Here is a 57,671-nt window from a genome sequence, read left to right as displayed (position 1 = left end):
CGACGATCTCACCGATCACTGCTTCGGAGGCTTCCAGGGCTTCGTCCGACGGGATGGGCGATTCCGAGCCGTAGTCGATCGACTGGGCCGCCAGCGGAGCGCTGACGATCGCGCCGAGGGCCAGCAACCCGGCGCCGGCGAAGGTGAGAAAACGGCGGACCTTCATGCCGCAGTCCCTCCCGGGACGGTTTTGGGGTGCGAGAGCAGCCGCACCAGCGGACCGACGGTGAGCCCTTGCACCAGGATCGAGAAGAACACCACGACATAGGTGATGGCGACGATCAGGTCGCGCTCCGAGCTCGGCGGCAGCGACAGGGCGAGGGCGACGGAGATGCCGCCGCGCAGTCCGCCCCAGGTCATCAGGCGAACGGTGCCCGGCGGGAAGGTCCGCCGCCGGCGGCGGGCGGTGACGGCGCCGCCGACGGTCAGCCAGCGGGCGCCCAGCACCAGCGGGATGGCCACCAGGCCGGCGATGATTTTGGCCGGGCTCCAATCGAGCACCAGCACTTCGAGGCCGATGATCAAAAACAGGATCGCGTTCAGGATTTCGTCCGTCATCTCCCAGAATTCATCGAGACGGCGGCGCACGTTGTCGGACATGGCGAACATTCGCCCGCGGTTGCCGATGAACAGGCCGGCCACCACCATGGCGATGGGGCCGGAGGTGTGGAGGGCGAGGGCCAGGGCATAGCCGCCCTGCACCGTCGCCAGGGTGATCAACACCTCGACGGAGTGGTCATCCACCCGGCGCAGCAGGTGGTACGCGACGAAGCCCAGGCCCAAGCCGAAGATCACCCCGCCGATCGCCTCTTCGACGAACAGCAGGCCGATGCTCGCCGGGTCGAGTTGGCGGCCGTGGACGGCGATGCCGGCGATGACCGAGAACACCACCACGCCCACGCCGTCGTTGAACAGGGACTCGCCGGTGATCAGCGAACGCAGCTCCGACGGCGCGCCGGCCTTCTTGAGGATGGCGAGAACGGCGATCGGATCCGTCGGCGAGATCAGCGAGCCAAAGAGCAGGGCAAAGGCGAACGGTAGGGCCAGACCGAGGAGCGGCAGCAGAAAGACGATGGCTCCGCCCACCAGGAAGGTCGAAAACACCACTCCGACGGTGGCCAAGGTCAGCACCGTCCAGCGCTGGCGGAGCAGTTCCGAGAGGTCCACATGGAGCGCCCCGGCGAACAGCAGGTAGCTCAGCATGCCCTCCATCAGCAGGTCGTCGAAGGGCACCCGCGCGAGGAGCTGGCCGGCCCATTCTCGGGTGCCGAAGCCCGCCGCTCCCAGCCCCAGCACCGCCAAGGACGCCAGGAATCCACCGACCATCACGCCGATCGCCGGCGGCAGGCGCAGGGTGCGCTCGTTGAGCCATGCCAGCAAGGCGGTGAGGGTGATCAAGACTCCGGCGACGGCGAGCAGGCTCAAAGGATGCTCTCCAGGTAGCGGTGCGACTGGAAGAGGGCGAAAAGGTTGATCGCGGCGTGCAGGAGGATCGCCAGCCAGGTCGAACCGGTTTGCCAGCGGACGATACCGAACAGGAGCCCGAGGAGGAACACCGAGAACATGTCGAAGGCGTCGTACTGTAGGTGGATCACCGCGAACAGGGCGCTGATCAGCACGATGGCGCCCACCTCACCCAAACGGCTTTTGGCCAGCCCTTCGTAGAGAAAGCCGCGAAACAGCAACTCTTCGATGATCGGCGCCGCCAGGCCAACGGCCAACACCAGACCAGGCATGAAGCCGGCGGTGGTCATCGCCTGCTCTATGAAGTCCGGGATCGGCGGGCGCTCGAAGACGGTGGCGACGTAGGTGATGGCGGTCACCAAGGCGTAGGTGGCCGCCAGCCAGAGCAATCCTTGCCACCAGCGGAACCCCCGCAGGCCGAGGTACTGGGCCACGCCGCCGGGGCGCCTCAGGCGAGTCAGCAGCCACAGGGCGACGAGGGCGACGGGCAAGGCAATGAGGGTGCCGACCCACAGGATCTGGCCGAAGTATTGGTTGATGAGGCGTTCGGGCTCGAAGGCGTTCAATTCGCCGTAGGGCTGGACCACCAGCACCGCGACGATGCCGAAGCCTTGCACCAGGCTGTAGAAGAGGAAGACGGCGCCGGACAGCAGTAGGGAAGCGAGGGCTCCCCAGGTCCGGTCGTCTGGAGAGGGCTCCCGCGTTGTCGGGACCTCGCTTTCTGGAGTCCCTAGCGGCGGAGTCGATCCGTCATTCGGCAGGGTCAAGGCGAGGCGAGGCTAGCACATCGGAATGGAGGGATGAGCCTATCTGTGAGTTCCTTCGGAGCGGCGGGGTAGGTCGAGCGAGAGACCCCTTGCGCCGCATCCTTCGGCGGACGATACTGCGGTCATGAACACGGGTCGTCGGAGGATGAGGTCGGCGGGGCGCTGGAGGCGGCGCACCTGGGTGGCCGGAGGCACCGCGTTGGCGGCACTCCTCGCCTTCGCCTTGCTCGGCGTCGGCTGCAGCAGTCTGCCACCGCTGCCGGAGTCCGAGCCCTGGAGTTGCGAAGGCGGCGCCGAGCCGGCGGACCTTTGGCACTGTATCGACGCCGCCGGACCGATTCCACCGAAGACCGAAGGAGCCTTCCGCAGTACCTCCCGGGTAGTGCGAGGAGACCTCGACCGCAAACGCGCTGACCAGCGCGCCGCCACCGCTTGCGAGAGCGATCCGCCGAACGGCTTCGAGGATCTCCGGGGTGTTTCCGTCGAGGGGGCGCCGCCGCTCCACGGCTACCGCTTCGCCGGCTCACCGGACAAGCCGCTGGTGGTGGTGGTGCACGGTCTGTTCGATAGCCGCAACAGCGCCTACGTGCGGCGCACGGCGGAGGCTCTCGCAGCCCGCGACTTTGGGGTGCTGGTGCCGGACATGCGCTGGCACGGCTGCCTGTTGAAACCCGCCTGGCTGCCCACCCTCGGCCTCGCCGAAGGCGGCGACCTCGTTCGCTGGGGGCGCTGGGCGGCCCAGGACGGCGCCGGCGAGACGAACCGGCCCGTCGGGCTGCTCGGTTTCTCCCTCGGGGCGCTCGATGTGCTCCACGCCCTCGGCCGTCCGGATCCACCGCGGGCCGGCGCCGTGGCGGTCTCACCGCCGGCCGCCCTGGAACAGGTTTTCGATTCCTTCAGCGGTCCCATCTACTGGCAGGATCGCGGGCTCCTCGGGCTGATCGACCGGAGCTTTCGCAAGCTGCTCACCCGCCGTCTCGAAGATCAGGACATCCCCGTCACCGAGGCGGGTCCTTTCGCCTCGATGCTCGCCCACCTGGAGCGGCGCACCGGCGTGCCGGGGCCGCTCGCCCTGGCGCTGTCGGATCCGGTGCCGCCGATCGAGCGGGCGAGTCGTCCTCTGTTGATCCTGGCGGCCGAGGATGACCCGCTGTTCGGGCGATTGGTGGTCGAGGAGCTGCGCCGGGCGGCGGCCGAAAACCCCGCCGCCTACCTGCTGGCAACCCCCGGCGGCGGCCACATCGGCTTTCCCGGGTCCGATCCGCAGTGGTTCATCGATGTGGTGGAGCGCTTCTTCACGGAGTCCGCGGAGGTGCGGGTGGCGTCAGATTCACCGGCGCCCTGAAGTTCGGTTGGCCCCAGCTCTCCACCAGGCCGATGCGCTCGTCCAGGTCTTCCTCCGCCCAGTGGATCAAACAGTCGACGGTGCGCTTGCGGAAGTCGAAGAGCGGCGGCCAAGGGGTGCGCCGCTGAGGTGGCGCCAAGGAGATCACCAGGGACTCCCGGCGGCTGATCTGATCCACCCGCTGGGACGCTCCGAACAGATGTGCCGGCAGGCGGCCAAGATTTTGGGTGAGGTTGCCCGGCACCTTCTTGAGCAGACCGCCGAAACTTGAAGGGGCTCGCGGGTGGCCCAACGGGTGGGTTGAGTGGACGATCAGGATCTGCTCGTTCTCGGCGTTGAGGGCGGCGTCCACCGGCACCAGGCTGGAGAAGCCGCCGTCGATCATCCAATAGGTTTCGTCGTTGCCCGGCAGGCCGTCGATGCGGGTTGCCGGAAAGATCGGGAACGGTGATCCGGAGGCCATGATCACCTTTTCGAGGAGCTCACGGTCCGTCAAGATGTCCGGGTTCTCGGACGCCGTCCCGCTGAAGTCGGTGCCGTAGGAGAGCCATCGAGCGCCACTGCCGTCGCCCGGCGACAGGGCCGGTTCCCCCGGTGAGAAGAGAAAGAAATAGGTGCTCTCGGAGGCGCCGTCGGGTTCCGATTCCGAGCCGACTTCCGACTGATCGAGAACGTTGGTGGGCACCAGGAAGCGGGTGTTCAGGCGAGCCGGCCGTGGAGCTTCTTGTCGGTCGAAGCGGGCGATCGCCGCCTCCAGATAAGAGCGCGCCTTGCGGTTGCCGTAGATCGCCGGCGCGACGGTCAGGTTCCACCACACCAGGGCGAGGAAGGCGATGCCGGCGACGCGCAAGAGCCGCCGTTTGACCAACGCGCCGTTGGGGTGCATGGAGGCGAGAAACTTGAGGCCTCGTTGCAGGTAGGGAATGCGGCCGAAGAGGCCGAGGGTGACCAGCAGCACGCTCCAGGCGAAGGCCACCACGATCAGGCGCAACCAGAACCCCCAGGTCAGCTCGAGGTTGGAAAGGCCGCCGACGAAGGCTCCTCCGATGAGCACCAGGTACACCAGCAGGATGTGTCCCACGGCAACCGCCAGACCGGCGAAGAGATCGTCGCGGCGAGCGATCACATACCTGCGGTCGGAGGTGAAGACGACGGCGATCAAGCCGGCGAAGAAGACGAGGGAGCCGAGGCTGACCATCAGGGCGCCGATCGACAGTCCCAGGCCGGAGGGTGCCATCAGATTCGGGCCGAGGTCGCAAACTCCCACCGGACGGGTGAGGCTGAGGATCACCGTGCTGGTCAGCAGGAGATAGCCGGCGACCGGCCCGCCGGCGAGCGGCTGCTCGAATCGATCCGGCACTAGCTCGCGCAGCAGCAGGAGCAGCGCGACCAGCAAGAATCCGAGGAAGAAGAGAGCGGCTTCCCCCAACAACTCGAAGGCGGCGATCCAGAAGCGAGAGGTGACGAGCATGACGATGGGGGCCGCGACGATGCCGCTGACCAAGAGGGCGATTTGACCCTTGGTGAATCGACGCCGGCCCCGCATCATCCACCAGCCGACGGCCAAGAACAGCCCGTAGAGCAGGCTCGCCGCCAGCGCGAAGGGTGCCGGAGCGTCGAGCCACTGATGGTTGATCTTCAGGCTCTCGATGCGGACGAGGAAGGGAATTCCGCCGATCACCGTGCCCACCGCGAGGAAGACGGCGGGGATCCTCCAGACGCCCGCCGGGTGGACCGGCGGCGGATTTTCGGGGTCCCCCTCTAGGCGCACCAGGATCTGGTCGGCGGTGACCGCCAGGAAGGTGGCGAGGGCGTAGACGAGCCCCTCGATCTCGGGAATATGTTCGGCCAGCTCCGGACCGTGGATGGCCTTGACCAGCAGGGGAATGACGAACAGAAACCAGGCCGCGCCGAAGGTCAGGCGGCGGCGTCCCGGCGGCCGATCCGGATGGATGGGATGGGCGTGTAGCGGGCTTTTGCGGGGAAAGGCCGCCAGCCAGAGCACGGCGCTCAAGATGAGAAAGGCCACCAGCACGCTGGCGTAGCGCAGGAAGTCCCCGCCCGGGAAGATGTCTCCGCTGCGCAGGGTGCGGATTTCTGCCGCGTTTTGTTGACCGGGTCGAGGTGTGCCATCGGGCTGGGACTTCGCTTCGTCGGAGCGGGCGCAGCGGCGTGAAGTCTCCGGTACGTTCCACAACAGGGTGGCCAGGTCGAAGGAACTGTGCTCGCTCAGGCGGGCGACGAAGTAGCCGAGGAGCGCACCTCCGCTGGTGCCTACGACGGTGTCGACCGGGAGGGAATTCCCGTTCAGGGGGCGCGATTCCGAGTTGTGAATCCAGTGCTCGCCGTAGAGAGCATCGACCAGGCGCGACTGGTAGGCGGCCTTGACCCCGCCGCCGGGCAGCACCAGGGCGAGCCGTCGATTCTGGCTCCCTCGCAGTAGGTCCATGCTCTCGCCGAGGGTGAAGGAGAAGGTGCGAGCGCCGAAGGCCGGAGTGATTTCGATGGACGGTCGGAAGGGCTCCGGCGGTGATTCGATGAGGTCCCGAATCCCGGGTGGTAGGGAGCCGTGCGCCGGCTGAAGAGCCTGTGGCCGCAGTCGAGAGGCGATCTCCTGGGGGTGGGCGATCAGCCGGCGCCGGATCGGATCTCGAATCAGCACCGGTTCGAGGCTGGTTGGCCTTGCCACGGTACCGTTGGCCGCCGCGGCGGCGACCCGGCTGGGACTCCGGAAGCGGCTGCGCCGCAGCAGCACCCGCCAGACGAGATCCTTCGGCACGTCCTCGGGGCCGTGTTTCCGCCACCACTCTTCGAAACGGAAGAGCAGCGCCAGGTAGCCCGGGTCCAGATGCCAGCTTGCGACCACCTGGTATCCGTCCCCCGGTTCCAGCGCTTCTCGTATTGCGGGGTTGCCGCCCGAACACTCTTCTTTCCGCTGGCGCTCGGCGTCGGCCCGTGCCTGGCGCACTGAGGAGGCGAAGAAGTCGTCACGTTTCGGCGGTGTCGAAGAGGCCGCGGAGGAGGTCGCTTGCCAGTACACCGGCGAAGCGCTGGAATGGAGCCTCGTCGCCCGTTCTGGCGGCACCACGACTTCCTGCAGCGGCCGCTCCGGGTGGTCCTTGAGGAGCAGCGCAATGGCCGGATCTTGCAGCAGGGCCAGATCCAGCGAGCTGCGGTGAAACCAATCGAGTAGATGGTAGGGCGAACCGAGGGCGACTTGGACGCGTCGCGGACAGCGGTCGTTCGGGCGCCAAGCCTCTGCGAGGATGGCCAGCACCTCGTCCTGGACTTCGCCGGATCGCGCGTCGTAGGGCAGTCCGAGGCGCAGCGGCCGGCAGTCCTCGCTCGCCTGCAGCCCGCTGAAACCGCCGACGGTAAGGCCGAGTAGAACCGCCAGCGCGGCAAGAAAGCATGTTCTCGATGGCATCAGCGCGCAGGCTACCAAAGGCGGGCAGGCTAGGACTCGCCGGCGCGGTACGCTTCCATCAGGTCGAAGGCCGCCTCGATCTGCTCGTGGCTGCCGACGAATACCAGCGTGTCCCCTTCTTCCAGCTCCATGGTGGGCGACGGGTTGGGAAACGACTCTTCCCCCCGCACTACCGCGATGACGCTCGCCCCGGTGCGATTGCGCAGGTCGAGGTCCCGCAGGGTGCCGCCGCGGGCACGGCTCTCGGGCGTCATGCGGTAGAGATCGGTGGTTCCAGCCTCCAGTGCCTGGAGCACCGTTTCGGACACTCCCTCGGAGGCGCCGGGCACCCGCAGCATCCGGTAATCCTCGCCGCGCAGCAGCCGGGTTTGGGTGCGGATGATGTTGCGCGGCACGTGGAAGTGGCGGAGCACCAGGGTGAACACTTCGATCGCCGATTCGAACTCCTCGGCCACCACCTCGTCGGCTCCGGCTAGGCGCACCGAATCGATCTCCTGCACCATGCGGGTGCGCACGATGATCTTGACCGCCGGTGCCAGGCCGCGGGCGAGGCGCACGCTGCGCCGCATGGCCGGCAGGTCCGACATGGCGAAGACCACCGCCTGCGCCCGTTCGATGCCGGCGTGTTCGAGAATCTCCTGCCGGCTGGCGTCGCCGAAGAGGATCGGCACGCCCTCGCGACGGGCTTGTTGAACGGTCGAGTTGTTGAGTTCGATCACCACGAATGGCAAGCCCGCTTCGCCCAACACCCGGGCCAGCAGACTGCCGTTGAGGCCGTAGCCGACGATGATCACGTGGGATGACAATCCCGCATGCTCCGCCGCCGACTCGGGATCCGCCGCCCGCACCAAAGCCGCCACCCGGCGGCCGATCCCCGGTGCGAAGGTGACGAAGGCCGGAGTGAGGAGCAGGGTCAGCACCGCCGTGCCGAGGAGGAGTTGGTAAATGTTGCCCGCTAGCAGTCCGTTCGACCGGCCGACGTCCATCAGGACGAAAGAGAACTCTCCGATCTGCGCCAGCCCGAGTCCGCCGACCAGGGCGATGCGCACCGGGTAGCCCACCACCTTCACCGCCGCCCCGGCAAAGAGCGCCTTCAAGAGCACCACGCCGGCCGCCATGGCGAGCAGCAGGGGGCCGTTGTCGAGGGCGAAATCGAGGTCCACCAGCATGCCGATGGAGACGAAAAAGAGGCTAGCGAACACGTCCCGGAAGGGCGCGACGTCGGCGATCACCTGGTGGCTGTACTCGGTTTCGGAGATCAGGATGCCGGCGAGAAAGGCGCCCAGAGCGAGGGAGAAGCCCAGCGAATAGGTGAAGTACGACAAGCCCAGGCAGGCCAAGAGCGAAGTGAGGATAAAGAGCTCTCGGCTGCGCACGGCGACCAGCAGATGGAGCAGCCGCGGAGCGACGAAGCGCGCGATGACCGCCACCAGTGCCACCGCCGCCAGGGCACCGCCGAAGCGCAATAGGAGGGCCAGCGGTGAAGCTTGCTCGGTGCCGGCGATGACCGGCGTGAGCACGATCATCGGCACGATCAGCAGATCCTGGAACAGCAGGATGCCGAGCACCGCCCGGCCCTGGGGGGTGGACATTTCCCGCCGCTGGCCGTAGAGCTTCAAGACCACGGCGGTCGACGACAGGCTGACCACCCAGCCGATGAAGATCGCCTCGGACCAGGGAATGCCGCCGTAGGCGGCGACCGCCGCCGTGGCGAGGGTGGTGAGGAGCGCCTGGGTGAGGCCGCCGAACAGAAAGGCGCGGCCCATGTCCTTGAGCTGCCCGAGGGAGAGTTCCAGGCCGATGATGAAGAGCAGCAGCACGACGCCGATCTCGGCCAGGGCCTCGACTTCCTCGACCTCTTCGACCAGCCCCAAGCCCGAAGGCCCGATCAGGATGCCGGTGAGAATGAGGCCGACGATCGGCGGAATCCGTACCCGCGCCGAGAGGAACACCACCCCCACAGCAGCCGCCAAAATCCAAACGGCTCGCAAAAGCCCTTCATCGAGATGCATCGGCGCATTGTCGCACGAGGCGCCGGCAGGCGGAACGGCAGCCGGGTGACGGGGCCTAGCTCGAGCCAGGCCCCGTCACCGGCGAGGGAGAACTCAGTTCGGTGGGCTGATCGGGGCGAGCGGCAACGCTTCGATATCGGCGAAACTCTTTAGCTCGAAGGGCTCCTTGTGGTGTTGCCAGCTCTGGCCGGTGAACAGATCGTCCACCCGAATGTCCAGCTCGACATCCGTTAAGCCGCCGACGAACACCCAGTGGTGGCCGTTGCTGGAAGTGCCGTCGAGCACCTTGAGGATCAGTTCCAGATTCTCTGGCCCAAACAACCAGAAGGCGCCGCTGTTGTCGGCCAGCAGCTGGCCGGTGGCGGTGCCGCTGCGGCCGCTTCGGGGGTCGAGCCAGTCGACCGTCGCGCGGAAGCGGCCGCCGGTGAGGCAGAGGGCCATCGCCGTGTCATCGCAGCCGCCGGACGGTGCTTCCTGAACTCTAGCGGTGGCGATGGGCGGCGAGCCATCGTCCGGAAAAGCGTCGACGATCGCGCGACTGGCGAGGCGGCCCCGAGGGTTGGTGAACTCGCGCTCGATATGGGTCAGGGTGTCCCGTACCCGGACGGTGTAGGGGAGGTTCGACAGGGAACCGAACATCACCCAGAAATTGCCGTTCACCGGTCGCCCATCGAGCACCTTGACCAGCAACTCGACATTGTCCTCGCTGAAGAACCAGAAGCTGCCGGTGTCCGAGGTGACCGGCACCGCCGTTGCGGCGCGGCCGCTGGGGGAGATGTCGTCCTGCACATCAACGGAGACTTTGAAACGACCCTCCTGCAGGCAGACCACGGATTCACTCGAACCGCAGGTGAGGGCGGAGCGGTGGGCAGAGAGAAAGGGTGGGGCCTCCGGGGCCGTGATGAGGACTTCCTTTTGAACTTGGGCCATCGCGACCAGGCGATCTCTCCCGGTGAATGCGACTTCTGGGTCCCGGTAGGTGCCGCGGACATCACTCAAAGGCCTGGCCGGGCCAAAGGGGTTCAATCGGAGGTCGAAGGCTCGAAAATGAGCGGTCGAAGGAGCCTGATAGGACGCGCTCTCGGTCCAGCCGGCGACGATGCTGCCTCCGTTGCTAACGTCGAGGGCGATGGAATTCTCTGGCCGCAGGCGACCATTCTCCACAGCCCTCCTCACCTTGGACACTGGCCGGCCCCGCCCATCCAAGACCTGGAGCGCCAGATTGGAATCATCGAGGTCGCGCGGCCCCCAAGCCGCCACGAATCTGTCCGCGGGGCCGTTTGCGAGAGCGAGGGCGATGGGGCGGATTCGGGCCAGAATCCTATTGAGGACCCTATGAAGGATCGTGGTCTCTTCGTCGCCCGTCCTGCGGTCGATCGAGAGGGACTTCACAATGCCTACGTCGTGGCCGTCGAATTCACTGTAAAGAAGCACAGTTCTGTCTGCATCGGCCGCTACGGTAGTGCTTCCGAAGGTCTCAACAAAGTCAGCGGAGGCGGGTGATCGCAGAAACTTCGGTTCGTCCAAAGCGTTTCCGTCGAGGTCAAAATGGCGCAGCCAAAGTTCGAGATCTGTTGACCAGGCCACCGCGAATCCCTCCGGGTGGCCGCCAACGGCTACGCTTCGAATGGTGGCGTCGACGCTGCCGATATTGAATTCGGAAGTCAGCGGTAGGCCGGACGAGTCCAATAAACGCCCGACGACTTCGTTGCCGCGGCCGCCGGTCCAGGCGGCGAGCGCGCGATCCGCGCTGGTATCGGCCGCGGCGATCGGCCGCACGGTGAGAGAGCCGAGGCTCCGTAGCTCACCCAGTTCGTCCGCTGCATTCACGTGTCGGCTCACCGGCTCCCATTGAGGTGTCGAGGAGAAAACGGGAGAATCAGTGAGTTGGAAGGTCACGACAAGATAGGAATCATCTTCGAAGGCGGTCAGTGCGGAGTCGGCACCGAAGTCTGTGACGGCCACTTCATCTCCCTCACCGAAGGGAGCGAGATCGCCGACGATCGGGTAGGTGAAGGCGAAGCTCCAAAGTACGAGAAGAGAGCTCAGGCCGTAGCGCAGGTGCCCTCGCGGCCTCTGACTTGGGAGATCGCGATCCGTCGGGAGATGGGGTCGACAGTTTGCTCGTTGGTTCATATGGCAGGTAGCCCCTCCTAGACACACCGTGAGTGATCGCAGGACGAGTTCCCGGCCCCTCACGATGGTGATAAATGTTAATGCGACATATTTTATTCATCCCAAGTGGTATGTCAAGTGGATTGGTCAGAGAGTAGAAAAGTGATTTGTTTGTATATATTTGGACGATTTTTTGACGTCCTTCTCTCGGTTCTCCTGGGGGCGATGAGCGGGACGGGTGGAGGTTGGCCCTCGATCTGGTCTATGATTCCATCTCATATCGAAGTCCCGGTTCTGCTGACAGCCCGACGGTTTCTAAGTCAGAATCTTCCGTATTCGCAGAGGATTTGATCTATGCGCTTTCTTCACTTCCTGTGGTCTGTCTCCCTGCTGGTGTCGGTGGTTCTGCCGGTGTCCGGTCAGCTTTCTACCGTCGGCGGCGAGATCGAGGTCAGCCGGGAATTGGGCGGCATCGTCCAGGGGCCCGGTGCGGCGGGCAGCGGAGCCGGCGAAGTGTCGGTGATTTGGACCGGTGAGTGCGATGTGCCGGGATTGTGCGGGCGGATCTTCGGCGCCGATGGCGTCGCCCAGGGGCCGGAGTCGCCACGCGCGGTCTCGACCGGAGCCTTCCCCTCGCCGCCGGCGACGGCCCTGCTGCCCGGCGGCGAGATGCTGGTGGTGTGGTCCCGCCTCGATGCCAGCTTCACCGGCGACGTGGTGTCCCGGCGGTTCGATGGCGCCGGCAATCCCCTGGGTCCGGAGACCCTGGTGGCGGCCCAGGTCGGCCGTCTCCTTGGCAGTCCGGACGTGGTGGCCTTGCCCGCCGGTGGCTTTGCGGTGGTGTGGGAGAACCTGCGCTTCGAAGGCGAGATCGACGAGATTCCCCAGTACAGCGGCGTGGCCATCGAGGGCCGGCTACTCAACGTTTCCGGCGCACCGGCCGGAGCGGTCTTCCGGGTGGACGATCCGGCGCCGGACCTGGTCAGCGGCCCGCGCATTTCGGCGACCGGGGATGGCGATCTGGTGGTGGTGTGGGAGAGCTTCGAGTTCGACCTCGAAGGCGACGACGTGCTGGCGCGCTGGCTCTCCCCGGTCGGTGCACCGCTCGGGCCGGAGTTCGTTGTGCCGCTCCAGAACGCCGACATCCAGGACACGCCGCGGGTCGCCGCCGCTCCCGGTGGCGGCGCCCTGGTGGTGTGGGAGAGTCGCGCCGAAGCCGGCACCGGACCGGGGATCTACGCTCGCCTCATCGAGCCCGCCGGGCCGCTGGGAGTATCCGAGACGCGTCTATCCGGCGGCGGTCCGGCGCAGCGCTCGCGGCCCTCGGTGACCGCCGTCAGCGGCGGGCGCTTCGTCGCCGCCTGGGAAGAGGTGTCGGTCTTGAACGGCCGCATCCTCGCCCGGCTGGTCAACGAGCAGGGCTTCGCGGCGGGACCCGAGGTGGAAGTCAACGCCTCTCCGGGGGTGGATCACCGACGGCCGAGCGTCGCCGCCGGTGCCGGTGGAGTTCTCGTCACCTGGCAGCGCCGTTCGCAGGAGTTCACCCGCCGGGTCTTGGCGCGGCGCCTGGCGCTGCCGTTTGTCGAAGAGCCCTGCGAGGCCGGCCCCGAGACGCTCTGCCTGGGTGCGGACGGCCGTTTCCGGGTGGAAGTGGATTGGCGCAACCAGAGGAACGGCGACAGCGGCACCGGCAAGACCATCGAACGGTCCGAGGAATCCGGATTCTTCTGGTTCTTCAACGCGGCGAATGTTGAACTGGTGGTCAAAATCATCGACGGCCGGGCCGCTAACGGCCACTTCTGGGTGTTCTACGGTGCCCTGTCGGACGTCGAGTACACCATCGCCGTGACCGACACTGCCACCGGCGAAAAGCGTTTCTACTCGAACGAGGCCGGCAATCTGTGCGGCCGCGGCGACACGACGGCCTTCCCGCTGGGCTCTGCGGGCCGCTCCGAACTCTTGCGGGTGGCGGTGGCCCCCGAGCCCGGCGGGCTGACCTTCCCGATGCCATCCGCCGCCAGTTCCGATGCACAACCGCTCGGCGCCTGCGGCGAAGGGGATGCGAACCTCTGCCTGCTCGACGAGCGCTTTCGGGTGGAGGTGGACTGGCGCAATCAGCGCAACGGCGACGAGGGCGTGGGCACCGCCATTCCGTTCAGTGACGAATCCGGCTTCTTCTGGTTCTTCAACGCGGCGAACGTCGAGCTGGTGGTCAAGATGATCGACGGCCGCCCGGTCACCGGTCGCTTCTGGGTGTTCTATGGCGCCCTGTCGGACGTCGAGTACCGGATCACCGTCACCGATATGGAGACCGGTGCCACTGCGGAGTATCTGAATCCGCCGGGGAACATCTGTGGCCGCGGCGATACCGAGGCGTTGTAGCCGCCGCCCAATCGGCTTGCCGCGCCATGGCAAGGTCCGACGGAGTCTTGACACACTGCGGCATGGATCCTTACGATCAACAACAGGGAACGCCCTGAGTTCGTAGGTCCTTCCGGCCCCGGTACGGCGTTCCGACGACACGTTTCATCCCGCGAGAGGAGTCGCACCATGGCAGGTAAGACGAAGTCGGCGGCGGTGCCGTCACCGCCCGGTACGTTGACCACCATCGACGGCGTGGCCTGGCTGGTATTCGACGAGTCGGACAAGAAGGTCAATACCCTTTCATCGCGGGTCTTCGAGTGGTTCGAAGAGCAGCTCGCGACTTTGGAGGCGGAGCGGCCGGACGGCGTGGTGCTGATCTCCGGCAAGCCGTTGGGATTCATCGCCGGCGCCGACATCGAGGAGCTGAAAGGCGTGGAGACGCCGGAACAGGTGCTCGGGTTTCTGCAGCGGGGCCACGCCCTCTGCCGGCGTTTCGAAGCCTTGCCCTGCACCACCGTGGCGGCGATCCACGGCGCCGCCCTGGGAGGCGGCCTGGAGCTGGCCCTGTGCTGCGATCGGCGGGTGGCCACAGAGCACCCCAAGACCAAGCTCGGCCTGCCGGAAGTGCAGCTCGGGATCATTCCCGGCCTCGGCGGCACCCAGCGGCTGCCGCGGCTGATCGGCGTGCCGGACGCTCTCGACCTGATCCTCACCGGCAAGCAGGTGCCGGCCAAAAAGGCCTTGCGCATCGGCCTGGTGGACGAAGTCTGCCACCCGGCGAACCTCGCCGAAGCGGCCCTTACGGTGCTCAAGAAGGAGAAGATCGAGCGCAAGGGCAAGCCCTTCGCCAAGCGCGCCGGCGATTTCCTCGCTCGCACGCCGTTGGGCGACCGGGTGGTCTACAGCCAGGCGCGCGACAACGTGCTCAAGAAGACCGGCGGCCACTATCCGGCGCCGCTGGTGGCGGTGAATGTGGTCAAGGACGGCCTGGAGCTTCCTCTGGAACGCGCCCTCGACATCGAGGCCGGCGCCTTCTCGGAATTGGTGGTGTCCGAGACGGCGAAGAACCTGATGTCCATTTTCTTCATGAAGAACGATGTCGAAGGCCGGGCCGCGGCCCTCGCTGAGAAGGGCCGGCCGGTGGAGAAGATCGGTGTGCTCGGCGCCGGCTTCATGGGCGCCGGCATCGCCCAGGTGCTCGCCTACAAGGGCATGCCGGTGGTGATGAAGGACCGCGATCACGCCTCCCTCGGCCGCGGCATGGGTTACGCCGCGGACCGCTTCGACGAACTGGTCAAGCGGCGGCGGATGAAGCCGCCGGTGCGCGAGATCGCCATGGGTCGGCTGTTCGGTACGGTGGACTACAAGCCCTTCGAGCGGACGGATTTCGTGATCGAGGCGGTGTTCGAAGACGTCGGCATCAAGCACGCGGTGACCAAGGAGACGGAGGCGGTGGCGCCGGACAACCTGATCTTCGCCTCGAATACCTCGACCATTCCCATCACCCGCCTGGCCGAGGCGAGTTCACGACCGGAGAACTTCGTCGGTATGCACTTTTTCAGCCCGGTGCACAAGATGCCGCTGATCGAAGTGATCCGCCACCCCGGCACTTCTGAGGAGACCCTGGCGACGACGGTGGATATCGGCCGCCGGATGGGCAAGACGGTGGTGGTGGTGAACGACGGCCCGGGTTTCTACACCAGCCGGGTGCTCGGACCCTTCGTCAACGAGGCCGCCTACATCCTGCTCGAGGGTGCCACCATCGAGCAGATCGACCGCGCCGTCAAAGCCTGGGGTTGGCCGGTCGGTCCCATCGCGCTGATGGACGAGGTGGGTTTGGACGTCGGCCACCACGTGTCCCAGGTGATGGTCGAAGCCTTCGGTGACCGCATGAAGCCGCCGGAGATCTTCCAGGCGATGATCGACGACGGCCGCACCGGCCGCAAGGGCAAGAAAGGCTTCTACCTCTACGACGGCAAGGAGAAGAAGGTCGACCAGAAGGTCTACGACCTGCTCGGCTGGCGCGAGGGTTCCGTCTCGGACGACGAGATCGCCGAACGCTGCTGGCTCCAGATGCTCAACGAGACGGCCCGCACCATCGAAGACGGCATCATCGAGAATCCGGCGGACATCGACATCTCGGTGATCTTCGGCTTCGGATTCCCGCCCTTCCGAGGCGGCATCCTGCGCGAGGCGGATCGGGTGGGCTTGGGCCAGATCGTCGACCGCCTCGACGCCTACGCCGAACGCCACGGCGAGCGCCTGCGGCCGGCGCAGCTGCTGCGCGACATGGCCGACAAGGGCGAAACCTTCCACTAGCTTGTAGGCAAGAGCCGATGCGCTGGATCGACCGATGGAGGGGGCGCCGTTGGAGCCAACTCGCAGTCGTCAACCTGCGCATCCTGCTCGGCTTCGCCTTCTTGCCCGCCGGCTTGAAGAAGGTGCTCGGCCAGCCCTTCACGGACCCGGGGAACTCCGGTTCCTTCCATGAATTCCTTCACGCCTTCTACGCCACCGGCGTGTTCTACCCGTTCGTCGGCGCCGTGCAGCTCGCCATCGCCTTTCTCCTGATGACCCAGACCTACGCCACCCTCGGCGCGGTGATGGCCCTGCCGGTGATCACCTCCATCGCCGTCTTCTGCTGGAGCACCGGCGTCGTCCCCACCGCCGTGGTCGTCACCTTCATGCTCGCCGGCAACCTCGTTCTTCTGCTGTGGGACGCCGACCGCTGGATCGGCATTCTGCGCCCGAACCGGCTCGAGCGGACGGCAAGTGCCACCCTGTCCCGTCCCGGCGCGCCAGTGCCCTCGGCGCTGATCGATCTCGCCCTCTGGCGCCTCTGCGGCTTCGCCATCTTGGCTTTCTATGGTTTGACTTGCCTCCTTCACGGCGGCGTCTATCGGCCTCGGGGCCTCGACTTTCGTAGCCCGGAGTTCTACGCTCTTCCCATCATCGCGCTCTTTCCGGTGGTGACGCTGATCTTGGAGCGGCGGCGCAGGAAGCGCGCCGCAGGGCGCCCGACAGGCTCGGAGTAGGATCCCTCTCCCATGGCTCTCGCATTGATCCTCTATGTCGCCTTCGCCCTGCTGAGCGTCGCCGGCACCGGCTGGGCGGCCTGGCACTTCCGCTCCCGCACCTACGGCATCGTCGCCGGGCTGCTGGTGCTGCTGTTCTATGTCGCCCTCGCCTGGTGGGTGCACCGGCTGGCGCAGTCTTCGGGGCTCGCCTGACCGGCGGTTGACGGTGGGTGTAGAATCCCGCCTCGATCCCCGTACTGGCCCCCAGATTCCTATCCATTCCCAGGTAGCAACCATGAGTCATCCCCGCGACGTCCCCGAGTACAACCCGTCTGAGATCGAGCCGCGCTGGCACCAGCGGTGGGAAGAAGAGGGCCTTTACCGTTCGGATATCGATCCGGAGAAAGAAGCGCACTATGCGCTGACCATGCTGCCGTACCCGTCCGGGGACCTGCACATCGGCCACTGGTATGCCCTGACCCCCTCCGATGCGCGGGCCCGCTTCCAGCGCATGCGGGGCAAGAACGTGCTGTTTCCGATGGGCTTCGACGCCTTCGGCCTGCCGGCGGAGAACGCGGCGATCAAGAACAACATCCACCCGGCGAAGTGGACCTACGCCAACATCGAGCGCATGCGCGACCAGCTCCGCACCATGGGTGCGATGTTCGACTGGCGCCGGGAGATGGTGTCGGCGGATCCGGAATACTACCGCTGGACCCAGTGGCTCTTCACCCAGCTCTTGGAGCACGATCTGGCCTACCGCAAGCGGGCGCCGGTGGACTGGTGCCCGTCCTGCAACACCACCCTGGCCCGCGAGCAGGTGATCGGCGACGACCGTCACTGCGAACGCTGCGGCACGCCGGTGGTGCGTAAGGAACTGGCCCAGTGGTTCTTCCGCACCACCCGCTACGTCGAGGAGCTGCTCGACTTCGAAGGCATCGATTGGCCGGAGCGGGTGCAAACTCTCCAGAATCGCTGGATCGGGCGCTCTGAGGGGGCTGCGGTGGAGTTCCAAACGGAAGGCGACGCGGATCTCGAAGTGTTCACCACCCGGCCGGACACCCTGTGGGGAGTGACCTTCATGGTGCTGGCGCCGGAGCACCCGCTGGTCGAGACTCTGACCACCGACGAGCGGCGCGCCGCCGTCGAAGCCTATGTCACCGAGGCGGGCCGCCAGACGGACGTCCAGCGGGAGTCTGCCGACCGCGAGAAGACCGGCGTGTTCACGGGCGGCTACGCGGTCAATCCGGTGAACGGCGAACGAGTGCCGGTGTGGATCGCCGACTACGTTCTGATGACCTACGGTACCGGCGCGATCATGGCGGTGCCGGCTCACGACCAGCGGGACTTCGAATTCGCCCGCCGGTTCGATTTGGAGATCCGGCCGGTGGTGGAGCCGGCGGGCGATGAGAACCTCGATCCGGCGACGATGACCGAGGCGGTGCCGGCCCACGGCACGATGACCGCCTCCGGCGAGCTGTCCGGCACCCCGGCGGACCGGGCGGTGCCGGACACCATCGCGTATCTCGACGAGCGCGGCATCGGCCGCCGCTCCGTGACCTACCGGCTGCGGGACTGGCTGGTCTCCCGGCAGCGCTATTGGGGGGCGCCGATTCCGGTGATCTACTGCCCGAACTGTGGCGCCGTGCCGGTGCCGGCGGAGGACTTGCCGGTGTGCTTGCCGCAGGAGGTCGAGTGGCTGCCGACCGGCGAGAGCCCGTTGAAGCTCCACCCGACCTGGAAGAACGTCGACTGCCCGCGCTGCGGAGCGGCCGGCGAGCGCGACACGGACACCATGGACACCTTTGTCGACTCGTCCTGGTACCACCTGCGCTACTTGACCTTCAAGGGCCGGCCGGGGAATCGCGACGGCCACCTTTTCGACCGCGACGAGTACGCCTACTGGATGCCCGTGGACACCTACACTGGGGGCATCGAGCACGCCACCATGCACTTGATCTACACGCGCTTTTTTCACAAGGCGTGCCGCGACATGGGGATCACCGCCGGCGACGAGCCGATGCTGCAGCTACGCAACCAGGGCATCATTCTCGGCGAGGACTCGGAAAAGATGTCCAAGAGCCGCGGCAACGTGGTGGCGCCGGACGAACTGGTGGAGCAGTACGGCAGCGACGCGCTGCGCGCGTTCTTGATGTTCTTCGCCCGTTGGGAGCAGGGGGCACCCTGGTCGAGCGCCGGCATCGAGGGCACCGCCCGCTGGCTGCGGCGCTCTTGGGGGTTGGTGCTGGCGCCGCCGGCGGTGTCCGACAAGGCGCCGGCCCTGGCCCGGGATCTGCGCCGCAAGGTGCACCAGACCCTGGAGGCGGTGACCCGCGACTTCGAGACCTTCCAGTTCAACACCACCGTGTCGGCGTTGATGGAGCTGCTGAACGAGATGTCCCGCATCGCCCAGGAAGGCGGCGCCGCGGGCGAGGCCTGGGATGAGGCGATTTCGATCTATCTGCGGATGTTGGCGCCGATCGCGCCGCACTTCGCCGACGAGCTCTGGCGGCGCATTGGAAACCAGGAGTCCGTCCACCTCGCCGCCTGGCCGGAACTCGACGAAGCGGCCACCGAGGAGGACGAAATCACCTTGGTGGTGCAGGTCAACGGCAAGGTGCGGGATCGCCTGCAGGTGCCGGCGGGTATCTCCAAGGAGGACGCCGAGACGAAGGCCCTGGCCTGCGACGGGGCGGCTGCCTTCATCGAGGGCAAGACGGTGCGGAAGGTGATCGTCGTGCCCGGCCGCCTGGTCAATATCGTCGCGAATTGAACGGTTAGGAGCCCGTGGTGAAAGTCCCATGCGCCCTTCGGGTTGGGGCGGTTTGCCACCGGCCGCTACGTTGCCGAAGCTCAACGATGGCACCGCATCGCCTGCGCTTCGACGCCTTGCGGACGGAGGCAAAGCGCTCCCACCGCGACCCACGGGACTTTCACCACGGGCTCCTAAGGGGGCTGTTCCAGCCCTCTGTTCCTACCGTTCCAATCGATTGAGAGGTAGGTAGCGCCCGAAGCGCCATAAGGAAAGGCCCGCGCAGCGCGCGGGCCTTGATGTCTCCATCGCCTGGAGGTGCAGAACGAGAGCGGTTAGCTCTCGTCGCCTTCCTTTCCGCTAGCTTCCAGCTCACCGATCAGGCGGCGAATTTCGGCCTCTTTGTAGCCGCGGATCAGCGTGCCGTCGATGTCGACCAGCGGAATGCCGCCCTGACCGTTGCCCAGGCGGCGGAACTCTGCGTTGCCTTCGGCGTCGGTCTCGATGTCGACGGAGCGGAAGGGCACACCCAGCTCGTTGAGCAGCGTGGTGGTCTTGCGGCACCAGCCGCACCAGGTGGTCATGTAGAGGGTGACCTTCTCGTCGAAAGCTTCGGCCGTTTCCTCGCTGGCGGCCAGTTCGTCGTCCTGCGGGGTCGCCATGGCCGGAGCGGTGAGCAGCAGGGCCGCGCCGAGGAGAAGGGCAAAGAGCAGCGAAGCGCGGAGCAGGTTGGATTTGAGATGGACGGTCTTCATAGGGATTCCCTTCTGTTGATCGGCGTTTGGACGTTGTCGGCCTTTTGCTTCTGTATTCTCCGCTCACGCAGTTGACCGGGTCAACCTCATGTCGATGCATCACCGGCGGTAGCGACCGCCTCGGTCGCTATGTGGTACGTCCGGCCGAGCCGGAGGGTTCAACGACGCGAACGAGGGCAATTCACGAAAACTTCCCTGCTAGAATCTTGCCACCGCTTCCGCACCGATCCCCTCCGACGCGACTTTTCGAGGCCGACCTCCGTACCGATGCGCCCGTTCGATGTTCTGCTTCTTCCGCTGCGCGACGTGCTGCGCGGCCAACAGCACACCTTGACCGGCTACGGCAGCCTGGGGTTGATGGCCTTGGGTCTGATCGCCGGCTGGTTGGTGTATGTACCGCTCCATGAACTGCTGCACGCCTACGGCTGCCTGCTGGCCGGCGGCGAGGTGACTCGGTTGGAAATCGATACCCTCTATGGCGGTGCCTTGCTGGCGCGAATCATCCCCTTCGTGGTCGCCGGTTCCGAGTATGCGGGGCGCCTTTCCGGCTTCGATACGGGCGGTAGCGACCTGGTGTACCTGGCGACGGACTTGGCTCCCTTCGTGTTGACCCTGCTCCCCGGAGTGTGGGCGCTGCGTCGCGCCGCCCGCGCCGGCCGCGCCCTGCTCTTCGGGGCGTCGCTGCCCTTTGCTCTGGCGCCGTTCCTGTCGCTGACCGGCGACGCCTACGAGATCGGCTCCATCCTGGTCACCGCCGTCGGTCCGTGGAGCGCTTCGTCGGAACTGCTGCGCGGTGACGATGTGGCCCTGGTTGCCGGCGTCCTGCCGGCGGATGGATTTCTCTGGGCCGGTTATGTCGGCGCCCTGTCGCTGGGGGCTCTGTGGGCCTTTGCCACTTACGCCCTGGGTGCCGCGGTGGCGCGGGCCCTCGGTCAGAAAGCCATGGAAGCGGTAGGGGCGAAGGCGGCACCGCCCGCCGGATCATGACCCTGCTCGAAATCTCCGCCGACCTGTCGGCGGCACTGCGGCCGTTGACCTTCGCGCCGCCGGTCACCCACGTCTACAATCCTCTCGACCACGCCCGGAGCACCTGGAGCCAGTACGTCGAGCGCTTCGGCGCCGGTCCCAAGGAAGTGGTTCTCTTGGGAATGAATCCGGGGCCGTGGGGCATGGTGCAGACCGGAGTGCCCTTCGGTGAGGTGGCGCTGGTGCGGGACTGGATGGGTATCGAGGGGGCTGTCGAAAGCCCCGTTCGGGAGCATCCCAAGCGCCCCGTCGAGGGATTCGACTGCCGGCGCAGCGAGGTCAGCGGTCGGCGGTTGTGGGGCTGGGCGCGGGATCGCTTCGGTACCCCGGAGCGATTTTTCGAGCGATTTTTCGTCGCCAACTACTGTCCTATGGCTTTCATGGAGGAGAGCGGAAAAAACCGCACGCCGGACAAGCTCCCGGTGGAGGAGCGGGAAGTTCTGTTTGCGGAATGCGACCTGCAACTGCGGCGCACCATCGAGCACCTGACGCCGCGCTGGGTGATCGGTATCGGCGCCTTCGCCGAGGGGCGGGCGCGCCGGTGCCTCCAGGGAATGGACCTGGAGATCGGGCGCATCCTGCATCCCAGCCCGGCCAGCCCCGCCGCCAACCGCGGCTGGGCGGAACAAGCGGAACGCCAGCTCCGCGAGCAGGGCATCGAGCTACCAGGTTGCTGAAAAAGGCCTTCGGCCTATTCTTTCAGCTGCCCTGCTAGCTTTCTTTTCAGGGGGCTGGGCGCCCGCCCGCGGTCCGCCCCTCACCCGAAAACACCAATGTTTTCGGGCTCACCCCATCCACGGCGCCTACGGCGCCGCCTCGTCCGGGGGCGCCCAGCCTTTCAGGCTCGGAGCATGGTGCTGACAAGTTTTTCAGCACCCTGCTACCGGATCAGTCCCAAAGGACTTCGTAGACCAGCACCCGTTTGTCGGTCTCCGGCAGGTTCGACTCGTGGTGCAGCCGGAAGTGCTCCAGGCCGCGGCCGTTCTCGAAGTACAGCCGGGCGAACAGGCTGTCCGCCAGTTCCCGCGTGACATACACCATCCGCAGCCCACGACCTTGCTGGTAGACCACCGGCACCAGACCGTCCAGCCGCACCGGACCGCGGTAGGCGAAGTGCCCCGGCATGCTTCGGTCGCTCCAGCGCGGGTCCGAGAGGTCGGCCCGGAAGCCGTTGCGGCATTCGAGTTGGGAGCCGATCAACTGACAGGCGGAGGTGGCGGTGATGTCGCCGGGGCCGGACGGCCGGGCCTCGGCCGTTGACGAAAAGTCCCAGGAACCGTAGTGGGCCCAGGAGGTGGTTTTGGCGAGAAGGTCGCTCGACACCACCCACCAAGCCTTGGGAGGGCGGCAAGAGAGCGCCCGTTCGACCACGCTGGCAGTCTCCCCGGTGAGGCCGTTGCCGAGGAGCGTTTCGATCCGGCGGCGCGCATCCTCCCGGCGCAGGGCGTGGTGCAGAGTGGTGATTGCTCGTTCGGCACTCGGAGTGTCGAGGCGCACGGCATCGTAGACGGTCTCCTCGGCGCCGCAATCGATCAGCCGGAGGATCTGCCGGGCGAGGGTGGGGTCGTGGGTGGTGAGGGCGCGGGAGATCCAGTAAAGGCGCCGGCTCTGGAAGCTGCCGCCGTCCAGAATCACCGGCCGATTCGCCAGTGCCGAGTAGAGGTAGCCGTGGTCCCACCAAAGATTGACGATGGCATTCGCCGGCGAGGCGCGCTCGATGGCGTCGGCGGCCATCATCACCGCCTGATCGACCACCGGTGTGCGCTGGCGAAACACCTCGTAGCGCGGCATGAAGGTTGTGCCGACGCCGGCGAGGGTGGTCACAGCGATGGCGATCCGCAGCCGCGGCCGCGGACCCAGTCGGCCGAGGAGGCTGCTGCCGCCGTAGGCCGCCAGCAGCGCCAGGGGCGGAACGGCCAACACCAGAAAGCGCATGGCGAGGGTTCCCGCCACCGCCGCCGGCAGCAGCCACAGGCCGAGCGTCGCTGCCAGCGGCCGCGCGGGACCGGCGCGTCGCGGCAGGGCGGCGGCGAGGCCCGCCAAGGCGGCGAGGGCGAGGGGCCAGGAGAGCCGGCTCAACACCTCTGTCGGCGCCAGGCCGGCGAGTTCGAGCACCTGGTCGGTGCCGAGGGGAAAGGACTCGTCCACCTCGACTCCGGAGTAGCGGCCGAACTTGCCGGCGACGGAGAGGGCGATGCCGCCGGCGCCGGCGGCGAGGACGGCCCCGAGAGCGATCAACGGCCCCCGCGTCCGTCCGGCTTGCCGGCTTTCGGGCGGCTTCATGAGTCCCCACAGGAGCAATCCCAGGGCGGCCAGGCCGGCGGCGGCCACCCACCCCACCCAGGTCGCCCGGAAGGCGAGAAGCACCAGGCCGAGCGCCGCACTCCAGCCGGCAGCGGCCGCCGGGCGGCGGGCGAGGAGAGCGTCTCCCAGCGGCGGCACCAGGGTGAGGCTGCCGGTCAACAGCAGCAGGCTCAAGGAAGTGGTGTCCGCCATGCCGGCGTGAGTGTGGGAGACGAGTTCCGGGTGGATCGCGGCGAGCAGCGCCGCAGCCAAACCGCATCCGACGCCGCCGAGGCGCCGGCCGAGAATGAAGACGAAGACGACGAGGAGCGCCGCCAGCACCGCCGGCAGGTAGTAAACCACCGACATCGGCGCCAACCGGCTGCCCGAGAGGCGTACCAGCCCGGCCTGCAAGGGGTGCAGCAGATTGGAGCGCACCGGCCGGCCCGCCGGTGCGAAACTGAGGTCGTCCCAGGGACGTCCGTCGACGGTGCGGGTGCCCACCGCGCCGCGCTCCAGGATCGCCCGGCTTTGGCGCAGGTGGTAGAAGGGATCTCCGGCGTGCAGGAACGGGCGCTCTTCCGCATCGCGGTGGATGGCGTCGAGGCCCGGCGGCAGGTGGGAGACCACATCCACCCGCAGGGTGAAGGCGAAGAGCGCCGTGACGGCGAGCAGGAGAAGCGGTACGAGGCGTCGCATCGAAGGGTGGGGCTCGAGGGGTCATGGTATCCCGTCGGCGGCAGGCTCGCTCGGCATAGAATCGCGCCGCGGAGGAGAATCAGTGAGCGAGAAGCGCGTGTACATCGCCAACACCGGCGGCACCATCGGCATGCAGGCCGGCGCGGACGGCTATCGCCCGGCTCCCGGCTACTTGGCCCGGCGCATGGCGGGGATGCCAGAACTCCACGCCGAGGAGATGCCGGAGTTCGTCATCGGCGAGTTCGATCCGCTGCTCGACTCGTCCAACATGGCGCCGCAGGACTGGATGCGGATCGGCCGGCCGGTATTGGAACAGTGGGACGAGTTCGACGGCTTCATCGTCATCCACGGTACCGACACCATGGCCTACTCCGCCTCCGCGCTGTCCTTCGCCCTCGACGGCATCACCAAGCCGGTGATTTTCACCGGTTCGCAGATTCCGCTGATCGAGGTGCGGAGCGACGCCCGTACCAATCTGGTGACGGCGCTGCAGATCGCCGCCCGTTTCCCGATCCCCGAGGTGTGCCTGTTCTTCGGAGATCGGCTGCTGCGCGGCAACCGTTCGACCAAGGTCAGCGCCGGCGGCTTCGACGCCTTCGAGTCACCCAACTTCCCGCCCTTGGGGCTTGCGGGAGTCGACCTCGAGGTGCGCTCGGACCTGGTGCGGCGACCTCACCGTGGCGCCGCCGACACCCCGAAGCGGCCGCACTTCACCGAGGTCAGGCCGGCGGAGGTGATCGCCCTGAAGATCTTTCCCGGCATCTCCCGGGAGATCTTGCGCAACGCCCTGCAACCGCCGACGGAAGGGGTGGTGCTCGAAACCTACGGAGTGGGCAACGCGCCGGAGGAGCCGGAGCTGCTGGCGGTGCTGGCCGAGGCGACGGCGCGGGGGGTGGTGGTGGTCAACTGCACCCAGTGCCTCTACGGCACTGTCGACATGGACGACTACGCTCCCGGCTCTGCCCTCGGCCGGGCCGGCGTGACCTGCGGCCGCGATATGACCTCGGAAGCCGCTCTCACCAAGCTCGTCTATCTGCTGAGCCTAGACCTCGGAGTGGATGAGGTGCGCCGGCGCATGTCCCTCAATCTGCGCGGCGAACTGACGGAGAAGGCCTCCGCCTAACTCGATCGGAGAAAGAGCGATCTGCTTTTCGAGCAGATCGCTTCCGAGGGCGAAGACCGAGGCGGCGGCTGGCCGCCGGGAATGGGGGTGAGACCCGAAAAATGACACTTTTTCGGACTGAGGGGGGCGCACAGCCCCCTCACCAAATGTATTGGTTGGCCACGGCGCGCCGATCGTGGCCGGCGAGGATGTGCAGCACGCGGATCTTGCGCAGCACCTGAGGCGACAGCGAACCCAGTGGGATGTGGACCAGGCGCTTGCCGCGTGAGACCGCATAGGCGTGCAGCCCACGGCCCGGAGGCCGTGCCGCCACGTGGGCCACCAGGCGATCTTCGCTGTAGTCAATCCCCGCTCGCACCAGTACCTCGCCCGCCGTGCGGGCGGAACGGTAATCCGGATCCAGCCAAACGTCGTACAGGCGCCCCGGCGGCCAGGTCATCAGGAAGCCGCCGTAGGTGGCGCGCAGAATGCCCGGCCCGACCACCTGGCTCGCCGGATGGGTGCTGTAGAAGGCCATGTCCGACTCGTCCTCGTGTTCGCCGAGCCAGGTCATGCGGTAGGGATAGCGGTCCTCCGCCGGTCCGGAATCGAACAGCACCACCACCGATCCGGCGCGCCCCGGGACCCGCCGGAGTTCCCGCACCCACAGGCGTCCGTCGTCCGGCCGGCGGAGGGTCTCGCGCAGGTCGATGCCGTCCAGCAGGCTGCTCGAAAAGGGCTCCGAGCGCGCCAGCTCCGCCGACAGCAGCCCCTCCGCCCGGGCCCGCAGAAAGCGCCCGTAGTCCTCGACGACCAGATCCTCCGGCGGGTAGGAGCAGAGGCCGGCGCCGGGGCGGAAGCCGGAGAGCCACTCCTTCGGATCCTCCGGTGTAGGGCGTTCTTGCAACGGCAGGGCCGCTACCGGTCGCTGCTTGACGCGGAAGAAGCGGCGGCGAAAGCGCACCCGGCGGGTGCCGAGATCGAGTTCGTCGCCGTCGATCTCGGCGGTTCCGATCTCGGCCTCTTCGTCCTGCCAGGGATAGGCCCGGGCCGTTTGCAAAACCTCCCAGGCCAGGTTGTCGTCGGCAACGCCGCGGGCGCCGACCACCCATTCGTAGAGGCCCGGCACGAGGAGGCCCTGGAGCCGGGCATAGCGCCCGGTGTAGTCAAAGAACAGCCGCCGCTGCCAAGGAGCGAGGGTCTCGCCGGTCTGCTGCTCGTAGGAGGCGGCGGCGACGGACCAGACGGTGCGGCCGAGGCGCCGTCGATCCAGCGCCGGACGATCTCCGAAACCTCGCCGGGCGCCGCGGGCGGCGGCCATTTCGGCGATGTGGCGGCGCCGGTCGGATGCCTGGCGGTCGCCCGGTGCCGGATCGACGGGTCGCGGCCCGGCTGGTCCGCGCGGCGGCAGCAGCGAGAGGCAGCGGGCGGTCACCGCCGGAAGATCCGGCTCCACGGGTATTTCGCCGTCGCGCAGCAGCTCCCAGGCGGCGTGGGCGAGTGGGGGATCCGGCAGCAAGGCCGTCAAGCTGCGAGGGTGGAGGTGGCGTACCTCGACGGCCTCCCGCCGCACCCGGGCGAGGGGGATGGCCGCCGGCCGGCGTAGCCGCTCGGCCAGGCGATGGAGATGGGCGGCTCCGACCAGAGCCACCAGGCGGCCGTTGCCCAGAGCGGAGCGCGCCCGCTCAAGATGGTGAGCCATGCCCGCCTCGCGGCGGAGATCGACCTCGCTCGGCGAGCGACCGGCGGCCGATTCCGCCAGCAGCTCCAGATAGCGGCCACCGAGATGCCACAGGGCGTGGGGATCCGGGACCGGATCCGGATGGCGCTCGCGGTAGGGCAGATCGGGGTCGATGAACACCCGCTGGCGGTTCCGCTCCCGCGCCCAGCGCAGCCCTTCGGCCAGGGGATCCCCCGGAGCGACGGTCCACAGCAGGGCGTCTTCGCCGGGCGTTTCCGAGATCACCACCGAGATCGAGGGCAGCCGCCGCACCGCGCGCTCGGCGCCTTCCGCCAGGGTGGTGGGCAGTTCCACCGCCACCGCCGCCGGGTCGAGGGCTTCGAGGGTCGCCCGCACGACCGCGGCGGAGTCCAGGCGATCGTGCAGCACCGGCAGCAGGTAGAGCCCCGCCGCGACCCGCATCGCCCAGTCTCCCGGGTCTCGCAGGCCGCGGGCAATGGGATGGGAGACATCTCGGTTCTGCATCGCTCCGTATAGTACGGTGGATGGCGCCTCGGGACGGTCCCATTCCCCCACACCATGCAATTCCAGGAGGTTTCGCTATGGCACTTCGTGTTTCGTTGGCCCTGATGTTCCTCGTTGGCCTGTTGCTGCCGGCGGTAGCTTTCGCTGGTGTCGATCCGGTGTTCACCGCCACTTTCAGCGATGTGGCGATCCGCGGCTACGATCCGGTGGCCTACTTCGCGGCCGGCGAGCCGGTGAAAGGCAGTGATGATTTCGCCCACCAATGGATGGGCGCCGAATGGCGTTTCGCGAGCGCCGAGAACCGCGATCTCTTCGCCGCCGATCCGGAGAAGTATGCGCCGCAGTACGGCGGCTATTGCGCCTACGCGGTGAGCCGCGGCAAGACCGCCAGCATCGACCCGGAGGCCTGGCGCATTGTGGACGACAAGCTCTATTTGAACTACAACGCTAAGATCCAGGCGCAATGGGAAGAAGATCAAGCGGCCAACATCGAGAAGGCCGATGAGCATTGGCCGAGGCTGCTGTCGGACGATTGATCCGGCGGCTACGGCGCCGGTCGCGACGGGGTGTATTTCTCCGTCGTGATCGGACGCTCTTTCGCCGCGCCGGCCGACGGTGAAGCCCTGCGCCGGTGGACCGGGGTCGGGTTGCTGTTTCTCGCCGCGGTGTATTTCGGACGGCAGGTGTTGCTGCCTTGGTTCCGGTTGGAGAGCTATGTCGGCGACTTCGTCGCCTATTTGGAGGCTGCCCGGGCGCTTGCCGCCGGCCGGTCGCCGTACACCGTGGGCACCTTTCTCTACCCCCCGCCGCTCGCATTCGTTCTGATTCCGCTGGCCGATTTCTCGGACCTGGCGGCTCGCCAGGTGTGGTTTTGGATCAGTCAAGTTTCGCTGCTGGGGGCGGCGGTCGTCGTCTGGCGCTGGCTCGGCGGGGATCGGATCGCTCTCGTAGCCGTTTTCTCGGTGTGGGCGCTCGCCGGCACGGTGCAGGAGAATTTGGTGCTGGGGCAGGTGCAGCCGCTGCTGTTGCTGTGGTTTTCCGCGGCTTTGTGGAGGGTGGGGCAGCGGCCGGCCGGTGCGATGGCGTGGATCGGTCTGGCCGGTGCGTTCAAGATCTGGCCGGCGGTGTTGTGTGGCGTGGCGGCTCTGCAGAAGCGCTGGCGGGCTTTGTTGGTGGGAGCGGTTGTTGGGGGTGGGCTGGTTCTGGCATCCCAAGGGCTTCTCGTCGCCATCAGCGAGCCGCCGTATCGCTCGGCCAGTGCCGGCTTCACCTACGGCTCGCCGGCGACTCCGAATCTTTCGGCGCCGGCGATTGCGCTGCGCCTGGCCACCGTCGCGAACGCCGGGGAGCGACCGGTCGGCTACTGGGCTCGGGGCACCGACTCCGCGAGATTTCGGTTGTCGCCGGGGCTCGCTCGCCTGTCGTTGGGGGTGGCGCTGCTGGTGGGGCTGTTGGCCGGCGGGGTGCTGTGGATGCATCGCTCGCTGCCGCCGGATCGGCTGCTGCTGGCGGCGCTTTCGTTTGCTTTGGTGGCGTTGCCGATCTCTTGGTACCACTATCAACTTCTGCAGTTTCCGGCGCTGGCTTGGTTGTTGGCGCGTGCGCTGCGGGGGAGGCGGTGGTGGAGTGTTGGTGGGGTGGTGCTTTTGGGGTTTGGGTTGACCGGAGGGTTTCGGTTGGGAAGGGTTTTTTCCTGGGTGGGCTTGCCGCCGGAGGAGGTGGTGGGGGCGCTTTGGGTGGCGACTAGCGTGGTGGCGTTGGGAGCAACGGCGCTGGGGGTTTGGGTTTTGCGAGCGACGGGCCGGGGCCGGGGTGATCGCCCTGCGCGCGGTGCTCGAACTCGCCGGATCTCTGACTCGCCGTCGGGCGGCTGATTCCTATCAAGACTTTGCGCCGATTCCCTGGTGGGTGGAGGCTCAGACAGCTGCGCTCCGTGCTCGGGTGATCACCCCGGCCCCTCCGTTGGGAATCGGCGTTGTCCGTGGCTAATCGCGGAGGCTGCGCTCCAGGCTCGGGCGATCACCCCGGCCTCTTCTCGATACCGAAGCTTCTCCGGCTCCTCCTCAGTGGGCGAGAAACCCAGGCTCGAGTTCGGGCGAAAGCTCTGACTCGGAGAATTGGGGGGCTAGGAAAGGTCGAAGGCTTCGGCTTCTTCTTGGCCTAGGGTGAGCTGTAGGGCTTGGTGTACGGCCTCTTGGGGGTGTTCCTGGTCGCCGCGGTGGAGGGTTTTCATGGCGTATCTGAGGATGTTGATGCCGTCGCGGACGGAGTAGGGGAGGTCGGCGCTGTGGGCGGTTCTCAGGAACCTTAGGACGTAGCCGAGGACCTCTTCGTCGGCGAAGGGGACTTGCTCTTGGAGTATGGCGCGTTCTTCGTCTTCTTCGGGAAAGTCGAGGTAGATCTGCGGCATCAAACGCGAGTGGATGTAGTCCGGGATTTCGTAGGTGGAGGCGTCTTCGTTCATCGTCGAGACGAAGCGGAATCCCGGATCCGCCGGAATCTTGATGCCGGCCACCAGGCTGTCCACGTAGCGCCGGTGGTCGAGGAGCGGGGCCAGGCTGGCCCAGGCTTTTTCGCTCATGCGGTTGCCTTCGTCCAAGACCAGGGCGCCGCCGGTGAGCATCGCGGAGACCAGCGGCGAAGCCATGTAGCGCACGCCACCGTCCGGCGCCAGCACCGGCGAGACGATGAGATCCTCCGGACGAGTGTCCATCGTCGCCTGCATGATGTACACGGGCAGGTCGAGGGCCGCGGCGGCGGCCGCCGCCAGGGTGGTCTTGCCGACGCCGGGCTTGCCCAGCAGGCGCGGATTCAATGGGCGGTCGTCGTCGTCCACCAGCGACCAGGCGGCGAGAAGCTGGGTGAGCACCTCGCGCTGACCGACCCAGGGCGGAGTTTCCGTGACCGGTCTCGACAGGTGCAGCTCGACGCCGTCGATCTCATGGGTACTGCGGGAAGGATTCATGGCGGGATCATAGACCGATCCCGCCATGGAAGGGTGGTTGGCTCGGGAAGGGCGAGTTGACCGTCTCCCTTCCCGAGGATTTCACTCAGTGCCCTGGCTGGGTGTTATGGCAGTGGTTGGGATCGGGCTCTTCTGAATGGGGAACGGTAGGATCGAGCGGTTGCTCGCAGTACCACTCGCTCCCGCTACTCGCTTGGGCAAAGTCGTCGCCGATCCTCGGCTCGCCGTTCTTCCACCCGGCAGCGAAGTTGGATGTTCCCGGCAGGAAGACATCCGGGCGGCGGTCGCCGTCTACATCCACTCGCACGAAGCCGGCCACTTGAGGCCGCTCGTCCTTGGGAGCGAAGGACCACACGGCGTTGGAGCGGGCCGGGAAGTCGACGCCCCGGACCAGATCGACGGCCAGGCCGCCGTCCGTCGGGGTGAAGGTGAGCTTGGTGACGAGGGAGAGCGGCGCGTAGAAGCGCCCGCCCTGCTCGTCGTCGCGGATGACCAGCATTTCGGTGATCGGCTGGTCGCCGTGCAGACCGGCGGTGACGCGGAAGGTGCCGCAGTTGGTGCGGATCGGCTTCAAGCTCTCGAAGCGGAGCGCCGCGACCTGGACGCGGGTGGTGGCGACGAGGTGACCCTGGAAACTCTGCGGCTCAACCCGTCCGTCGCCCTGGCGGACCAAGGTGCGGGCGGCGCGGCGGCCGGTCTGCGGCACGAAGACGGCATCGTCCAGGCGCTGGATGATGGTGTCGGCGTTGCCGAAGGCGCCGCGGGGGCGGGTGTCGATGGGCACGCCGCGGAAGACGACGCGGCCGGCGAAGGGCTCCGAGCCGGGGCAGAAGAATCCGGCTGGGAGAGGATCGTGGGCGAAGTCGACGAAGGTCCGGCCGTCGGCCGGGGTGGTCCAGAGGTCCACGCCGTTCTGCAGCGTTTCGGCGGAAAGGGCGGTGGGCAGGGCGACCAAGAGGGCCGTCAGCAGCCAGAGAGCCAGCTTCTTTGACATCACATAAGCTCCTTGTTGCACAAATTCATTGAACCGATACAACGGTGGAAAAGACACGCGGTGGTGAGTCTTCCGTCCAGCAGGTGGTCCTCGTGCTGAGCTCATACACAAGCGCTCACTTGTATATTTCTTTATATAAACATAAAAATATTAAATACTATTATACACAAACCTTTGCGTTGCGCCGCGAGGGCACCCGTGTGGTCAGGATGGAACGAAGGGAAACCCAGGAGGCAGTGGAGCCTCCTGGGGTACCGCAGAGGGATCAGCCGGCGGGCTTGATGGGTACCCGCACCTCGGTCATATGCCAGGAGAGCACCATGTGGGCGCCGTCCTCGACCTTCTCGAAGGAGATGGTGAACTGGTCCACTTCTTCTTCCAGAGTGGTGGCCTTGGCTTCGGCCACCGCGACGTGGGTGGCCGGCAGGTCCACCCGGGTGAACTCACCGTCGACGAAGCGGCCGGTGCCGGACAGGCCCAGAGCGGAGTTGACGTGCACCTCCCATCTTTCCTCGCCGGGAATGGTGAACAGGGAGTAGGTGCCGGCCGGGACCGTCTTATCGCCCACCATCACGTCGCCGGTGACGGTGATCTCGGTGGCCTCGTTGGCGCCGGTGCGCCACACCTTGCCGAAGGGCACCAGGGCCTCGCTCTCTTCGCTGCCGAAGATGTTGTCGCGGCCGCGCAGGTAGGGCCGGCTGTAGACCACGCGCACGTAGGTGCCGTCGTCGAGGGTCACTCGCGCCATGGCCATCGGGCTCGGGCGGCGGGTGGGGTGGAGGTCCTGGGCCTGGGCAACGCCGGCGGCGAGGGACAGAACCGCGCCGACGAGCAGCAGGCGGACGATGTTCTTCTGGTTCATCACATTCTCCTCGGGATCGATGTCATGGATGAGGACGTTCGCGCAGGGCGACCGCCCTGTTCCATTCTACAGGCCGAGGGGACTTGCGAGCGGTTAGCGACCCCAGATCTTGCGCCACCAGGGAGCTTCGCCTTCGCCGTCCGAGGCGGTCGTCGGCACACCGGTGCGCTGGAGGATCTGGTCGAGTCGCCAGCCGGTGAGGGAGGCGAGGGTCTCGGCTTCGCGGCGCTGCCGTTCGGCCAGACTCTGCCGGTACTGGTCCGCCGCTCGGCAGGTCGTGTTGCCTTGCCACGGGTGACGCAGGACGTAACGCCCTTGGAAGTTGGTGCGGTCTCCGGTTTCCTGGAACCGGAGATCGTCGGGGAAGTGTTCGCTGTCGTAGCGCAGGTGGAGACGGGTGACGAAGACGTTGGCGGCGCCGCCGCGGGTGCTCTGGTGGTCTTCCAGCCAGAACACCCCGAGCTCACTCAACTCCTTGGGGGACAGGGGGTCGGCGGCACAGGGGTCGCACCAGGCCATGTCCCAGGCGTACTCCAGGAACACCGCCCGGTGGTTTTCCTTCGCCACCTGGGTGCGGAACATGTCGCGGTAGAAGCGGGCGAAGTCGGTCTTGACGAAGGGCGGGATCTCGTCGCCGGTAGGGAGTTTGACGGTGCGGTAGTTGGTGGTCTCCACCCGTCCGCTGCGGGTCAAGGCGTAGACGAACAGTTCTTGCTTGCCGCGGGCGTTGACCGTTCCGAGGCGAATGGGCAGCATGAAGCGGGGGCTTTCGAACGCGACTTGCAGCGGCCGCAGGCGCTCGACGCCGAGGCGGGCTTGATTCTCGAGGTCCACCCGGGCGACGAAGAAGTACTGCTTCTGCTTCAGGTAGCTGTTGACCACCGGCTCGGCGCCGGGGGGCAGTTTGTAGCCGGAGTCCGTTAGCCAAGTGACCAGGCCGCGGCTCTCTTTGGCGGAGAGAATCAGGATCTCGTACTCGCCCACGCTGTAGGTCGCCTCGATGGTGACGCCGAGGCTCTTGGCCAACTCCTGTCGTTCTCCCGCCGGGGCGGGCGCGCTCATCTCTTGCAGGGCGATCGCACGATCTCGGAATTCGTACCGGGCGCACGGATCCGAATCGAAGTACTCCACCAGCCGCGGAGCGGTGAAGGCGTCCAGGTGCTCGATCAGGGCCGGCTCGGCAACGTGGATCTGCTCCCGCTGGAGGAGCCTCGGTACCGGAATCACCATGGCGAACTCGCGCGGATCGCCGCTGTAGTCATTCGCCATGGTGATCACCGTGCGGTCGCCGTCGCGCACCATCACCACCTGGGAGGCGTCGTTGTAGAGGCGGGCGTCTGCGCGGGCGACATAGAAACCGCAGAAGGCGGCGGCCGGTGCTGCCCACAGCAGAGGGAGTAGCGAGTACAGCAAGATTCTCAGCATCACGGATCGCATGGACGATCTCCTTTCCAATCTAGGTAGCACCGCGGCGCCAGCGGTGGCGTTCTGCGGGCATCAAGCGGTCGATGGCGGGCACCAGCAGGGCGCCGGCCATCAGCGCCCACAGGGGGCCGTTCGGGTGAAACAGGTAGTGCTCGATGTACAGCGCACCGGCTGCGATGAGCGTTGCCCACAGAATCCGTCCGCCGCGCGAGTTCGGGGCGGTTCGCGGGTCCGAGATCATGAAGAAGGCGAAGATCAGGAGCGATCCGCGGCACAGTTGGTGCCAGCCGATAGTCCAGGGATCGCCCAGCCAGGTCGCCCTTCCGAACAGCAGGACCGTGTAGGCGATGAGAAAGGCCCAGGTCACGTCGCTGCGTTTGGCGCGGCGCACCACCAGGTGACCGATACCGCTGACGGCGAAGAGCGCCAGGGCGGCGGATCCCCACTGGCCGCCGGAAATCCACACCGCATCGCCGGGCAGGGCCAAGAGCACCACCAAGGCAAAGGCCGACGGATTGAAGATGTGCTTGCCGCGAGAGCGGATCAGGAACTTGCTGCCGATGGCGAGGATTGCCGCGAAGATCGCCAGGGTGAGCGACGAGGTGCGCAGCAGAAGGCACAGGGACATCGCTGAGATCAGGGGGCTCCTCAAATCGAGGCGTGGCAACCCGATCCATCGGGTCGCCAGGGCCTGGACCGCCAAGGCCGTAGCAACGATCGTCAGGGCCTGAGCGGGACGGACCTCCAGATCGAGGCGGAAGAGACCCCAACCCAACAGGAGGGCCAGCGCGCCGATTTGAAAGAGCCTCGGGTCGGTGCCTCGGGTTGGTGCCCCCGCGCTGGGCGCGGCGGGCCAAGCGTTCTTCGCGAGGGGAGCCTCGGCCGGCGGAAGCAACCGGGGCAGCGCAATGGGTGAGGAACTGGAAGTCGTAGCGGCCATGTCAACAGATTCGACACAGCAGCGAGCAGAAAGGAAACCGAATAGAGCTTGAGTCTTTGGTTCGCTCTACCCAGCGGTGGTCGCCGGCCCTTTCGGTGCTTCGAATCCAGGCGGCAGCTCACGGCCTTGTGGGAGGAAGGGCTCGCCGAAAATGCGAGGCCACCTTAGTGTCATTCGACCGTTGGTTTCTGCGGCCGTCGCTCGGAGGGTGGAGGTTCCGCATCCGACGGTGGACCGACCACCACAGGTGATCGCTGGGACGGTGTTCGGCCGGTGGAAAAAAGAGCAGGCTGCCGAGAGAAGCGGATCCCTCGGCAACCTGCTACTGGGTGGCGGCGAGTTGTCGTTCCGCCTCCCTAACGAGGGCCAGTTCGCTGCCGGACCGCAGCACGAAGCCGTTTGCCGTCGGGGCGACGCCGTAGACGGGATCCTCGAAGCTCATGGCGTTCTCTGCCAACACTCGCGGCTCGGCTTGGTCGTCGAGGGCGAGCACCGCGGTGTTGCCGTCCTTCAAGAAGAAGTAGACGCGATCCGCCACCGCGATGGGCGTGGCCCAGGTGGCGGCGGGGAGGCGGTGCCGCCACTCCAGCTCGCCGGTTTTCTTGTTCACCTTTTGGAGCACGCCGGACTTGTTGAGGAACAGGACGCCGTCGCCGTGGATGACCGGCGAGCCGAAGCCCGAGGCGACACCCTCCGGCCGCCACAGGACCTCCGGCGGGGTCTCCCAGGCGTCCGGCCGTACCGCCAGCGCCAGGCTCTGTCCCGGATCGGAACTGGGAGCGACGATCATGTCCCAACTCGCGACCACCGAAGGGACGTGGTTCTTCTCGATGTCGCCGACGGACCAGACGACGGCGCCTTTCTCCGCGTCGATCAGTTCTACCCGGCCGGCGGCGCTCGACACTAGGTACGGTGCGTCGCTGGTGTCAATGGCAATCGGCGTGGTCCAGGCGACCCCTTCCGGTCGCTCCAACTTCCAGCGGGTCTCGCCGGTGGCCGGATCGAAGGCCATGAAGTAGGAGGGGCCGGAGTGGGTGACCTGCACCACCAGCAGTCCGCCGGCCAGGACCGGGGAGCTGCCCACGCCGTGGTTGCCTTTGAATTCGCCCTCTTCCGCGGTGAGGGAGCGGGACCACAGGGTCTCCCCCTGGTGCGATAGGGCTACGAGGTCGCCGCTCTCCCAGAAGGCATAGACGGCGTTGGCGTCTACTACCGGAGTGGGCGCGGCGCGGCTGTGCATGTGGCTGTTTTCGTGAGGCTGGCTGGCCTCGAATAGGCGGCGCCAGCGAACACTACCGTCCTTGAGGTCGATCGCCGACAGAATCAGGGTTTCGGACTCATCGCCCTCGATGGCGGTAACAAACACCTGCCCGCCCCAGATCACCGGCGAGGACTGCCCGTAGCCGGTCAAGGCGATGCGCCAGGTGGCGTCATCCCATTCGATGGGAAGCTCTTCCGGGGCGAGGGGCTCGGCACCGGCGCCGCGGAAGCCGGGCCAGCGGACGGCTGCGGCGGCGCGATCTTCCGCCATCGCGGTCGGCGATTCTCCGAGGGCAATGCTCTCGACGGAGCCGAGGTGGCCCTCGCGTGAGGCGCCGGCCACGGCGAGGAGCCGGTCTCGATAGGGCAGAAGTCGATGGAAGAAACGCGGCTCCGCCATCTCAGCGAGGTCTTCGAGCCAGGTCAGGTCGGGCTGGAGGAAGTGGATTTTGCCGTCGTTGGCGGAGAGGTACACACCATCTTCGACTCCGAAGGCGGAGATGCCAAAACCGCGCATTGCGCCACTCATCTCAGGGATCGAGCCGCTATCGGTCCAGCTCTCGGTCTGCTCGTCGAAGACAGCGAACTCGAGGGTTGTGCCGTTCGGTCCCAGGCCGCCGAAGGCGTAGATCTTGCCGCCGTGAGCAGCGGCCGTCAGCGCCCGTCGCTTGAAGGGCTGGGGCAGGGTGCGCCACTGGCGGTCGCCGGCCATGTCGATCACTTCAATGGTGTCGTGCCAGACCGGCTCGTTGCCCTCGCCGCGGAGCTGCCAGCCGCCGACAGCGTAGATGCGGCTGCCGGAGACCACCGCGTCGTGCGACGAACGGCCCGCGGAAAGCGGCGGTAGGGGTACCCACCGCTCGCCTTCGCTATCGAAGCAGGCCACCTCATCCACCGAGTGGAGGTCGTCTTCCGGCGCGTCCTGATCGTTGCGCGCCTCCATCCCGCCGATGCGGCAGACCCACTTGCCGGCGGCCACCATGGCGAGGCCCTGCAGGCCGCGCACTTCGTCGTGTTCCGTCCAGCCGGCGTCGGTAGCCGTCAAGTCGAGGCTGTAGAAGCCGCGCGACAGGTTCTGCACGGAGTGCTGATGGGTCGTGCCAACGTGACCGCCATAGACGTAGAGCGTGTCCTCGGCGAGAGCGGCGCCAAAGCTGGCGATCTCAACCGGCAGCGCCGGCAAGTCCTCCGGCACCGGCTTCTCCTGGGGGGAGGGCTGCGCGGCCAGGGCGGCGAAGGGAGTGAGAAGGATCATCAGCCAGAGCACGACACGGCGGTGGCGTGGGGAAGCGGGCTTGTGCATGGGTCGGTTCCTCGGATACGGATTCGGGGGAACGGGTATGGCGAATCAGAACTGCTGGTCGTAGGAAGGCAGACCGGAGAGCTCGGGAATCCGGACGACCGCGCGCTGGGAGACGCCGCGGCGGCGGTTGCAGGCGTCGAAGGCAACGGCATAGGCGATCGTCGCGTCGTCCCGGCAGGCCGCGGCGATCGCTTCTACGCGAGGCGGCAGAACCGGCTCGAGAATCACCCGCGCCGTCTCTGCGACCACCACGCCGCGCGGGCCGTCACGGCGACGAGGCGGGGATCGAAGAGGCGGAGCGAGTTCATCAGGAGCCCTTTCGCCGGTTCCCTCCCGGCCTACCGGCGAAAGCGCAGGGACAACGCGGCCTGCCGGCCGGGGCTCGTGTAGCGGTCGAGAACGGACGAGCTAGCGCTCAAGCCGCGCGCGTTCGACCACTGCCAGTAGGTTTCGTCGGTCAGGTTGAAACCACCCAGCCGCACGTCCCAACTCTCGCTGAAGCGGTAGCCCAGGTAAAGATCCAGGGTTTCGTAGCCTTCCGGAGCGAAGCGGCCGCCGGGGAGGTCTTCGGCGTCCTTGTCGTCAACCACCGTTGCCACCAGGGAAGCGTTCCAGGGAGAGTTTGCTGGGTTGAAGTCCAGGCCGATGACGGCCTCCGGCGGGGCGATGGATTCCAGCGGCACATTGTCGGTGACGTTGTCGCCCTCGATGTAGGCGAAGGCTGTGCGCAGGCGCCAAGCCGATGCGATGCGGTGATCCGTCGACAGCTCCACGCCGGAGATCTCCACCTGATCGATGTTCTGCGGCTGGAACTCCAGCAGCCCGACCTGCGGATTGAAGCCGAGGGTCACCGTCTCGATGAACTCGTCGAAGGTATTGTCGAAGTAGGTCACGCTGAAGGCGCCGCGATTCGAAGCAAAGCGGAAGCCCGCCTCGACGTTGCGGCTGGTTTCGGCCTCGAGATCCGGGTTCGGAAGGGTCCGATAGCCGCCGGCCTGGTTGGTGAAGCCGTTGTTGACGGCGCTGAAAGGCGGCGCGCGGAAGCCGCTGGCGTACTGCGCGACGAGAGACACCTTGGAGGTGAGGCTCGCCACCACACCGAGGCGCGGCGAGACGGCCGAGTCCTCGAGGCCCACCGGATCGGGCTGGCCCGGATTGCCGTCCAGGAAGATTTGGTCGTTGCCGTCGGGCTGCAGGTCGTAGCGGTCGTAGCGCACGCCGGGGACCAGCAGCAGGCGGCCGTTGGCGAGTTCGATTTCGTCCTGCAGGTAGAGGCCGTACTCGTCGACGTCGCTTTCGGGGAAGTACTTGGTCGGGAAGATCAGCGACGAAGGCACCAGCGCGCCGGTGTCCAGGTCGATGTCCTCCCGGTCACGCAGCACGTCAAAGGTGTCGCGCCGCAGGCTGAGGCCGTAGGTCAGGCGGTGTTCGACGGACTGACCGAGGGTTTTGCGGAACTGCGCCTCGGCTCCGAATCCTTCCTGCTCGAACTCGAAGGAGCCGCTGCGCGCCACCCGCTGCACCGAGGGGGGGCCGAACAGGGTCACGGTGTTGATCCGCAGTTCGTCGACCACCTGGGTGGTTTCCGTCTGGGTGACATACCCCTGCCAAGAGAAGTCGTCGAAGATCGCGGTCGGCACCACGGCGAGCTGGCGCAGGCTGAAGCGGGTGCGCTCCTGCTCATCGACGGCGTCGACGTTCTGCACGTCGATCAGGAACTGGCCGCCCGGCGGCAGAACGAAGCTGAAGTCGATGACCCGCTGCGAAGAAATGACGTCGGTCTCGCTTTCGGAGTTGCGGAACTCGGCGGCAAACTCGATCTCGTTGGACGGGCTGATCACCCGGGTGAGCTTGGCGAGCCCATTGAGGTCGTCCGTATCGATCGGGTTGGGGGCGGTGCGCGTCCGGTCGTTGCTCGCTAACGTGCCTTGGTTTTCGGTTTCGGCCGCTTGGCGGCCGCTCACGAAGAGGGAGCCCAACCACTGGTCCGTCTGTCCGGCGACACTCACGCCGACGAATTCTTCTTCGTTGCGGCCGGAGTAGCCGAGGAAGACGCCGAGGGCGGAGGAGTCTGCGCCGAGAATGTCGCGCGGGCTCTTGGTGACCAGCGAGACGACGCCGCCCAGGGCATCGCTGCCGTAGAGCGAAGAACCGGAGCTACGCACGATCTCGGCGGACTGCAGGTTGACCAGCTCGATCCCCACCTGGGTGGCGGAGAAGGGGCCGAAATCGAACTGTTCGGCGGTCGGGATGCCGTCGACCTGAGTCTGCACCCGGTTGCCGCCGATGCCTCGGATGTTGAAGCCGCTCAACCCGAGGCGGGTGGGATCCGAGTCCACGTAGACCCCGGGTTCGTAGCGCACCAAATCCTGGGAATCGATCATCAGCTCGTCGGCGATTTTCTCGGCGTCGATCACCGTCGTGGAACCGGCCGTTTCGCCGACCGTGCGCTCGCTGCGGGTCGACGAGACGGTGATTTCGTCAAGGAAGGTCGAAGCCTGTTCATCGTCGGCCGTTTCGCCCGCTGCTTCGATGGACGCGTCGTTGGATGCTTCGGCCGTCGACGTGGGTTCTTGCTGTGCTGAAAGGGAGAAAGGGATGGCGAGTGCAGCGACCAGAGCCGACAAAACGGAGAGCCGGTGGAGGAGCTGGCGGGACATAGCGAATGTCTCCTTGGAACGGGCCACGGCTTCGTGCCGGGGCAGGTTTATTGACCGTCGGCGTCGACTACTTGCGGGGGGCCATGAGCCGTCGGATTTCTTGTATGTGGCGCTTCTAGCGAATCTATTGAGACGCAATCTCAATTGCGTACCTCTATTCTGGACCGATCTGGTGCTCTTTGTCAACCCGCGGTGTCCGAAAACCCCTTTCCTCCGGCGGCGAAGTCTGTTCTCATGCGGCGGCTATGCTCCCGTTCCACATTCCCCGCACCGCGCCCCTGCTCGAAGGTGTTCTCGTACGTCGCTACAAGCGCTTTCTGGCGGATGTCGAGCTGCCCGGCGAAGGCCAGGTGACGGCCCACTGCGTCAATCCCGGAGCGATGGAGGGGCTCACCCGGCCGGGCAGCCGGGTGTGGTTGTCGCGCGCCAGCAATCCGAAGCGCAAGCTGAAGTTCACCTGGCAGCTCGCCGAGGTGGATGGGGTGCTGGTGGGAGCCGAGACCACCGAGCCCAACCGTATCGTTCGCCAGTTGCTCGAAGCCAGGGCTTTGCCGTGGCTGAACGCCTGGGACGAGATGAAGCCGGAGCAGCGCTACGGCGAGAACTCCCGGATCGACTTCTGGTTGCGGCGCGGCCGGCGGGAAATCTTCCTGGAGGTCAAGAACTGCCATTTGGTCTACCCGGATGGCCGCGCCTATTTCCCGGATTCGGTCTCGCAGCGCGCCGCCGGCCATTTGCGAGAACTCGCCGACCTGCGTACGACCCGCAAGCGAGGGGAGGTGCTGTTTGTCTGTCAGTATCCCGGGGCCCAGGCGCTGCGGCCGAGCGACGTCCACGATCCGGTTTTTGCCGCGACGGCCCGCGAGGTCAAATCCTCCGGCGTGCGGTTTTCGGCCATCGAGGTGCGCCACACGCCGGCTGAGATGATCGTCACCCGTCGCCTGCCGGTGGATTTCAAGCCCTACCGCACGGAGCGCATCGAGCGCTGGCGGAAAACCCGAGTCGAGCGCAAGAACCTGCCGCTAGCAGGTTGCTGAAAAAGGCCTTCGTCCTATCCTTTCAGCTGCCTTGCTAGCTTTCTCTTGAGGGGGCTGGGCGCCCCCCTCGCCCGAAAACACTAGTGTTTTCGGGCTCACCCCGTCCACGGCGCCTTCGGCGCCGCCTCGCCTTTCAGGCTCGGAGCAGGGTGCTGGCGAGTGTTTCAGCACCCTGCTAGCCGGTGGCGGCTAGGCCATTTGAGTTTGGCGGGCACTGCGAGGAGAATAGCGTTATGAACCAGATATCGAAACGATGCGCAATGGCCTTCTTCTTCGTCTTGGTCGTCGCTGGGATGACCGGCTGTGCGACCGCCGCGACGGCCGCCTCGGACGAGCCGGAAGCCGCAGTTCAATCGGCACCGTCGAGCGCCGCTCCCAACCTACATCCGAGACCGGACTGGGTGAAAGAGCACTGGCGGGGACTCATCGGCAACTGGATCACCGACAACTCGGAACACAAGAGCGAGTCGGAGCCGCTCGATGCCTACGGGCTGGAGTGGTCCTGGGGCATCGGCGAGCAGAGCTTGATCGGTCGACTCTACGGCCTCCAGGAGGGCAAGGAGGTCTGGACCTTCTGGCAGTTTCGGGAGTACTGGGATCCCCTCGAGGGGCGGCTGGCCTTACTTCAGTTCGGTTGGGACGGTCCCCTGGGCACGGGCTTTACCCGGCGGACCGACGACGGGATGATGGAGTCGGTACAGACCTTTGTCAGCGCCGCCGCCGACAGTGCGTCTCGGATCGGCCATCGCTCCACGGTCGAGGGCGATGAACAGGAGACGAGATCTTTCAAGATCGATGAAGCCGGCAACTGGAATCTGGACCGAACGCACCTGTGGCGTCGGCAGCCGATGGCGGAGGGTGCTGCAGGGGAGGGGAAAGCGGAAGCCGGCGCTCCCTAGCGCTAACTGGGCCGCATCGCCCCCAGCATTTCGCGCACCGCTGCCGCCAGGCCGACGGCGACGGAGCGCGAGATCAACCAGTGACCGATGTTGAGTTCCTCGACCGCCGGGATCTCCGCGACGGGACCGACGTTGGAGGTCGTCAGGCCGTGGCCGGCGTACACCCGGAAGCCGGCGAGGGTGCCGGCGGCGGCGGTTTCCTCCAGGGCCATGATCTGCGCTTCGCTCGGGTCGCGGGTGTAGGCATCGGTGTTGATCTCGAACCCGGCGATCGCCAGGCGGGCGCGGCTGGCCAACTCGTGGAGGCGTTCGATCTGGAATGGGTCCGGATCGAGGAAGAGCGACACCGCGATGCCGCCGCCGGTCAGGCGTTCGATGGCCTCGACGATGCGCTGCGGCGCCACGGTCAGGTCGAGGCCGCCTTCGGTGGTGACCTCGTCCGGCCGCTCGGGCACCAGGGTCACCTGGTCCGGCTGCCATTGGAGGGCCAGGGCTAGCATCTCCGGTTCGGCGGCGATTTCCAGGTTCAGCTTGCCTTGCACCGCCGGGCGCAGGCGCTCGACGTCGTGATCCTGGATGTGGCGCCGGTCGCCGCGTAGATGGACGGTGATGCCGTGGGCGCCGGCCTCCTCGGCGATCGCCGCCGCCTCGACGGGATCCGGGTAGGCGGCACGGCGGGCCTGCCGCAGGGTGGCAACGTGATCGATGTTGACCGAGAGCAGCGTATCCATAGGGAGACCTCGAAGTAGAAGTCAGGCGCTTTCCGCGCCGATCTCGCCGGCGATGGCGTGAGCGATGTTGCCGGCCAACCGTTCGATGGTGGCCTGGTCCGGCCCCTCGATCATCACCCGGGCGAGGGGCTCGGTGCCGCTATAGCGCAGTACCAGCCGCCCCTCCTGGCCCAGCCGCTCCTCGGCATCGCGGGCCGCCGCGACTACCGCCGGCAGGGTGGTGAGGTCCGGTTTGCGGGCGACGGTGACGTTCTGCAGGATCTGCGGGAAGCGCCGAAAGGCCGAAAGCAGGGCGCTCACCGGGCGATCCGCCCGGCGCAGAATCGCCGCCGTCTGCAGCGCGGTCAGCAGGCCGTCACCGGTGGTGGAGAGGCGCAAGTTGACGATGTGGCCGGACTGCTCGCCGCCGAGCGCCAGATCGTGCCGGCGTAGGGTGTCGACCACCTGGCGATCGCCCACCCCGCAGCGCAGCACCTCGATGCCGTCCGCCGCCAGGGCGCGCTCCAACCCCAGATTGCTCATCGAGGTGACCACCAGGGCCTTGGGATCGAGGTGACCGGCGGCAGCCAAATCCCGCGCCCACAGGTAGAGGATGTGGTCGCCGTCGCGCACGGTGCCCTCTTCATCCACCAGGATCGCCCGGTCCGCATCGCCGTCGAAGGCGAAACCGGCGTCGAGGCGTTCCCGCCGCACCGTCTCGGCGAGCTCCCCCGGCTCGGTTGAGCCGCAGTCGCGATTGATGTTCTGGCCGTCCGGGGAATGGCCGAGCAAAGTGACTTCGGCCCCCAGCTCATCGAACAGCGCCCCGGCGAGGGCCGAGGCCGCGCCGTGCCCGGTGTCGAGGGCGAGTCGCAGGCCGGCGAGGGGCAGGCGCTCGGATCCCAGCGAGGCCACCAGCGACTCTCGATAGCTCGCGCTATCGAGAGGTTCGAGGGATCCCTCGGTGGCCCCCGGTAGATCCTTCGCCGCCATGCGCTCTTCGAGGGCCGCTTCGGCCTCGGGGGTCCACTTGAATCCCTGGGCATCGATCAGTTTGATGCCGTTGTCCGGATAGGGGTTGTGGCTCGCCGACAGGGCGACACCGGCGTCGGCCTCGTGCTCGCGCACCAAAAAGGCGACGCCCGGCGTCGGCAGCACGCCGGCGTCGAACACCCGTACGCCGCTCGCCGCCAGGCCGGTGGCCAGCCACGCAGCGAGGGGGCCGCGGCTGTCTCGGGTATCGCCGCCGAGAACGATGCGCGGCACCTCGCTGTGCCGGCGCAGGGTCTCGCCGAGGGCCGCGCCCAGTGCTCCGACGGTCGGTTGGTCGAGGGGGTGGCTGCCGAAGGGCGCTCGAATGCCGTCGGTGCCGAAAAGTCGTGGTGCCGTCATGGGGTCTTCCTGGCCTATGAGTCCTGCGCCGGGTCCTGCGCTGGGTCTTCGTTCAAGTTGCCGTCGCCGAAGCCGAGGGCCGCCGAGTCGCCCTCCGGCTGGCTGACCCTGCGGGGGATCAGCACGGCGACGCGCGACGACTGCATCATCTGGATCAGCGGATCCGGGCTGACCACCGTGGTGTTGGCCTCGAAGGTGATGGCGTGGCCGTCGAGATCGATCGGCGAAGTCTTCAGGTGGGTGAGCCCTTCGACCATCGAGCGCGGGCCCTCGACGGGGATCTGCGACGGCACCACGCGGTAGTCGCCGAGCAAGGCGCCGGCCGCCGGTTCGCCCACGAAGACCGGCTCGATGGGCAGATTGCGCTGTACCTTCTCGTCCACCCGCAATTGGAGCTGGCTGGGGGTGATGGAGACGACGTTCAGATCGCTCGGCGCGGTGACGTCGCCGGTGGTCAGGCTGACGGTGGTGGTGCCCGGCTGGGCCTCGGTGAGATCCACCCGAATGCGCACCTGGCGCGGGTCGAGTTCGCTGACCTTGCTGTCCGGTCCGGAGAGCAGCACCGAAATCTCCACCCCGGGATCGAAGATCACCAGCCCCGCGGGATTGTTGAACAGCACCTGGGCGCGCACCACCGTTTCGCCGCTGGTCTCCCGCTGACCGAGGGAGATTCCAAACCACAGGCCGATGGCCAGGGCGAGGGCAAGAATGCGCAGGCCCCAGGTTTGGGCGCGCTCGTTCACGCCGGCGCTCCGCCGCCCTGCGGGTAGAGATCGGTGATCAGATATTTGTAGAGGATGTTGCGCAGGCCCTTCGAGTCCAGGTTGCGGGTCAGGGCGCCCTCGAAGGCGACGGAGATGGTTCCGGTCTCCTCCGAAACCACCACCGCCAGGGCGTCGGTCTCCTCGCTGATGCCGAGGGCCGCCCGGTGGCGGGTGCCGAGGTCCGTCGAAACCTCCGGGTTGAAGGTGAGCGGCAGAAAACAGGCCGCCGCGGCGATGCGGTCGTCCTGCACGATCACCGCGCCGTCGTGCAGCGGGGTGTCCGGCGAGAAGATGTTGATCAGCAGGTTGTAGGACATTTCCGAGTCTAGGGAAATGCCGTTCTCGATGAAGTTGCGCAGCCCTTCCAGGCGCTCGATCACGATCAGCGCGCCGACCCGCCGGGCGGCCAGAGAGGTCGCCGCCAGCACGATCTCCTGAAAGGTCGACTCGACCTTCGCCTGCTTGGCGATGCCCCACAGGGGATTGCGGCCGAAGTTGGCCAAGGCCTGACGGATCTCGTGCTGGAACAGGATGATGATCGCGATGGGCAGGAGCAGCAGCAGGCTTTCGAGGATCTGCCGCAGGGTCTCCAGGCCGGCGAGGCGGGCGGCGTAGTAGACCAGGCCGACGAAGACGATGCCGAGGAGCGTCTGCACCGCCCGCGTGCCGCGGATCAGCAGCAGCAGGTAGTAGATGACGATCGCCACCGCGAAGATGTCGAGAACGTCGCGCCAGCCGACGGTGGCGAAGAACTCCGCTAGCACTTGGGGACCTCCTCGGGCGCCCGGCAGGCACCTTCCGGCGAAGGCCGCAGGCGACCATCGGCGGATTCGGCGATTGCCGCCCACACCTTGAGGAAGCGCGCCGTCTCCTCGACGTCGTGCACCCGCAGCAGGGCAACCCCCGCGTCCGCCGCCCAGGCCGCCGCCGCCAGGCTGCCGGCCAGCCGGCGGTCCGCCGGAGCGGCGGTGATCTCGCCGATGAAGCTCTTGCGGCTGGCTCCCACCAGCAGCGGAAACCCGAGGTCCGCGAGGGCCGGCAGGTGGCGGAGCAGGGCGAGATTCTGTGCACCGGTCTTGCCAAAACCGATCCCCGGGTCGACCACGATCTGCTCGTCCGCGACGCCCGCCGTCCGGGCTCGCTCGACCGCCCGGCCGAGCTCCCTTCGCACCTCAGCCACCACGTCGTCGAAGGCGATGCGCTCCTGCATGGTCGCCAGCTCGCCGCGACTGTGCATCAACACCACCGGACAGCCGGCCTCGGCAACGGCGCGGCCCATCGCCGGATCTTCCAGGGCGGCGACGTCGTTGATCAGGTCGGCCCCTTCGGCCAGGACGGCGGCGGCGACGGAACCCTTGCGGGTATCCACCGATATCGGAGCGTCCGTCGCCCGCCGCAGTGGGCGGAGCACCGGCAGCAGCCGGTCCAGCTCCTCTGGTGCCGGCACCGTGCGGGCACCGTCACCGTAGACGCCACCGCCGGGGCGAGTGGATTCGGCGCCGAGGTCGATCACGTCGGCGCCCCGATCGAGCATTTCGAGGGCTCCCGCCACGGCGTGCTCCGGCTCGCGCCACAGGCCGCCGTCGCTGAACGAGTCCGGGGTCAGGTTGAGGATGCCCATCACCCGCGGCGTCCTTCCCCAAGAGAGGGTGCGCCCGTCGGGCAAGGTGAGGGTGCCGGCTGGGCGGGCGGAGGGGGAGCGGGCGGTAACTTCCAATCGTGACTCTTGGGAGGTGACGTCGGCTACGCCTCAGTTGGGTTTCGGCTGGGGGTCTTCCGGCGCCTCGGCGCCCTCGGTGGCGACCGCCTCTTCGGCCGGGAGCATGGCGCCTTCGGTGCCTTGCGGTGCGCCGTTCCCGGAGCCGTTGCCTTCAGCCGCCACGGCCGGTTTGTCGTCCGCCTCGTCGTCGAACTCGAATTGCGGCACTTCCGGACGCAGCTCCTGGCCGGTCGCCTCCTCGGCCATGTCGTACACCGCCGAGCCGTCGATCGACTCCTGATCGAGCAGCATCAACGACAGGCGCTCCAGCAGGTCCCGGTGCTCCGTGAGGATGTCCACCGCCTTCTTATAGCCGGTCTGGACGATGGATTCGACCTCGCGGTCGATGCGGATGGCCGTGTCCTGGCTGTAGTCGGCCTGTTGGCTGAATTCTCGGCCGAGGAAGACCGGTTCCTCCTGACCACCGAAGGAAAGGGGGCCGAGGGGCGACATGCCCCACTCGCACACCATCTTGCGGGCCATGTCGGTGGCGCGTTCGATGTCGTTGCCGGCGCCGGTGGTGATGTCCTCTTGGGTCAGCTCCTCGGCCACCCGGCCGCCCATCAGGATCGCGATCTGCGTTTCGAGGTAGGCCTTCTTGTAGGTGTACTTGTCCTCCGTCGGCAACTGCATGGTCAAGCCGAGAGCGCGGCCGCGGGGAATGATAGTGACCTTATGGAGCGGGTCCGAAGCCGGCGAGAACACCGCCACCAGGGCGTGACCCGCCTCGTGGTAGGCGGTGATGCGCTTCTCGTCGTCGGTCAGCATCAGGGTCTTGCGCTCGACCCCCATCATCACCTTGTCCTTGGCGAACTCGAAGTCCTCCATAGTGACCGCCTTCTGGCCCCGTCGAGCGGCGATCAGCGCCGCCTCGTTGACCAGATTGGCGAGGTCGGCGCCGGCGAATCCGGGCGTGCCGCGGGCGATGGTTCCGAGGTTCAGGGAGTCCGCCAAGGGAATGTCCCGGGTGTGGACCTTCAGGATGCCGAGGCGACCGTTGATGTCCGGCCGGTCCACCACTACCCGACGGTCGAATCGGCCCGGTCGCAGGAGCGCCGGATCGAGCACATCCGGCCGGTTGGTGGCGGCGATCAGGATCACCCCTTCGTTCGACTCGAAGCCGTCCATCTCCACCAAGAGCTGATTGAGGGTCTGTTCCCGCTCGTCGTGGCCGCCGCCCAGGCCGGCGCCGCGATGGCGGCCGACGGCGTCGATCTCGTCGATGAAGACGATGCAGGGAGCGTTCTTCTTGCCCTGTTCGAACAGGTCGCGCACCCGGCTGGCGCCAACGCCGACGAACATCTCCACGAAGTCCGAGCCGGAGATGGAGAAGAACGGCACCCCCGCCTCGCCAGCGATCGCCCGCGCTAGCAGGGTCTTGCCGGTACCCGGCGGTCCCATTAGCAGAACCCCCTTGGGAATGCGGCCGCCCAACTTCTGGAACTTCTGGGGCTCCTTCAGGAACTCGATGATCTCGGACAGCTCTTCCTTCGCCTCTTCGACCCCGGCGACGTCCTTGAAGGTGACCTTCTTGCCGGACGCAGACAGCGGTTTCGCCCGGCTCTTGCCGAAGGACAGCGCCTTGTTGCCGCCGGACTGCATCTGGCGCATGAAAAAGATCCACAGGCCGACCAGCAGCAGCACCGGCCCCCAGGTGATGAGGATCGCAAACAGCGGGCTCTGATCCGTCGTCTCACCGGCGACGGAGACGCCTTTTTCCATCAACTCGGTGGTGAACTCGAAGGTCGAGTTCTGCGGCAAGACCACCGAGAACGGAGCATCTTCCTGGTAGCGGCTGCTCGCCCGGAACGTCCCTTCGAGCTCCTTGTCCTTGATCGTCACCGTCTTGATGATGCCCTCGTCGAGGGCCGCGGTGAACTCCGAGAATTCCAGCTCGGTGGACTTGGCCTGGCCGATATTGAGCAGGTTCCAGAGCATCATGACGACGACCAGGATCGCCATCCAGAGGAACAAAGTGCGAAGGGTCTGATTCAAAACGACAATCCTCTCGAAGGGTACTGACGGGACAGCAGCGTCCGCGGCTACTGAACCCAACGGCTGAGACCGGTCCCAGATTCCAGAAAACGCCGATTCAGGAGTCCGGAGGCGTGTTCAGCAGTTCGGCAATCCAGATGGTCGAAGGTCTGAGATTCGATGGGTCGATGCGGTATCGGTCGTCGATGGTGATGCCCGGAACCCATGCGATCCGGCGTCCTTCCTCGCCCAGACAGAGCAGCGGAATCGCGTTGCGTTCGGCGCGCGGTACCCGCTTATCGATCAAGACGTCCTTGAGCTTCCTCTGCCCCGCCGCCCCGAAAGGCCGTAGGCGATCGCCGGGTCGCCGCGACCGTACGGTCACCGATTGGCCGGGGCGAAGCGGCAAAACCAAGCCCGCACGCCGCGCCGAGCCCTGGAGCATCCAGTCTTCGAAGGCGCCGCGGCGCAATCGAAATCGCAATCCCAGCTCGCCGATCTCCACCTCGCCAGGAGCCTGGAGAGTATACGTGAAACCGGGCGCCGTGGGCCCCGGCCGCTCCAGTATCAACCGTCCCCCACTCTCCCTCCACCGCCAGCCCCCACCGCAGTCACAAACCACTTCCCCGGAAGCCGCCACCTGCCGCCGCAGCTCCGCCCGCGCCCGGGCCGAAGGCGGCAGCGGAAGTCCCGCCGCCCGATGCAGCCGAGCCAGCCCAAACTCCCACAGCGGATCCGGCAAGCTCCTCAACTCCACGAGCTCCACCGAAGGCCCTTCCTCAGCCGCCGCCACCGCCAACCGCTCCGCGAGCACCTCATCGATCCGCCGCCGAGCCCCCCGAGCCCGCCTCGCCAGCCTCGCCAGCCGTGGCGCCAGATCCCCCTCCTCCTGCTCCAGGACCGGCAGCAGCCGATGCCGCACCAGATTGCGAGCCAACGAGAGATCCAGATTCGAAGGATCCTCCACCGGCTTGAGTTCAGCCTCCCGAACGATCTCGGCCAGCACCGCCCGCCGCACCCCCAGCAGCGGCCGAACCAAAGTCAAGTCCGCCGCCCCCGGCACCGTCCCCACCGCCGCCATCCCGGAAAGCCCAGCTACCCCCGACCCAAACAGAATCCGCAGCAAAACCGTCTCCGCCTGGTCTTCCAGATGATGCCCGGTAGTCACCACCGAAGCCCCCACCCGCCGCGCCGTCTCCGCCAAAAACGAATATCGAGCCGATCGCCCGGCGGCCTCGATCCCGTCTCCGGAGTCGACGACCGTTCGCCGTTCCGAAACCCAGTCGACGCCTAGAGATCGGGCAATCTGGTCAGCGGCTTTGGCTCGATCACGGGAGGAGGGGTCAAGACCATGGTCTAGATGAGCGGCGATGGGCCGAACGAGTGAAGATTGGGAGAGGGCCAACAGAAGAGCAGAGGAGTCAGTTCCTCCAGAGAAACCCACCACCAAAGGAGTGGGTTCCGAAGCAGGCAAGTCATCGAGCGCCTCCGACAGGAGTTGTTCAACCCTGGCACAGACCGACTTCGAGGAAGAGACTAGGGACGAAGAGGTTCGGACGAGAGAGGAAAGAGAGGACTTGTCGACGGAGGAAAGAGAGGACTTGTCGAGAGAGAAAAGAGAGGACTTGTCGAGTTTCCATTCGCCTCTCGAGGCGAATGGAAACTCACCGAGTTCCTGAGTCGCCGCCATGAGCCTGACCGTAGGGAAGGGGAGTGGTGGCGGTGAAGGGACTTGAACCCCCGACCTAGCGATTATGAGTCGCTCGCTCTAACCAGCTGAGCTACACCGCCTCGGTGTGAAACTCCGACCGCCGAACGCAGAAAGCCAACCCGCGGCTCGAGTAGGAGCCATCCACGGATTGGCTGACCGCCGCCGGTCAAGGCCCGGCAGTATAGCGCGCGCGTGAAGGCGAATCCAAGCGCCGCTCCGGGAGCAGAAAGGAGGGCTGGATTCGGTCGTCAGAAAGGCGCCGCGAGACCCCTCAGCGGAGCGCTTCCTGACAGGTCCGGAACTGGCCGAAGAACTCGCGCATGGAAGTCTCCAGCGCGTTGTCGTTGAGGCGGTAGATCACATTCTGACCTTGCCGCTGGTCCACCACCAGATCCGCCTCCTTCAAGACCGACAGGTGCCGCGAAATCGTCGGCTGCGAAAGATTGAAGTTTCCGACGATCTCACCCACCGTGCGCTGCTGCGATTCCAACAGGCGGAGAATCTCCTGCCGGGTCGCGTCCGAGAGGGCCTTGAAGACCTTCGTGAGCTGGCGTCCGTCGCGGGTGTGAAGATGAGAAGAAATCTGAGTCACTTGGAGCTGTTCAGCCATCGGGTCCACCTCCTTCGGGATAAGGGGCATAGTGCCTTGCTTCGACGAGCAAAGTGTAGAGGAGGTGGACTTGAATTTGACTTGAATTCAATGCGCACAATGGGCGCATCAATGCTCAGAACGTGCGCTGAGTCGTGCAAACTTATGAATATCCAACTTTTAGATCTGCAAGGAATCCTCTTTCAGGAATACAAATTCCGAGGATTTTGAGGGTCAGGAGGCCCGTATGGAGGGGGGGCGGGGGGCAAATTTCCCGATTTTCATGCGCCGATACGCTCCTGGGTCGGCCGCACTGGCGCTTCCGGAGAGGAAAGTCCCCGCTCTCCGGAAGCGCGCCGGGAAGCCCTCGGTCAAGCGGCGGCGAAGCGCTCTTCAACGTTCCGCCAGTTGATCACCTGCCACCAGGCGGCCAGATAGTCTGGACGCTTGTTCTGGTACCTCAGGTAGTAGGCGTGCTCCCAGACGTCAACGCCGAGGATCGGGGTCTTGCCCTCCATCAGCGGACTGTCCTGATTCGGACGGGCGATCACCTCGAGGCCGCCACCATCGACCACCAGCCAGCCCCAGCCGGAACCGAACTGGCCGCCGGCCGCGTCGAGCAGCTTCTCCTTGAGGCTGTCCAGGCTGCCGAAGGCGCCGTCGATGGCCGAGGCCAGGTCACCCTGCGGCGCGGAGCTGCCGCCGGGGGTCATGGTGGGCCAGAAGAGGCTGTGGTTGGCAAGGCCGCCGCCGTGATTGCGCACGGCGCCGCGCACCGACTCCGGCAGGCTACCGATGTCCTTCAGCAGTTGTTCGACACTCTTGGCGGCCAGATCCGGATGCCCTTCGAGGGCATCGTTCAGCTTGTTGCAGTAGGCCTGGTGGTGGCGGTCGTGGTGGATCTCCATGGTCTTGGCGTCGATATGCGGCTCCAGCGCGTCAACGGCGTAGGGAAGGTCGGGAATCTTGAACATGCGTCCTCCTCCGTGAGGAATGAGATGAGTGATCACGGCCGCGGCGACGGACGGTTAGCCGCGGCCCGGAAGTTCGCGATCGGTGCAGAAAGTGGGGTCCAATCTGCCCGCCAACGGCCCTCGGTGCGGATGGCGGAATGGAAGTATCGCACGTTCTCAAGGCGGCTCTTGGCCGGAGCGGGGCGATGCCGGCCGGATGGCTCCGCGGCTTCCGACGAAGGGGAATGCCGGGCGTTGACTTTGGCGTTCTGTCTTCTGTACCATGGCGAACCTTGCGCCGCTGGGAGGTTAGCTCAGCTGGCTAGAGCACCTGCTTTACACGCAGGGGGTCGCGGGTTCGAGTCCCTCACCTCCCACCAAAACCCGCCCGGATCGGGGGTAGAGGATGATGAGGTAGAGAGAGCGACCGCGAGTCCATCTCGAACAATGGGGTCGTAGTTCAGTTGGTTAGAATGCCGGCCTGTCACGCCGGAGGTCGCGGGTTCGAGTCCCGTCGGCCCCGCCATCGAGAGCAAACATGATGCGCCCATCGGCCGCCCGCACGGAAGGTTTTTCCATCGTGCCGGGCGGTTGCCACGTTGGCGTCGGTCTCTAACGTAGAGATCGGCGACCGCCGGACGAAGGGCGCCGAAGGAGGACATCATGCGCGACAAGATCAAGCTGGTTTCGTCTGCCGGAACCGGATATTTCTACACCACGACGAAGAACAAGCGTCTCTCGACGGAGAAACTCCGCTTGAAGAAGTACGACCCCAAGGTGCGCAAGCACGTCGAATTCGTCGAGGAAAAGCTGCGCTAGTTCGTTGACGCGGCAGCAGGCCGGGCTCTCCTGTTGAGCCCGGTTTTCTTCATCCCCATCCCATCAAGTCGTCGACCCGCCGAAACGGCGGTCGATGCCGCGTGTCCGGATCAATTGGTCAGGTATCCGAGGCTCTCTAACTCTTCCCTCAGATCGTCCGGGATCTCCTGCTTCTCGGTTCTGTCCGAGATGCCCGCGAAGCGCCGCGCGATCAGCCGCTGGAGTTCTCTGACCTTCTGCGGGTTCTCGCCGGCCAGGTTGGTGGTTTCGCCCGGGTCGGTCCGCAGGTCGTAGAGTTCCACCGCCTCCAGGGGATAGTGGCCGGCCGGTGCTCCGGCCAGGCATATCGGTTGATGGCGGTCCGGGTTGTCGACCAGCTTCCAGCCCTCCGCTACCACCGTGTGGATGCGCGTGTCGCCGTACTCGGAGAAGGCCGCTTTGCCCTTGCCGCCCTCGCCGGGCCTTTCCAGGTAGCGCAGCAGCGAGGCCCCGTGGACGCGCTCGAAGGGCTCGAGGCCTAGGAGATCGAGGAGCGTCGGGGCGACATCGATCAACTCCACATCCTGCGGCACCGAGGCACCTGTCGGCAGCAGTCCGTCGGCGGTAAAGGCGAGGGGGACATGCAGGGTGGTCTCGTACACCGAGCAGGCGTGGTAGAGGTAGCCGTTGTGCTCGTAGAGTTCCTCGCCGTGGTCGGACAGGAACACGATCAGCGTCCGCGGATGCTGGCGAATCTGGTCGAGCAGCCGCGCCACGAAGCGGTCCGTCCCCATCACCGAGGCGTCATAGAGGGCGTCGAGATGGATCAGGTCGCGCGGTGCGAGAGCAATCGGCTGGGTCATCACCCGGTTCAGGCGCCACTTCTTCGGGCCGAGGATGCCTTCGTATCCCGGGTCGAGCTGGCGGGCAGCGAGGTCACCGCCGTTGTAGTACGGGCCGTGCGCTCCGAAGAGGTGGACCCACAGAAAGAAAGGCGTCTCCGCCGCGCGGCCGGCCAGCCAATCGCCGGCGCTCTGGACCGCCTTGGCGTCTTGCCCGCCGGTGCATTGGAAGGCATCCCAACCCCGGTGGTTGGCCTTGCACATATTGCTCAGGAAAGCACCGGTTTGATAGCCGGCCTCCGCTAGGCGCAAGGGCAGGGTGGGGAGGTTGTCCGGCAAGGCGTAGCCGTTCTCGATCAACCCGTGGCCGCTCGGGTAGAGGCCGGTGAGCACCGACGCCATCGACGGCCAGGTCAAGGCTCGGGGTGCCTGGGCGCGCTCGAACTGGACACCGCCGGCGACCAGCTCGTCGATCCGCGGGCTGTTGTCGCGCCGCCCCTCGTATCCCCAACTGCCGAGGCGATCGGCGCGCAGCGTATCCACTGACACCAGAACGACGTTCCAGCCTGCCGCCGCGCCGCGCAGGGTGTGGCGGGGCGTGGTCTCGGCGGTGGATTCCGACGGGCCTCCGCAGCCGGCGACCCACGTCAGGGTCAGGACGAGAAGCGAAAGGCGAGCGAGGGTGCAAGGGCGGTGCAGCATGGAAGGCGGATTGTACCGTTCCTGGAGCGTGGTTTTTCCGTGCTATGCTGCGCGGGCCTTGTCGAGCCGGGTTCCCGGCGCGGCTTCCCCTACAGCGTTCCCCTCTCTCCCTAGCCTGAGGAGAGGGAAAATGATTCCTTCCATAGCGTTGGATGTGGATCGCGGTGCGTCCGTTGCGGTTCGCGAAGGTGGATCGAGGGCAGCAGACGGCCGGACAGGCCGGCCTGGAGAGCGCGGTACCGAGGAGGACTGGACCTGGGAGGCCGGGGAGGACGCTTTCGTCGAGCGTTTCGGCGCTTTGATCGAGCGGTTGGTAGCCGGCGCGCTGCGGCGTTTTCGCCTCGGCCCCGGGGACCTCGTGCCGGAGGATCTCCTGCAGGAAGTCTACTGCCGAATCTTCGAGCGCGGCCTTTTCGCTTTCGAGGGCATGGCTCGAGGGCAGGTGGTGCTGTATCTGAAGCGGGTGGTACGCACGACGATGATTTCCCGCTTGCGGGCCGATCGCGCCCTCAAGCGCGGTGGCGACTGGCGGCGGGAGCGCATGCCGGCCTGGCAGTACACCGATCCGGGACCCACCCCGGAGGACCTTCTGCTCGAACGCGAATCCCGGTCTCAGTTGCTCTCGGGCTGCCGCTGGCTGGCAGAGCAAGGGCGCCTGGACCGTCGCCGGACCGCCTGGATCGTGACCCTGGTGCTGGCCGGCGGCTGGACCAGCCGGGAGGTGGCGGCGGCTTCCGGCGGCAAGGTCGCTTCGTCGAGCGTCGATTCGCTGCTGTGGCGCTGCCGACGCCAACTCGAAGCCCGTCGGAACGAGGAACTAAGACCAAGCGATGCGGCCGCCTGCACTCCTTTCGAAGAACTGCCGGAAGGCGTGCGCCACATGCTGCGCCTCGCCTTTCAGAGGCGATCCGGTAGGCATCGCTTGGCCTGCTAGGGAAGTCTCTTCGGCGCGGCAAGAAAGATAGCTTTTGTCGAATGTTCGGAGGTATCATGGCGCGATGCGCGTGTTCACCGACGAACGATGCCTCGGACATCATCCGCCAGCCGGTTGCCCGGAGGTGCCGGAGCGCCTGCGGTCGGTTCTCCTAGCGCTCGAGGAAGCGGATTTCGAGGTGGTTCGGACACCGCCTTCGGAGGCGCCGGCGGAAGCCCTTCGCTGGGTCCACGACGCGGAGTACGTGGAGCGCTTCGAGCGTGCCGTGGCGCGCGGCGACGCGCTGATCGATTCGGCCGACAACCCCCTCGTCGCCGGCACCCTCGACGCCGCCTGGGGGGCGGTGGAAGCCACTCTGGCGGCGGCCGATCGGATTGCGCTAGGGGGGGGCGCCGAGGATCGCCGGGCGCTGGCCGCGGTGCGGCCACCGGGGCATCACGCTGAGCGGGCGATGGCGATGGGCTTTTGCTACTTCAACAACGTCGCCGTGGCGGCGGAGCATTTGGTGCGTCACCACAGTCTCGACCGAGTGGCGATCTTCGATTTCGATGTGCATCACGGCAACGGCACGCAGCACCTTTTCGAGGAGCGCGGCGACGTGTTCTTCGCCAGCGTGCATCAGTTCCCGTTCTATCCGGGGACCGGCGCGGAGGACGAAACGGGCCGCGGAGATGGGGTGAAGGCGACCCTCAATGTGCCGCTGCCGGCCGGCGTCGGCGATATCGAGTACGGTGCCGCAATCGATCGCAGAGTGGTGCCGGCGCTCGCCGCCTTCAGGCCTCAGGCGCTGCTGATCTCGGCAGGCTTCGACGCTTGGCGCGGTGACCCGCTGGGCGGGATGCGGGTGAGCGGCGAGGAGATCGCCCGCTGGGGAAGCTCCCTGAGTGATCTGGCGGACGAGGTCTGCGAGGGGCGTCTGTTGACGGTGCTGGAAGGGGGCTACGACCTCGCTGCGCTGCCCGGTCTGGTGGTTCGCTATTGCCAGGCGGTCGATCGTTCTTCCCGGCTGGCGCTACGCGGTGCCCCTTCATGAAATTGACGACAGTCAGTAGTAATGGGTAGAATCGCGCGAAAAGTTGAGGCTTTACTTTAAGTTAGGTGAACTCATCGCTAGCTGATCTCATGATGTCTGCCGCTCGCCGGGACTCAAAGTTTAGATCCCCGTCGATGAATGCGGCGCAAACGGCCAGAGCACTGTTTTGTCGCTGGTCTGGAGGAAACGAGCCATGAAGCGCAAGATCTTAATTCTGGGATGGATCGCATGCTTGCTGCTGGCGATGAGCCCGGCACTGGCCCAGGGCCAGCCGTTCGGCTCCTTCGGCGGCCGGGTCGACGGCGGCAACGGCGCCGCCGGGGTGATCGGATTGTTCGGCTGGGCGCTGGATGACGACGGCATCGCCGCTGTCGATATTTACGTCGATGGCCGGATCGACGGCCGCGCCATCTACCAGCGCAATCGGCCGGGGGTCGAGGCGGCCTTTCCGGGGTTCCCGGATTCCGCGGCGGCGGGCTTTTCCTACCAGCTCGACACCACCCGCTACACCAACGGCCTGCACACGGTGACGCCGCTGGCGATCAGCGCCACGGGCCAGCGCACCTTCCTGAACCCGCGGGTGTTCGATTTCAACAACTCGACGCACAATCTGGTGCCCTTCGGCTCGATCAACTATCCGCAGCCGAACGTCGAGCTGTTCGGTAACTGTAATTTGGACGATCCGCAGCGGCGCTATTCGGTGATTTCCGGCCACGCGCTGGACGTGGGTATCGAGCTGGGGGACACCGGGGTCGGCTATGTTGAGCTGTTGATCGATGGCTCGCGCTACGCCAACAGCCGGGTGGATTGCCGCTTCCGGACGGAAACCGGTGGCCTGACCAACTGCTACGGTCTGCGCCGGTTGGACGTCGAGCGGCTGTACCCGAATATCCGCGACGCACCCCACAGTGGTTTCCGCTTCGTCCTCGACCTCGGCTTCCTGATCGAAGAACTGCAGTACGTGGAGGGATTCCACGTGCTGTCCGTGCGGGTGGGTGACGTGAGCGGCCAGGTGGCCGAGATCGCCGAACTGCCGGTGACCTTCCTGTGCGACGATCGGGTAGGCAACGAGGGCGCCTTCGGCAATATCGACCTGCCGATGAACGGCCTGCTGTTCGACAACACCGTCGAGTTCACCGGCTGGGCCCTCGACTGGGAGGGCGTGGCCGACGTGCAGGTCGCCGTGGACGGTACCGTCGTCGGTAGCGCCGTCCGCGGCCTGCCACGGCCGAGCGTGTCGTCGCTCTTCCCGGGCTACCCGGACAGCGACTTCCCGGGCTGGTCTTTCCTGCTCAACACCATCGGCATCGATAACGGTGGGCACCAGTTGCAGGTGCTGGTACGCGACGAGCTGGGCGCGGTCACCCTGATCGGCGAGCGGAACTTCACCATCGCCAACCCGTAGGTTCCGAGCACGATCGCGCGGCCGAAATCCCGGCCGCAATAGAAAACGCCCGCTCCGAGGAGCGGGCGTTTTTGGTTTGCGGATCTATGGAGGGTGTTCAGGCGGCCTCGAGCCGCTCTCGGTCAAGGGTCTCCAGTAGCGTGCGCTAGGCTCCCTCTACAGTCCCTAACCCTGGGGCGCCCCCGCCTCTTCAAGCTGCGCCGTCTGCCGGGGTTCGCCGTCCGCCTGGTCGAGCTTCAGGCGGCGGGCCAGTAGGTCGCCAGCCTGGTCGAACATCTGGAGGGCTTTCAAGATCTGCTCGTCGCCTTGGGCCACCACCCGGTGCCGGGCTTCCTGGCCGAGGGCCGAGTTGAGGATTTCACCGTGGATCTGCCGCACCGCCAGGGCGCGGACGTCGTCCGTGGCCAGTTCCTCGTCGAGCTTCTG

45 protein-coding genes and 3 tRNA genes (2 of these 48 cut by a window edge) are annotated in these 57,671 nt (G+C 66.5%); 19 read left to right on the top strand and 29 right to left on the bottom strand.

Going from position 1 to position 57,671, the window contains the following annotated elements:
- The 3 genes in view from AAF481_02425 to AAF481_02415 are tightly spaced (each overlapping or abutting the next) and all read right to left on the bottom strand, a layout consistent with a single transcriptional unit that may run on beyond the window.
- Positions 1 to 166, bottom strand: the start of a protein-coding gene (locus AAF481_02425; GenBank protein MEM7480004.1) for a hypothetical protein. Its footprint begins 1,511 nt before the window's first position; the window shows 166 of its 1,677 coding nt (coding positions 1-166); the start codon lies at positions 164 to 166; the stop codon falls past the left edge of the window.
- A complete protein-coding gene (locus AAF481_02420; GenBank protein MEM7480003.1) occupies positions 163 to 1,425 on the bottom strand; it encodes a sodium:proton antiporter in 1,263 nt (420 codons plus the stop codon). Before AAF481_02420 ends, AAF481_02425 begins: the two co-directional genes overlap by 4 nt.
- A complete protein-coding gene (locus AAF481_02415; protein ID MEM7480002.1) occupies positions 1,422 to 2,231 on the bottom strand; it encodes a type II CAAX endopeptidase family protein in 810 nt (269 codons plus the stop codon). Before AAF481_02415 ends, AAF481_02420 begins: the two co-directional genes overlap by 4 nt.
- 124 nt (positions 2,232 to 2,355) lie before the next feature.
- Here AAF481_02415 and AAF481_02410 point away from each other — a divergent pair, with 124 nt between their 5' ends.
- Entirely contained in the window at positions 2,356 to 3,576 is a 1,221-nt protein-coding gene (locus AAF481_02410; GenBank protein ID MEM7480001.1) for an alpha/beta fold hydrolase, read from the top strand.
- Here AAF481_02410 and AAF481_02405 read toward each other — a convergent pair.
- From AAF481_02405 to AAF481_02395, 3 genes are all read right to left on the bottom strand, one after another.
- Positions 3,527 to 7,003 carry a patatin-like phospholipase family protein gene (locus AAF481_02405; GenBank protein ID MEM7480000.1) on the bottom strand — a complete coding sequence of 1,159 codons (3,477 nt, stop codon included), beginning with the start codon at positions 7,001 to 7,003 and terminating at the stop codon, positions 3,527 to 3,529. The genes AAF481_02410 and AAF481_02405 overlap by 50 nt on opposite strands.
- A gap of 29 nt (positions 7,004 to 7,032) precedes the next feature.
- Entirely contained in the window at positions 7,033 to 9,015 is a 1,983-nt protein-coding gene (locus AAF481_02400) for a cation:proton antiporter (protein MEM7479999.1), read from the bottom strand.
- A gap of 93 nt (positions 9,016 to 9,108) precedes the next feature.
- On the bottom strand, positions 9,109 to 10,857 hold the full coding sequence (locus AAF481_02395; protein MEM7479998.1) for a hypothetical protein: 1,749 nt from the start codon (positions 10,855 to 10,857) through the stop codon (positions 9,109 to 9,111).
- A gap of 627 nt (positions 10,858 to 11,484) precedes the next feature.
- Here AAF481_02395 and AAF481_02390 point away from each other — a divergent pair.
- The 5 genes from AAF481_02390 to leuS all read left to right on the top strand — a co-directional run bounded on the left by AAF481_02390 (position 11,485) and on the right by leuS (position 19,284).
- Complete coding sequence (locus tag AAF481_02390) at positions 11,485 to 13,512, top strand: hypothetical protein (protein ID MEM7479997.1); 2,028 nt, start codon at positions 11,485 to 11,487, stop codon at positions 13,510 to 13,512.
- A gap of 168 nt (positions 13,513 to 13,680) precedes the next feature.
- Positions 13,681 to 15,813 (top strand): 3-hydroxyacyl-CoA dehydrogenase NAD-binding domain-containing protein, encoded by a 2,133-nt coding sequence (locus tag AAF481_02385; GenBank protein MEM7479996.1) that lies wholly within the window; start codon positions 13,681 to 13,683, stop codon positions 15,811 to 15,813.
- 17 nt (positions 15,814 to 15,830) lie between these two features.
- A complete protein-coding gene (locus AAF481_02380) occupies positions 15,831 to 16,529 on the top strand; it encodes a hypothetical protein (protein MEM7479995.1) in 699 nt (232 codons plus the stop codon).
- A gap of 12 nt (positions 16,530 to 16,541) precedes the next feature.
- Entirely contained in the window at positions 16,542 to 16,724 is a 183-nt protein-coding gene (locus AAF481_02375) for a hypothetical protein (GenBank protein MEM7479994.1), read from the top strand.
- An 82-nt stretch (positions 16,725 to 16,806) separates the two neighbouring features.
- Positions 16,807 to 19,284 carry a leucine--tRNA ligase gene (leuS, locus tag AAF481_02370; protein MEM7479993.1) on the top strand — a complete coding sequence of 826 codons (2,478 nt, stop codon included), beginning with the start codon at positions 16,807 to 16,809 and terminating at the stop codon, positions 19,282 to 19,284.
- Positions 19,285 to 19,598: 314 nt separating this feature from the next.
- On the opposite strand, the gene AAF481_02365 is transcribed toward leuS, so the two are convergent.
- Positions 19,599 to 20,018 carry a glutaredoxin family protein gene (locus tag AAF481_02365; GenBank protein MEM7479992.1) on the bottom strand — a complete coding sequence of 140 codons (420 nt, stop codon included), beginning with the start codon at positions 20,016 to 20,018 and terminating at the stop codon, positions 19,599 to 19,601.
- A 267-nt stretch (positions 20,019 to 20,285) separates the two neighbouring features.
- Between AAF481_02365 and AAF481_02360 the strand changes: the two genes are divergently transcribed.
- Together AAF481_02360 and AAF481_02355 are read left to right on the top strand one after the other, a co-directional pair.
- The gene (locus tag AAF481_02360; GenBank protein MEM7479991.1) at positions 20,286 to 21,005 is read left to right on the top strand and encodes a hypothetical protein; all 720 of its coding nucleotides are present in this window, start codon (positions 20,286 to 20,288) and stop codon (positions 21,003 to 21,005) included.
- On the top strand, positions 21,002 to 21,721 hold the full coding sequence (locus AAF481_02355; protein ID MEM7479990.1) for a uracil-DNA glycosylase family protein: 720 nt from the start codon (positions 21,002 to 21,004) through the stop codon (positions 21,719 to 21,721). Before AAF481_02360 ends, AAF481_02355 begins: the two co-directional genes overlap by 4 nt.
- 211 nt (positions 21,722 to 21,932) lie before the next feature.
- Here AAF481_02355 and AAF481_02350 read toward each other — a convergent pair whose 3' ends face one another.
- Positions 21,933 to 24,026 carry an STT3 domain-containing protein gene (locus AAF481_02350; GenBank protein ID MEM7479989.1) on the bottom strand — a complete coding sequence of 698 codons (2,094 nt, stop codon included), beginning with the start codon at positions 24,024 to 24,026 and terminating at the stop codon, positions 21,933 to 21,935.
- Between the two features lie 82 nt (positions 24,027 to 24,108).
- On the opposite strand from AAF481_02350, the gene ansA reads away from it, so the two are divergent.
- Positions 24,109 to 25,149: an asparaginase gene (gene ansA / locus AAF481_02345; protein ID MEM7479988.1), complete on the top strand. Its 1,041-nt coding sequence runs from the start codon at positions 24,109 to 24,111 to the stop codon at positions 25,147 to 25,149.
- 139 nt (positions 25,150 to 25,288) lie between these two features.
- Here ansA and AAF481_02340 read toward each other — a convergent pair whose 3' ends face one another.
- A complete protein-coding gene (locus AAF481_02340) occupies positions 25,289 to 27,334 on the bottom strand; it encodes a hypothetical protein (GenBank protein ID MEM7479987.1) in 2,046 nt (681 codons plus the stop codon).
- Between the two features lie 77 nt (positions 27,335 to 27,411).
- On the opposite strand from AAF481_02340, the gene AAF481_02335 reads away from it, so the two are divergent.
- Together AAF481_02335 and AAF481_02330 are read left to right on the top strand one after the other, a co-directional pair.
- Positions 27,412 to 27,870 carry a YHS domain-containing (seleno)protein gene (locus AAF481_02335; protein ID MEM7479986.1) on the top strand — a complete coding sequence of 153 codons (459 nt, stop codon included), beginning with the start codon at positions 27,412 to 27,414 and terminating at the stop codon, positions 27,868 to 27,870.
- Between the two features lie 45 nt (positions 27,871 to 27,915).
- Positions 27,916 to 29,208: a glycosyltransferase family 87 protein gene (locus AAF481_02330; protein MEM7479985.1), complete on the top strand. Its 1,293-nt coding sequence runs from the start codon at positions 27,916 to 27,918 to the stop codon at positions 29,206 to 29,208.
- A 251-nt stretch (positions 29,209 to 29,459) separates the two neighbouring features.
- On the opposite strand, the gene AAF481_02325 is transcribed toward AAF481_02330, so the two are convergent.
- From AAF481_02325 to AAF481_02290, 8 genes are all read right to left on the bottom strand, one after another.
- Positions 29,460 to 30,299, bottom strand: a complete 840-nt coding sequence (locus AAF481_02325; GenBank protein MEM7479984.1) for a MoxR family ATPase — start codon at positions 30,297 to 30,299, stop codon at positions 29,460 to 29,462.
- Between the two features lie 85 nt (positions 30,300 to 30,384).
- On the bottom strand, positions 30,385 to 31,293 hold the full coding sequence (locus AAF481_02320) for a hypothetical protein (GenBank protein ID MEM7479983.1): 909 nt from the start codon (positions 31,291 to 31,293) through the stop codon (positions 30,385 to 30,387).
- Positions 31,294 to 31,558: 265 nt separating this feature from the next.
- Entirely contained in the window at positions 31,559 to 32,155 is a 597-nt protein-coding gene (locus AAF481_02315) for a DUF2911 domain-containing protein (protein MEM7479982.1), read from the bottom strand.
- A gap of 93 nt (positions 32,156 to 32,248) precedes the next feature.
- The gene (locus tag AAF481_02310) at positions 32,249 to 33,592 is read right to left on the bottom strand and encodes a DUF2330 domain-containing protein (GenBank protein MEM7479981.1); all 1,344 of its coding nucleotides are present in this window, start codon (positions 33,590 to 33,592) and stop codon (positions 32,249 to 32,251) included.
- A gap of 19 nt (positions 33,593 to 33,611) precedes the next feature.
- Positions 33,612 to 34,355: an RnfABCDGE type electron transport complex subunit D gene (locus AAF481_02305; protein MEM7479980.1), complete on the bottom strand. Its 744-nt coding sequence runs from the start codon at positions 34,353 to 34,355 to the stop codon at positions 33,612 to 33,614.
- Between the two features lie 487 nt (positions 34,356 to 34,842).
- Entirely contained in the window at positions 34,843 to 37,083 is a 2,241-nt protein-coding gene (locus tag AAF481_02300) for a PQQ-binding-like beta-propeller repeat protein (protein ID MEM7479979.1), read from the bottom strand.
- Between the two features lie 45 nt (positions 37,084 to 37,128).
- A complete protein-coding gene (locus AAF481_02295) occupies positions 37,129 to 37,311 on the bottom strand; it encodes a hypothetical protein (GenBank protein MEM7479978.1) in 183 nt (60 codons plus the stop codon).
- Between the two features lie 110 nt (positions 37,312 to 37,421).
- Complete coding sequence (locus AAF481_02290) at positions 37,422 to 39,743, bottom strand: TonB-dependent hemoglobin/transferrin/lactoferrin family receptor (GenBank protein MEM7479977.1); 2,322 nt, start codon at positions 39,741 to 39,743, stop codon at positions 37,422 to 37,424.
- 245 nt (positions 39,744 to 39,988) lie between these two features.
- On the opposite strand from AAF481_02290, the gene sfsA reads away from it, so the two are divergent.
- Together sfsA and AAF481_02280 are read left to right on the top strand one after the other, a co-directional pair.
- Positions 39,989 to 40,780, top strand: a complete 792-nt coding sequence (sfsA, locus tag AAF481_02285; GenBank protein MEM7479976.1) for a DNA/RNA nuclease SfsA — start codon at positions 39,989 to 39,991, stop codon at positions 40,778 to 40,780.
- Between the two features lie 233 nt (positions 40,781 to 41,013).
- Positions 41,014 to 41,679, top strand: a complete 666-nt coding sequence (locus AAF481_02280; protein MEM7479975.1) for a hypothetical protein — start codon at positions 41,014 to 41,016, stop codon at positions 41,677 to 41,679.
- A 2-nt stretch (positions 41,680 to 41,681) separates the two neighbouring features.
- Here the strand turns inward: AAF481_02280 and AAF481_02275 are convergent, their stop codons facing one another.
- The 10 genes from AAF481_02275 to AAF481_02230 form a co-directional block, all read right to left on the bottom strand.
- Entirely contained in the window at positions 41,682 to 42,410 is a 729-nt protein-coding gene (locus AAF481_02275) for a pyridoxine 5'-phosphate synthase (GenBank protein MEM7479974.1), read from the bottom strand.
- A 21-nt stretch (positions 42,411 to 42,431) separates the two neighbouring features.
- Positions 42,432 to 43,781: a phosphoglucosamine mutase gene (glmM, locus tag AAF481_02270; GenBank protein MEM7479973.1), complete on the bottom strand. Its 1,350-nt coding sequence runs from the start codon at positions 43,779 to 43,781 to the stop codon at positions 42,432 to 42,434.
- A 14-nt stretch (positions 43,782 to 43,795) separates the two neighbouring features.
- Entirely contained in the window at positions 43,796 to 44,524 is a 729-nt protein-coding gene (locus AAF481_02265; GenBank protein MEM7479972.1) for a CdaR family protein, read from the bottom strand.
- Complete coding sequence (cdaA, locus tag AAF481_02260; protein MEM7479971.1) at positions 44,521 to 45,309, bottom strand: diadenylate cyclase CdaA; 789 nt, start codon at positions 45,307 to 45,309, stop codon at positions 44,521 to 44,523. The genes AAF481_02265 and cdaA overlap by 4 nt, the downstream gene beginning before the upstream one ends.
- Entirely contained in the window at positions 45,303 to 46,262 is a 960-nt protein-coding gene (folP, locus tag AAF481_02255; protein MEM7479970.1) for a dihydropteroate synthase, read from the bottom strand. The genes cdaA and folP overlap by 7 nt, the downstream gene beginning before the upstream one ends.
- A 33-nt stretch (positions 46,263 to 46,295) precedes the next feature.
- On the bottom strand, positions 46,296 to 48,299 hold the full coding sequence (ftsH, locus tag AAF481_02250) for an ATP-dependent zinc metalloprotease FtsH (protein ID MEM7479969.1): 2,004 nt from the start codon (positions 48,297 to 48,299) through the stop codon (positions 46,296 to 46,298).
- Between the two features lie 97 nt (positions 48,300 to 48,396).
- Positions 48,397 to 49,968: a tRNA lysidine(34) synthetase TilS gene (gene tilS, locus AAF481_02245; protein ID MEM7479968.1), complete on the bottom strand. Its 1,572-nt coding sequence runs from the start codon at positions 49,966 to 49,968 to the stop codon at positions 48,397 to 48,399.
- Positions 49,969 to 49,992: 24 nt separating this feature from the next.
- Positions 49,993 to 50,069, bottom strand: a tRNA-Met gene (locus AAF481_02240).
- A gap of 191 nt (positions 50,070 to 50,260) precedes the next feature.
- The gene (locus AAF481_02235) at positions 50,261 to 50,599 is read right to left on the bottom strand and encodes a metalloregulator ArsR/SmtB family transcription factor (protein MEM7479967.1); all 339 of its coding nucleotides are present in this window, start codon (positions 50,597 to 50,599) and stop codon (positions 50,261 to 50,263) included.
- Positions 50,600 to 50,949: 350 nt separating this feature from the next.
- A complete protein-coding gene (locus AAF481_02230; protein ID MEM7479966.1) occupies positions 50,950 to 51,552 on the bottom strand; it encodes a superoxide dismutase in 603 nt (200 codons plus the stop codon).
- Positions 51,553 to 51,834: 282 nt separating this feature from the next.
- On the opposite strand from AAF481_02230, the gene AAF481_02225 reads away from it, so the two are divergent.
- The 3 genes from AAF481_02225 to rpmG all read left to right on the top strand — a co-directional run bounded on the left by AAF481_02225 (position 51,835) and on the right by rpmG (position 52,350).
- Positions 51,835 to 51,911, top strand: a tRNA-Val gene (locus tag AAF481_02225).
- A gap of 69 nt (positions 51,912 to 51,980) precedes the next feature.
- A tRNA-Asp gene (locus AAF481_02220) sits at positions 51,981 to 52,057 on the top strand.
- A 137-nt stretch (positions 52,058 to 52,194) separates the two neighbouring features.
- A complete protein-coding gene (rpmG, locus tag AAF481_02215) occupies positions 52,195 to 52,350 on the top strand; it encodes a 50S ribosomal protein L33 (protein ID MEM7479965.1) in 156 nt (51 codons plus the stop codon).
- A 110-nt stretch (positions 52,351 to 52,460) separates the two neighbouring features.
- Here the strand turns inward: rpmG and AAF481_02210 are convergent, their stop codons facing one another.
- Positions 52,461 to 53,873, bottom strand: coding sequence for a sulfatase (locus tag AAF481_02210; protein MEM7479964.1), 1,413 nt, complete (start codon positions 53,871 to 53,873; stop codon positions 52,461 to 52,463).
- A gap of 130 nt (positions 53,874 to 54,003) precedes the next feature.
- Between AAF481_02210 and AAF481_02205 the strand changes: the two genes are divergently transcribed.
- The 3 genes from AAF481_02205 (at position 54,004) to AAF481_02195 (ending at position 57,245) form a co-directional block, all read left to right on the top strand.
- A complete protein-coding gene (locus AAF481_02205) occupies positions 54,004 to 54,807 on the top strand; it encodes a sigma-70 family RNA polymerase sigma factor (protein ID MEM7479963.1) in 804 nt (267 codons plus the stop codon).
- Between the two features lie 64 nt (positions 54,808 to 54,871).
- Positions 54,872 to 55,840 carry a histone deacetylase gene (locus AAF481_02200; GenBank protein ID MEM7479962.1) on the top strand — a complete coding sequence of 323 codons (969 nt, stop codon included), beginning with the start codon at positions 54,872 to 54,874 and terminating at the stop codon, positions 55,838 to 55,840.
- A 193-nt stretch (positions 55,841 to 56,033) separates the two neighbouring features.
- Entirely contained in the window at positions 56,034 to 57,245 is a 1,212-nt protein-coding gene (locus AAF481_02195; GenBank protein ID MEM7479961.1) for a hypothetical protein, read from the top strand.
- 165 nt (positions 57,246 to 57,410) lie between these two features.
- Here AAF481_02195 and AAF481_02190 read toward each other — a convergent pair whose 3' ends face one another.
- Positions 57,411 to 57,671: the 3' portion of a S41 family peptidase gene (locus tag AAF481_02190; GenBank protein MEM7479960.1), read on the bottom strand. The gene runs 1,386 nt beyond the window's last position; only the last 261 of its 1,647 coding nucleotides appear in the window; the start codon falls outside the window, past its right edge; the stop codon is at positions 57,411 to 57,413.

This window comes from Acidobacteriota bacterium, from assembly GCA_039030395.1.
Lineage (GTDB): Bacteria > Acidobacteriota > Thermoanaerobaculia > Multivoradales > JBCCEF01 > JBCCEF01.
The sequence above is the reverse complement of the archived record's forward strand: the minus strand, read 5'-3'. Positions and strand labels throughout refer to the sequence as shown.

Excerpts from the sequence above, each read along its gene's own strand:
- AAF481_02410 (MEM7480001.1), top strand. The coding sequence starts at position 2,356 with ATGAACACGGGTCGTCGGAGGATGAGGTCGGCGGGGCGCTGGAGGCGG.
- AAF481_02405 (MEM7480000.1), bottom strand. The coding sequence starts at position 7,003 with ATGCCATCGAGAACATGCTTTCTTGCCGCGCTGGCGGTTCTACTCGGC.
- AAF481_02400 (MEM7479999.1), bottom strand. The coding sequence starts at position 9,015 with ATGCATCTCGATGAAGGGCTTTTGCGAGCCGTTTGGATTTTGGCGGCT.
- AAF481_02390 (MEM7479997.1), top strand. The coding sequence starts at position 11,485 with ATGCGCTTTCTTCACTTCCTGTGGTCTGTCTCCCTGCTGGTGTCGGTG.
- AAF481_02385 (MEM7479996.1), top strand. The coding sequence starts at position 13,681 with ATGGCAGGTAAGACGAAGTCGGCGGCGGTGCCGTCACCGCCCGGTACG.
- AAF481_02380 (MEM7479995.1), top strand. The coding sequence starts at position 15,831 with ATGCGCTGGATCGACCGATGGAGGGGGCGCCGTTGGAGCCAACTCGCA.
- AAF481_02375 (MEM7479994.1), top strand. The coding sequence starts at position 16,542 with ATGGCTCTCGCATTGATCCTCTATGTCGCCTTCGCCCTGCTGAGCGTC.
- leuS (MEM7479993.1), top strand. The coding sequence starts at position 16,807 with ATGAGTCATCCCCGCGACGTCCCCGAGTACAACCCGTCTGAGATCGAG.
- AAF481_02365 (MEM7479992.1), bottom strand. The coding sequence starts at position 20,018 with ATGAAGACCGTCCATCTCAAATCCAACCTGCTCCGCGCTTCGCTGCTC.
- AAF481_02360 (MEM7479991.1), top strand. The coding sequence starts at position 20,286 with ATGCGCCCGTTCGATGTTCTGCTTCTTCCGCTGCGCGACGTGCTGCGC.
- AAF481_02355 (MEM7479990.1), top strand. The coding sequence starts at position 21,002 with ATGACCCTGCTCGAAATCTCCGCCGACCTGTCGGCGGCACTGCGGCCG.
- AAF481_02350 (MEM7479989.1), bottom strand. The coding sequence starts at position 24,026 with ATGCGACGCCTCGTACCGCTTCTCCTGCTCGCCGTCACGGCGCTCTTC.
- AAF481_02340 (MEM7479987.1), bottom strand. The coding sequence starts at position 27,334 with ATGCAGAACCGAGATGTCTCCCATCCCATTGCCCGCGGCCTGCGAGAC.
- AAF481_02335 (MEM7479986.1), top strand. The coding sequence starts at position 27,412 with ATGGCACTTCGTGTTTCGTTGGCCCTGATGTTCCTCGTTGGCCTGTTG.
- AAF481_02325 (MEM7479984.1), bottom strand. The coding sequence starts at position 30,299 with ATGAATCCTTCCCGCAGTACCCATGAGATCGACGGCGTCGAGCTGCAC.
- AAF481_02320 (MEM7479983.1), bottom strand. The coding sequence starts at position 31,293 with ATGTCAAAGAAGCTGGCTCTCTGGCTGCTGACGGCCCTCTTGGTCGCC.
- AAF481_02315 (MEM7479982.1), bottom strand. The coding sequence starts at position 32,155 with ATGAACCAGAAGAACATCGTCCGCCTGCTGCTCGTCGGCGCGGTTCTG.
- AAF481_02310 (MEM7479981.1), bottom strand. The coding sequence starts at position 33,592 with ATGCGATCCGTGATGCTGAGAATCTTGCTGTACTCGCTACTCCCTCTG.
- AAF481_02300 (MEM7479979.1), bottom strand. The coding sequence starts at position 37,083 with ATGCACAAGCCCGCTTCCCCACGCCACCGCCGTGTCGTGCTCTGGCTG.
- AAF481_02290 (MEM7479977.1), bottom strand. The coding sequence starts at position 39,743 with ATGTCCCGCCAGCTCCTCCACCGGCTCTCCGTTTTGTCGGCTCTGGTC.
- sfsA (MEM7479976.1), top strand. The coding sequence starts at position 39,989 with ATGCTCCCGTTCCACATTCCCCGCACCGCGCCCCTGCTCGAAGGTGTT.
- AAF481_02280 (MEM7479975.1), top strand. The coding sequence starts at position 41,014 with ATGAACCAGATATCGAAACGATGCGCAATGGCCTTCTTCTTCGTCTTG.
- AAF481_02275 (MEM7479974.1), bottom strand. The coding sequence starts at position 42,410 with ATGGATACGCTGCTCTCGGTCAACATCGATCACGTTGCCACCCTGCGG.
- glmM (MEM7479973.1), bottom strand. The coding sequence starts at position 43,781 with ATGACGGCACCACGACTTTTCGGCACCGACGGCATTCGAGCGCCCTTC.
- tilS (MEM7479968.1), bottom strand. The coding sequence starts at position 49,968 with ATGGCGGCGACTCAGGAACTCGGTGAGTTTCCATTCGCCTCGAGAGGC.
- AAF481_02235 (MEM7479967.1), bottom strand. The coding sequence starts at position 50,599 with ATGGCTGAACAGCTCCAAGTGACTCAGATTTCTTCTCATCTTCACACC.
- AAF481_02230 (MEM7479966.1), bottom strand. The coding sequence starts at position 51,552 with ATGTTCAAGATTCCCGACCTTCCCTACGCCGTTGACGCGCTGGAGCCG.
- rpmG (MEM7479965.1), top strand. The coding sequence starts at position 52,195 with ATGCGCGACAAGATCAAGCTGGTTTCGTCTGCCGGAACCGGATATTTC.
- AAF481_02210 (MEM7479964.1), bottom strand. The coding sequence starts at position 53,873 with ATGCTGCACCGCCCTTGCACCCTCGCTCGCCTTTCGCTTCTCGTCCTG.
- AAF481_02205 (MEM7479963.1), top strand. The coding sequence starts at position 54,004 with ATGATTCCTTCCATAGCGTTGGATGTGGATCGCGGTGCGTCCGTTGCG.
- AAF481_02200 (MEM7479962.1), top strand. The coding sequence starts at position 54,872 with ATGCGCGTGTTCACCGACGAACGATGCCTCGGACATCATCCGCCAGCC.
- AAF481_02195 (MEM7479961.1), top strand. The coding sequence starts at position 56,034 with ATGAAGCGCAAGATCTTAATTCTGGGATGGATCGCATGCTTGCTGCTG.